Here is a 57,474-nt window from a genome sequence, read left to right as displayed (position 1 = left end):
AGGGTGAGGACGATGAAGATAGCGGAAGCAAGCGCGGATACCACAAAAACGCGGTTGTGGATGTCGAAACCGATGGGGCCAAGCTGCCCCTTGATATTGTCCTGGCCGACGACATAGTCGGTCTGCATGTCGCTCGTTGCCGAAGGCGACTCAGGATCATTGGGATGGTTCATACACTACGTCTCCTCTGTGGAAGATGCCATGTCAAACCCCCATCATGAGGATAAACAGCGTTGAATCCCATCTTGTGGCCGAAAACAGGCTTGTTGTCGATTACTTGATTAGCGGCTCTGCGGCACCTTTTCTTTATCGAGCCGTTTGATTTGTCGCCACAGGTCTTGGCGTAGATCGGCGATCTTGGGCTGCTCATCGGCAGTGAAGGGCACCGGGCGACAGAGCCGCTGGGCGCGTAACCCAAGGCGCGCGCTAAGCAGCCCGGTGGCGAGGCCTTGACCCGCACGGGCGGAAAGGCGGCTGGCTAAATCCAGCGAGAGCATATCCATACTGGCGTCGGTGGCCAGTTCGCTGGCACCGGCAAAAGCCATGTTGTGCAGCACGTTACGAAACAGCCGCAGGCGGCTGGCGTAGCCCAGCTCAAGCCCATAAAGGCGGCAGAGTCGATCCACCATCGCCAGGCTGCGCCAAGCCACCAGCGCCATATCCACCAGCGTTAGGGGGCTGATGGCGACCATGATGGCGGTTTCGCCGGACATACGCGTAATCAGGCGCTGGGCCTCGCGATCACGCGGCGCTAGCAGGTGGTAACGCAACAGCGTCTGGATCTCCTCACCACTATGGTGGGGTTGGCAAGCGCGCTGAAAGGCTAGCCAGTGCGGGTCATCGTCGGCGAGTTTGAGCTGACGTCTTAGCTGCTCGGCCATCGCCCGGGCCTGCTTGGGTGAGCGTAGCGGCAGCTCGGCCAGATCGCCGCGCAGTTTGTCGTGGCGCTTGAGACGGCGCAAACGGCCCACCTCTTTGAGCAGGGAGAGGCCGCCCAAGCCAATCAGGCTGATTCCGAACAGTTGCCAGGCCATGGCGAGCCACTGCGACTGAGCCATCGCATCGGGTATCCCGGTGACCAGCTCTGCCGTGCCTAGTCCGGCACCACCCACCAGGGCAAATAGCAGCCCCCAGCGGCGTTTACGCGGCGCACCTAAACTGGCGGCAGGCAGCGCTTTATCTTCTGGCAAGGGCGCCAATGGATGATGCTCGCTGGCGCCAGCAAAGGCTTCGCGCTGACGTAGGACTGTCTCTGCATCAGCGGCCTTTTCGGGCTGGTCATCCAGCGTGAAGTGGCGGCGTGGCTGTGGGGTGGTCATGTCAGTTTATCTCCAATCAGCCAGTCGATGGCGGCGTCCATGCGAATATGATCCAACGCTTCTGAGCTGGTTGGCATCGGGCGAAAGCCGGGGAAGTCGAAGCCCTGCTGCTGCCAGAAATCGGCAGCGGGCAGCCGGGCGGGCACATCGCCGGGGTAAACCAGCACTTCTTCACCCTCTAGTGTGGTGCCTCGCAGTGCAGGTGAACGCTTACCCTCATGGATCACCTCACGGGCTTCAGTGGCACGAATAGCTGCCAGCGAGAGCGCTTTAACCGGCACGTTGGCAAAGCGAAGGTCTTTGAGAGGCTCTGCCAGCAGGGCCTCCAACAGCTGTACCAAGTGGCCGTGTTGATCGGGAGTGACGTGATCGGCTTTGGTGGCGGCAATCGCCAGGCGGTCAATTTTAGGTGCGAACAGGCGCGTAAGTAGGCTGCGTTGGCCATAATCGAAGCTGTGCATTAACTGGCGTAGCGCGCTGGAAAGGTCTTCAAAGCGTTCTGGCCCGGCATTGAGCGCGCCAAGCACGTCCACCAGTACAATCTGGCGGTCAAAGCGGCGGAAGTGATCGCGATAAAAGGGCTTGACCACTTGCTGCTGGTAGTAGCGAAAGCGCGCCGCCAGGGTAGCGTAAAGGCTATTGGCAGGCAGTGCCTCCAGCGTTTCTCTAGAGGTGTTGAGTTGAGAGGCGTCGAGCTGCGGTAGCGGAAAAAACTGCAGCACCGGCGCACCTTCCAGTTCGCCGGGCAGTAAAAAACGCCCTGGCTGCAGGTCGGAAAAACCGGCCTTTTTGGCGCGGCGAAGGCCTTGAGCGTACTCCTCGGCAAGAGCAGCAAGCTGGGCTTCATCCGCTTCGCCAGCGGGGTCGAGCTGTTCTACTGCGGCAAGCCATTCGCTAAACAGGCTGCGGCGCTGTTCGCCCTCGTGTAACGCCTGTGCCTGGCTCCAGCTATAAAAGTCGTGCTGTAACAGCGGCAAATCAAGGAGCCACTCGCCAGGGTAGTCGAATAGATCCAGGGTAAGGTGGGCGATTTCTGGTGTTAGCCAGCCGCTGCGGGCAGGGCGGTAGCGCAGCTGTAAGCGTAACTCGCTGATGCCGCGGGTGGGCTCCGGCCAGCGCGGCGGCGTATCGCGTAGTGCAGCCATGCCGGGGTCGTAGGGAAACCGTGGCACGCCTAAGTCGGGCTGGTTAAGCCGCTGGGCACCCAGCAAGCGGCCTTCCCGGGCAGCGGGTAGCAAATCGAGCTGCGCCTCAACGCCCGCATGACGCAGTTGATTGACCAACGACGTCAAAAACGCGGTTTTCCCCGCTTGGGAAAGGCCGGTGACCGCCAAGCGCAGCTGGCGATCTCGCCCACGCTCTAATAAATTGCTCAGTTCGCGACTTAACGGCTGGCGCATCCTTTCGATCCCTTTGTAGGAGCCTGTCTGACTTAACACTGATCTACTGCGAATCCCAGTATTTTGGCCAACTTTATTCGATCGATTTCGTTAAATAGCACGCTATTCGCCTCAATCGATCGATAAATTTGGCTCAAAATCCGCGCTTCTCGCGACGATCGGCCAAGCCAGGCAGGCTCTCTTAGCCTTTACTGGCTAAACATTAATACCAGTTGCGAAAGCATCGGTAGGGTGGCGATCAAAAAGCCAACCCCCGCCAGGGTGTAGCCTGGCCAGCGCCGGGTCATCTTCTGCGCCAAGGTTAGGCCCACTAAGCACACCACCATACCGATTAAATTAAACGCCAGCGTGGCGGCTTCTAGCCATTGTTGCGGATCCATTGGATCTCCCTAGCTCTAATGCCATTGAGCACATGATAGCAAAGCATTGATGAACCGAAGATTAACTGCGGCTGAGGGTGGTGCCTAACAGGTGCTGGGCGCCAGGCACTAGCCAGACTGGGTCTAGGCGTGTATTGGCGGCTTCAACGCAGATAAAATGTCGTGCTACGTCGACGGGAGTGTCGCGGGGAAGGTCGTTGTTGGGGTGCCACACTACCGTGGAGTCGCTGGACTGCTTGCCGATGCGCAGGCTGCGCTCACCATCGTTGAGCAGCACGGCTTCATTGGTGTGATAAATGCGGTCAACGGCGCCTTGAACGGCCAACGTGCCTTGCTGTTCGCTCTCCGCAAAGTCGCGCAGTTTGTCGAGATAGCGTGCGCCGGAAAGGCCTTCCAGACGACACTGGTGGGTATCGGCAACGGCTAAATAGGTATGCAGCGCACCGCTGGTTTTAATCGGCGTTTCGCCGATGTTTTCGCTAATCAGCTCCACGTTTAAGCGCTGGGCATTGGCTTGTACCACCAGGCGCGCAGTAAGTAGTGTATGCAGGGGCTGTGCTGGAGAGAGGTGGAGCTCAATTCCCTCGGCGTGCTCATCAACAGCGTCTAGACGCCACTCAGCATGGCGGGCAAGGCCATGGAAAGGGCCGTCGTGGTTGGGGCTCTCATCGGCATAGCGCTCGTCGGCAAACCACGGCCAGCAGAGCGGAATACCACCCCGGATAGCGCCTGGCAGCGCCTGGGGCGTAGGCGTCAGCCATAACCAGCCGGTATCACCAGCAGGGCAGAAGTGCAGCACTTGAGCGCCCTGGAGACTAACCACCAACTCGCCCCAAGGCATATTGAAAAGCACCACGTCGCGGCCTTCCCACTGTGTCGTTTGCTGTCCTTGAGTGCTTTTAATCAGTTGATTGAGCGAGTCGGGGATCATGAATTTTCCTTTAAGAGTTGCCAAGCATCGATACCGAGTAGGCGCCGAACACTAACGCTGTGTGCTATGGTAGAACAAGCGTGACTCTAAGGTAAAACGCGTAAGTGAAACCCGTCATTAAATAGTAAGGAGACTATATGGGATCTCTTATTGGGGCATTGATTATTGGTGGTTTGGCTGGTTGGATTGCTGGCAACATCATGCGCGGCGGCGGTTTTGGTATCCTGGGTAATATCGGTGTCGGTATCGTCGGTGCGTTCATTGGCCGTATGTTGTTTGGCCTTTTGGGCCTTGCTTCCGGCAATATTATTGGTTCGCTAGTCACCGCGACCGTGGGTGCCGTGGTGCTTCTTTGGGTAATCAGTAAGGTTAAAAAAGCGTAGCGATTGAGTTGCTACCTGTATGTCACCGCCCGGCCTTTTGCCGGGCGGTGTCGTTTTATGCATACCGAGGCCGAAGGCTATCGGTGTTCGCACCACTTTCCGTTACACTAGGCAGCTTTACTTCCGGCTATTTGCTGGTGCTATTGTGCTTTTTCGAGGTGCCTCTTGATCGACGTGTTAAATGCCTGGTGGGCCCAACAGCTGGTGCTGTGTGATTGGGCGTTTACTCCTCATCCGCTGGCGGTCGATGCAGGGGCGGCAGAGCAGCGCCTGCTACAACTGGGCATTACCAATCGAGGCGAACTGGCCGAACAGCTCTTCCACGGGCTGGGGGCTCCCGCAGGTAGCGCTGACCGTTTGCTAGGCGCTTTGGAATGGGCCGCGTTGGCGGGAGCGGCTGGCTGGTTAGAGGCTGATCAAGCCCGTCATTGGGCGCATCACCTAACTCGCCGCATCACCAGTGATTATAGCGACCTACGTGCCTGGCTAGCAGACCTGCGCCGTGCGTTAGGCGCGCGGGGCTGGGAAGTGGGGGCCGATGACCGTTTTATTGACGCTTGCCAAGCGCTGGCTAAGCTTGAAACCGATGGCGAGGGGGTTACCTGGGATACGCTTGAAAATGCCCTGGCTGAACTGCCGGCTCCCGCTTCGCTATGGCCCCAGCAGCCCGAAGCGCAGAGCTGGCGGCTATGCGCGCTGTTCCGGCCGGTTATTGTCTATCCTGCCAGCCAAACCGACTGGCCTGAGGCCACCGAGTGGCTGGCCCACGTGTGGGATGTCCATGACCGTGATGCGCTAATTGGCGTGATACTTTGGCTAGGCGCTCAAGGTGAGCGCCAGCGCTGGGATATTGAAGCACGCGAATTGCTCAGTATGGACAACGCCCAACGCATGGAGTGGCAGCGTAGCGTTGTGGAAGATTCGCCCTATGCGCCGGTGCTGAATAAGTTCGTCACTCAAGGCGAGCCCCTGGAGTGGGCGGCTTGGGATTGGCTACGAATTGTGGAACTTGCCTGGGCTGGCGCCTGCTGTGGCTTGCTGAGCCAGGAAGAGGCTGATGACTTAGCGGGGCACGCCGCTGATTTACTCAGTCGGCGCTACCACGACTGGTATGCCGTGCTGAATGCGTACGGGCGCGGGCAGAGCCTGTTTGACGGCATTGACCGGCGGGGTAAAACACCCAGCGAGCGGCATCAGTTATTGCTGCACAGCGCCCATAGCCCTTGGAATAGCCCCTGGAAATGTCTCCCAGGGGAGTTATTGGATGAACCTACGCGCAAGGCATCCCAAGCGCGCATTCGGCAGTGGCGCAATACGCCCCATCACTGGTTGTTGGCGCTGGCCAGCGTACGCGAACCGGATGCCATGCTGCGCCAGATAGCCCCCTCCGCGGCGCTGCCGGAAGAGCAGCGTGCCGATGCGGCGCTCTATTTGCAGGAGTCACTTGGCTTACATGCCGATGAAGGCGCTCATGCACTGGCACGCTACTGGTTACCCGCTCAGGCGCACCATCTTAATCAGTTGGCGGCCGACGCCGTGCATGGCGTTTTGCCTCCCTCGCAAAGCTGGTTTGGTCAGCCGACTCCGGAAGAGCTTAAGCAGCGCAATGCGGTTAAAGGGGTAAGCCGCCATGCGGCGACGATCCATATGGCCGAAAAATTCGCCTTCTATCTGCATATGTCCCTCGACAGCGGTTTATTCGATCGCGCGCCGTTAATGGAGTATGCCAGCGCACTGCGAAGCTGCCTGTGCCGTTTTTATCCCAATGCCAAACGGTTGTTAGAAGCCTGGTTCGCTTGGGAGAGCTGTCTGCCCGAGCCTGAGCACGCCTCGCTGGTGAATGAAATTATTTGGCACATTGAAGATCCTGGCAGTCTGTTTCACTGGTTGGATTGGCGTCACGACGCTTGGCGCGAACCGGGTAGCCGCCCCACCTTGAGTCACTTCACCGCTATGTCGCTGGTGGGCCCGTTGAACAGTGCGGTATGGAGTGAGCCCCAGCCTGAGAGTGCCCGTGAGTGTGCCGAGATTCGCGAGTGGGTGGAGAGCCACTACCACTTGAGCAACGCAGGCGATATGCAGGAGTTTTTGACCTACATGCTCGAATCGGGGGATCGCCAGGAGTATCAGATTAACTACGCGCCCTATACCCTCAATACTGAGCGCTTAAGCGCTGAAATCGCCATTCTTGAATCCGGCGACTGTGCTGAAGATGAACGCCACCACCTGCTTCGCTTACGTCGTGTGCGCGACAACGAAGATGGCTGTAATGAGGTGGATATGGCGGCCTGGGATATTGCCCAGCTGGTCGATTTGGCCATTGCCGCGCGACAGTTAAACTGGCTGGATAGCGCTGCTTTCGCTAAGGTGTTGGATCGTGCTTACCAACTGGCGGCAGATCACTATGCCGGATGGCAGGAGTACGCCATGGGGATGTACGCAGGCTTCTCGTTTTTTATGGGCGAAACCCCGGAGCGAGAAAGCTTTTTAGCTGGTTTTCGTCAGGCGCTGGTGGCCTGGATATGCGGTGCGCCGGTTTTGGCTGGCCCATGGGTGAGCTTGGATTTTCCAGGCAATAAACCGCGCCATTTTGCGCCACTGCATATTGATACCTTACCGGGCGATCAGCGCACATTACATTGATGCTCGCCAAACATATGATAATTAGCTTATAGTCGTGCTTAGAAAAAATGAGTTTTGTCATACCGCCCTCTTATTAATGTCACGAGGTTAATCGCATGGTTGCGTCGCCACGCCCCGCTGTGACCGCTGTCCGTGTCGTAAGTGTCTGTTTTTTAGTTACATTGATCGCTGGCTGTGCAGGTTCAGCGCGACAAAACAATATTCAGGCCCCCGAGAATTACTTTTCAATGACGTTGCCGGGAATGGGGGCGAACCCACAAATGTCCCCGGTTGATCCCATCGATGCGCATTTGCGCAGCTTGCAAGTACCACCGCCAACAGTGGTTCGCGAGGCGCTGATGGCGCAACACCAGCGCTGGGCAGGAACGCCTTACCGAATTGGCGGCACCTCAGAAAGAGGCATCGACTGTTCGGCCTTGGTTCGCAATGTTTACCGTGACACCTTTAATTTAGAGCTTCCGCGCTCCACCCGTGGTCAAGTACACGAGGGACGCCCGATCGACCGCCAAGAGCTGCAGGCGGGCGATCTGGTGTTCTTCCGACCGCCGGGTCGTTATAACCATGTGGGTATCTACGTGGGCGATGGGTATTTTCTCCACGCCTCGACCTCAAAAGGGGTCATTATCTCCAGCCTGAATAATAGTTACTGGCAGCGCTACTACTGGCAGTCACGTCGCGCGCTGGAGCCAACGCATCTGGCCCAGCTGGGTGGCAGCGTTTTCCAGTAGCCAGATCGGACACGTTTTAGGAACGGCATGATTGAAGCCAAATCGCGCGCCTGGTGGCGCGCCACCTTGGCGCTTTGCCTCGGCTCATTTCTTGTTTTTATCAATTTATACGCACCACAGCCGCTGCTGCCGGGGTTAAAGGAGACCTATCAGGTCTCGACCTTAGGTGTCAGCCTGCTCATGTCGGTGTCAACTCTCTCCTTAGCCATTGCGCTGTTGGTCTTTGGGCCACTCTCGGATGCCATTGGTCGCGAAGGCATAATGCGCATTACTCTGCTGCTTGCAGGCGGCTGTTCTATTGCCTTGGCATTCGCCCCCACCTTTGAAAGCTTGCTGTTTTTGCGCCTGGTGCAGGGCTTTGTGCTGGGCGGGCTGCCAGCGGTGGCGATCGCCTGGATGGGCGATGAGTTTGAGAAGCCTGCGCTGTTAAGCGCTGTAGGACTCTATATTGGCGCTAATTCACTTGGCGGAATCAGTGGGCGTATCGTCGGTGGCGGCGCCGCTGAAATTGGCGGGCCCATGGCGGCATTTCTAGCGGTCGGCATTATGACGCTAATTGGCTGTGGAGTGTTTTGGCGCCTGTTGCCCAATAGCCGCGCCTTTACTCCCCAGCGCTTTGAGCTGCGCAAAGCGGCAAGCGATTTAGTCAATCATTTGCGTAACCCGGTGCTACTCGCTGCTTATTGCCTGGGGGGTATCAACTTCCTGATTTTTATCAATCAATACAGCTATATCACCTTTCGGTTGGCGGCAGCGCCGTATCAATTAGCCGCCAGTGGTCTGGGGCTGATTTTTTTGACCTATCTCGGCGGCACCTTCGGTTCGATGATTTCCGGGCGTCTGGCCGGGCGGTTTTCTCCCGCGGCATGCATGATGGTGGGGGTCATGATTTTAATGCTGGGCACGGCGATTACCTTAGCGGATTCGCTGCTGCTGATTATCGTCGGTTTAACCGTTAATGCCTTTGGCTTTTTCCTGGCCCATTCGTTGGCCTCCAGCTGGGTAGGGCGCTATGCCCAAGGCGCGCGGGGCAGCGCTTCGGCGCTCTACCTGGTGTTTTACTATGTGGGAGCCAGTTTGGGCGGCTTCTGGCTGGAGCCGTTCTGGCGCTGGGCCGGGTGGTCGGGCGTGAGCGTCGGTTCGTGGTTGCTGCTGAGTATCACGCTGCTAATTGCTTTCGGACTATGGCGCTTTGAGCGTCGCCAAGCGGTTGGCTAACCTTCACCAGTTGCACGCATTGATGCCGAGCGCAGGTTTCCGCGAGGGCGCTGTGAACCCCTCCCTGGGCGCTACTTTCGACATCTGACCGCCAGGGATGGCGGAAATGCCGGAATGGTCGGGAACATTTTTTCCGGCCATGTCGAAAGACCCTCGCTTCAACCTGCCCTGGCATCAACTACCATGGCTTCAGCTGCCCTTCGCTTAAGTGCAAGCGCTGTGGGCAAAGCCGTTCCAGTAGGGCGGTGTCGTGGCTAATCACCAGCACGCCCAGCTGGCGTTGTTCGGCCTCTCGTTTTAATGCCTGCCAAAGCTCAATCTGGGTAATGGGGTCGAGCATGGTGGAGATCTCATCGGCGACGAGAAAGCGTACTCCCGGCGCGAGCGCTCGCAACACGCATACCCGCTGCAGCTCTCCCCCCGATAACGACTGAGGGAAGCGCGTCAGCCATTTTGCTTTCACGCCAAACGCTTGGCACTGTGCGTCAGAAGGTGTCCAGGCTTCGCGCAGTATCTTACCTACCCGCCAGCGTGGATTCACCGCTAGCTCCGGTGATTGCGGTAGCCACTGCACGGGGTGCACACCGCTTTTCGGTAGCGCCTCGCCATCCAGGGTGACATCACCTGCCTGGGGCGCTAAGTAGCCCGCCAGCAGTTGGCCTAGCGTCGATTTACCCGCCCCCGAGTCGCCGCTTAACCCTAGCCACTGACCCGCGCACAGCGTTAGCGAAATGTTCTGAAGTAGCGGTACCTTGGGGGCAAAGTGAAAACTCAGTTGGCGTGCTTTAAGCAACGTGCGCCTCCTGTTCACGCCGGCTTATGGCAGTCGTTGCAAAAGCGTTGTCCGGCAGCGCCAGCCACAATGCCTGTGAATAAGCGTTGGTAAGCGAAGCGCCGCTGTCCTGAAAGGCGCAGGCGGGCGCAGTTTCGACCAGCTTTCCGTCACGCATAATGGTGACGCGGTCGGCGATTGGCAGCGCATGGCGCAGGTCGTGGGTAATCAGAATCACGCTTTTGCCCTGGTCGGCCAGTTCGCGTAGCGCATCCAGTACCCGCTGACGCTGGTGAGGGTCAAGGCCTACGCTGGGTTCATCGGCAATCACCAGCTTGGCTTGGCTGACATGGGCCATGGCCGTCAACACGCGCCGGGCCATGCCGCCAGATAGCTCATGGGCATAGGCCTGCTGTGCACGGGCATCTAGCTGATAGTGATCAAGGGCTTGTTGGGAGGCGTGCCAAGCATGTGCTGATGGCTGGCCTGCGCGCTGGGCTGCCCAGGTCACCTGGCGCTGAGTACGCACCAGCGGATCTAAGGCGCTTAGCGATTGGGGGATCAGTGCCAGCTCACGGCCGCGAAGCTGGCGTTGGCGTGACGCGTTAAGCGGTTTGCCTTGATAGTAAAGCTGGCCGTTTAAGCGTGCAGGTGTTGGCAGTAAACCCATAATGGCATAAGCCAATAGGCTTTTTCCGGCACCGGAGGCGCCCACCACTGCATGAACCTCGCCAGGGAACACCGTTAGTGAAAATTCATCCAGGCAGGTGGCCCAGTCGCGCTTCCACCAGGAGGCATACAGAGGTAGCTGTAGCGATAATTGATCAATCGTTAACACGGCAGGCCTCCCATCAATAGTTTTACAGCCAGTGGTTTTTACAGCCAATGGTTTTCTGAAAAGCGCTAAAGCGCACGGCGTAGGTGGCTTGAGAGGCGCTCGAAACCCAGTACCATCAGTAACAGCCCCAAGCCGGGAAATACTCCCAGCCACCAGTAACCGCCGCTTAAGTAGCGCATGGCGTCGGCCAGTAACACGCCAATAGCGGGCTGGCTGGGGCTTAAGCCAAAGCCCAAAAAGGTCAATGCGGCTTCGTGGAGAATGGCGTGGGGAAACAGCAGTAACGCGCCGACCAGGCAGTGGGGAATAAGATGGGGGAGCAGGTGGCCGTGGAGCACAAACCAGCGCGATTTACCTAGAGCGCGGGAGATGCGCACATAGGGCGCCTGCCGTAACTGCCATAGTTCGGCGCGCAGCACCCGGGCTAGGCTTGGCCAGTGGGTCACCGCAACGGCAATGATCACTGCCTGGGTACCGCCACCCAGGGCAAAAGCGATCAGCATTAATAAAATCAAATGAGGCACGCTAAGCAGCGTATCAATCAGCAAACTAACCAGCGCATCCAGCCGTGCTGACAGCGTGGCTATCGCTGCCAGGCTTAATGCAATCAGCGTGCTCAGTAGTGCCGCCAAGCAGCCCACCCAGAAGCTTAGTGCCAGCCCCACCAGAGTGCGCGCCCAGAGTTCACGGCCCAGCGCGTCGGTGCCCAACCAGTGGTCAACGCTGGGCGGGGCCAGGCGGGCAGCAAACTGCATCTGTTGCGGTGAATCACCCAGCAGCCACTGGCTAGCGACTAGTCCCATGACCAGCAGGGCGGTGCCCCCCAGGCTGACGGCGGCACGAAGGCGCGGTTGAGCCTGACTCATAAACCACCTGGCTGAATACGTGGATCAATAACGGCGTAGAGGCTATCGGCGATCATATTGCCGACGCTGACAAACAGGGTGGTAAATAGCGCAATGCCCAGCAGCAGTGGGACGTCACTGCGCAGGCCTGCTGCCACTGTGGCTTGACCTAAACCGGGGTAGGCAAAGACCTGCTCGATTAAAATGGAGCCGCCAAACAGTTCGCCCAGTGAGGCAAACGCTAGCGTAATCGCCGGTACGCTGGCGTGACGAAGACCGTGGCGCCAAGCCACATCAAGACGGCTGGCGCCCTGAGCAAAGGCGTGAGTAGCAACGTCTGAGCGCATTAGCTCAAGCATGCGGGTGCGGGTGTGCAGGGTGATACTGGCGATGCCCAGCAGTGCCAGGGTAGCCACTGGCAGCAGTAAATGGTGCAACCGTGTGGCGAGGGTGACTTCCTGGTTTAACGCCCCGGCGGGGCCTGCGCAGCAGGTGGGTGTCCACCCCAGTGTTACCGAAAATAGCAGCACCGCAAGTATCGCCAGCCAAAAGGCGGGCGTGGAGGCGGTAATAAAGGCGTAGGTGCTGATGATGTTATCCAGCTTGGAGCCCTCTTTGGCACCCGCCACAACCCCGAGGCTAAACCCCACCAGCGCAGAGAGCAGCCAGGCGCTGCCGAGTAGCGCAATGGAGCGCTGAAAGCGCTGAGCGATTACCTCACTGACCGGCTGGTTGTATACGTGACTCCAGCCTAAGTCACCACTGGCTAACTGGCGCAGCCAGTGGCCAAACTGAACGGCAGCTGACTCATCAAACCCCCAACGCTGGGCAATCAGTGCGCGCTGCTCTGGGCTCACTTGGGCCATTTGTGGGCCTAGGTAGGCATCAACGGGGTCAACGGGGGAGGCTATCATAAGCCCATACGACACCAGGGCGACGCAGATTAATACCAGCGCCAGACGAGCCACGCGCTTGGCGATAGGCGCAATCAGTCGCACGTCCAGCGCCACTCAAGCAGGTTGGCGGTGATCGGCCAGCCATGGCCGTGAGGCGCTACGCTCAGATCGCCGACATCTAAGCAGGTATCGGTAAAATAGACATGCTCAAGATTGACCAGCCATGCCCAGCTACTATCGCCGCGTACTCCGTAGCCGGTGGTGCCGTCCCACTGCGCTGCCTGCCACTCGCGGTTGGCTTGCTCAAAGCTAGGCGCCGCCTGGGCGGCGTCCAAGTGGGCATCCACCTCTGGATTAGCGTAGAAACCGCTGTTATAGAAACCGTTGCCCGCATGCTGACTTTGGAAGAGGTAGTAAACTTCCTGGGGGCTATGGCTGCCAAAACCGAACATAATGGCATCCTGGTGCAGTGCTTCGCGCTGGATTTCGTCCCAGTGGCGGCCGGTGGGCTGCATCTCAATTCCCAGTGGACGCACCATCTCAGCACTGACTTCCGCAAGCAGCTGTCGGGTGGTATCGCTGGAGGGGTAGGTAAGTCGAAAGCTAGCGGGCAGGCCATCTTTATAGCGCAGGCCATCATCGCGTAGCTGCCAGCCTGCAGCGTCGAGTATCTCCTCCGCCCGGTCAAGGTCGGGAGCGGCAAGGCGCTCATCGCTATCGCTCCAGGGGAGGCCGTCCGCCGGGCCAAAGGCGGGGCGCCCATAACCGTGCAGTGCCACTTCCACCAGCGTATCGCGGTCAACCGCAAGGTTGATCGCCTGACGTATAGCAATATCTGCCGTCACATTGTTACCAATCGGCGCGCCGGAGGCGGCGTGTTCGCCATTGGCAGGCTGCATGGGAAAAAGAATGCCGCGATTATCGACACTCTCCATAATCACCCGCTGCATATGTGCTGGCACATTGGCCGCCAGTGCAGGGGGAATTGATGCAATATCCACTTGGCCAGCATGGGCGGCACTTAGCGTGGTGTCTTCACCGGTAAAGAGAAATACCAGCCGTTCAAAAGCAGGCGTAGGGCCGTAGAAGTAAGGATTGCGCTCGACAATTAGCTGCTCGCCTTCCTGCCACTCTACCAACTGATAGGGGCCAGACCCCAGGGGATGACGACCATACTGATCACTGTAGCCGTTATTACGCTCGGCGCGGGGCACAATGCCCAGTGTCAACAGCTGATCAATAAAGGTAATGCGCGGGGCCTTCAGGCGGAGCGAAACAGTGTACTTATCAAGTGCGGTTGCTTCAGCCAGGGCGCTAAGATCCGCTCGCCCGCCCGCCTGGGCTGCCGCATTAAAAGTATAAGCCACATCTTCAGCGGTCAGCGGCGTGCCGTCGGCAAAGCGGGCGTCCTCGCGGAGTGTGAGTGTCCAGGTCAGGCGGTCTTCAGAAAGCCGCCACTCAGTGGCCAGCTCTGGCTGCGGCGCAAGATCCTTGCCCCGTGAAAGTAGCGTCGACTGAAACAGTGGATTGCCATACTGCCCCCAGCCCAGCAGTGGGTCGAAACCCTGTTCGGGTTCGCCGCCAATGGCAAGTACCAGCTGTTCTTTTGCCTGCGCAGTGGAGGCTACGACTAAACAACTTAGCGCAATACCCAGTAAGATGGGCCGAGTTGGTTTAGTCATCGCTTTATCCTTTATGCTGTTAGCGTCACTAGTATGATGTTTTTACAATAACATCATACTACCGGTGGTGGCAGCGCATGCAAAGTTAATCAGTACAGGGGGCGTGAATGCAGCGTGTAACGGTAACGCTTGATGAGGAGCTGGTGGCAGAAGTGGATGCGTTGATGCGCGAGCGCGGTTATCAAAACCGCTCAGAGGCGATTCGCGATTTGACCCGCAGCGGCTTAAAACAGGCGAGAGAAGAGGCTGCACCTGACTCGCCCTGCATGGGCGCGCTGGTGTATGTCTATGATCATGCCGCTCGGGAGCTGTCCAAGCGTTTAACGCGTCACTCCCATGACCATCATGACCTGACGCTTTCGACTCTGCATGTACATATCAACCATGACAGTTGCCTGGAAGTGGCGTTGCTCAAAGGTCAGGGGCGGGCGCTCAAGCAGTTTGCCGCTGAAGTTACTTCGTCGCGCAGCGTTCGTCACGGCCAGTTGGTGCTAATACCTGACGGAGAACCTTCTTTTTAAGCATAAAAAAGGGCAACCCGATAGGGTCGCCCTTTTTGCAGCGGTTACGCGAGCGTCTTAGTGCTCAACGCCGCCTTCGCCGTGCACGTGGCCGTGCTCAACTTCTTCAGCACTTGCTTCACGTACTTCAGCGATCTCAACATCAAAGTTGAGCTGCTGGCCGGCCAGCGGGTGGTTGCCATCGACAACGACCGTATCGCCTTCGACTTTCTTAACGGTCACCATCAGAGGGCCGCCTTGAGTCTGGGCTTGGAACTGCATACCCGGCTCAATGCTTTCAACGCCTTGGAACGCATCGCGGGGTACTTCTTGCATCAGCTGCTCTTGCAGCTCGCCATAACCCTCTTCAGGGGATACGGCAACGTTCAGCTTCTCGCCTGCTGCACGACCTTCCAGCTCTTTTTCAAGACCCGGAATAATGTTACCAGCGCCGTGGAGGTAGGTAAGCGGCTCACGGCCTTCGGAACTGTCTAGCACTTCACCTGCATCGTTGGTCAGGGTGTAGTGAAACGCGACAACCGAGTTTTGCGCAATTTGCATGGAATAACCTTTCGGTGAGTGCATGTCCCAATATGGTAACGCGTGTGCGCTGGCTTGTCAGGGGGTAGCGACGCTTTTTCCTACTCACCACTTTCGGCGGTATTGCGCGTCAGGGTGACCAGGGATACCCTACAACCATCATTTTTTCCTTTGCCCTATCATTTTTGGAGCATGTAATGACGATCTTGATTATTTGGCTTATCGCTTTTTGCCTGATTGCTTATTTTGTCTATCAGCGCTGGAATAGCGGCGTTAGCGAGGGGTTAGATAAGGTGTTGCCCGGTTTTTTGAAAAGCCATGGCGACAATCGCTATCTATGGGTGATTACGCTGGCAGTGTTGGGGGCCACCACCCTGGTGCAGCCGGTTGAAATGCTGCTGGTCGTCATCCTGCTTGCCCTGATTGGCTGGGCAATCATGGCGCTGGCTAAATGGGCGGGTAATAAAACCCATCACTAAGCTGTTCGCGATAAAAAGCCCGGCCATCTTATTTGATGGCCGGGCTTTTTTATACTTGAACGCTTTTGATTAACGATTGTGCTTAATAGGGCGCAACGCTCATGCTGGCGCCGTTGCCAATCATGCGTACACGTTGGCCCGCTTGATATTGATGGTCGGCTTTCTGAACCACCACTACATTACTGCCGTCATCGCGACGAATTTCCATTTCTAGGGCGCTGATACGGTTTGTACGATCTTCTGCCGCTGTACCGGCAACAGCACCGCCGAGTGCGCCTGCTACTGTGGCTAGCTGACGGCCCGAACCGCCGCCTACTTGACTACCCAGAAGACCACCGATAATCGCGCCACCGCCGCTGCCTAAAAGACCACCGGCGCGGCTTTCCGCTTGAATCTGTACCGGGCGAATAGCCACAATGGTGCCGTAGGTGACGCTTTGCCCCGTTTGCGCTTGGCTACCGCGATAGACATCACCTGAATAGGGGGCAGTGTTGGCACAGCCTGCCAGCGTGAGAATGCTCATTGCGGCAACAGGGAGAAGAAGACGTTTCATTAAAACCTCCAGGGTGTCTATTTTTTACAACTGTCATCTAAATGCCTGCCATTTGTAAGAAGTGCACAGGATAGATTGCAGTTATAGAACAGTGTTCGTTAAAGATAGCCGATGCTAACGGCTTTGACCAGCGTTCATGAAAAAAGATCAAAGTTGGTAGAGCAGTCGCCAAAAAAAGCTTAACCGAGAGTCTAACAGCGTATTAAGAAAACAGTGTGCAAATACGTATAACCAAGCAAAAACAGGAGGCCTGGAGGCCTCCTGTTGCAGGGTTTGCATGGTGAGTTTAGGTTTTAAAACCTGCTCATTAGCCAAACTGGTTCATGGTGTTGTCTTTGCCACCGGCTTTGAGGGCGGCATCGCCGTGGAAGAACTCTTTATGGTCATCACCGATATTGGAGCCTGCCATATCCTGGTGACGTACGGTGGCGATTCCCTGGCGAATTTCCTGGCGCTGTACACCTTTCACGTAAGCCAGCATCCCTTCATCGCCGAAGTAGCCTTTCGCTAAGTTGTCGGTGGACAGGGCAGCCGTGTGGTAAGTTGGCAGCGTGATCAGGTGGTGGAAGATGCCCGCTTCGCGAGACGAGTCGCGCTGGAAATTGCGTGTCCACTCATCGGCCAGCTGGCCAAGCTCGGTATCGTCGTACTCTGCGCTCATCAGCTTGTCACGCTGGTAAGCGGAAACGTCTTTACCCTCTTCCTGCCATGCATCGAACACCTGCTGGCGGAAGTTGAGCGTCCAGTTGAACGACGGAGAGTTGTTATAGACCAGTTTGGCATCCGGCACGACCTGGCGAATGCGGTTGACCATGCTGGCGATCTGGCCAACGTGGGGCTTCTCGGTTTCGATCCACAGTAGGTCGGCGCCGTTTTGCAGGCTGGTGATGCAGTCAAGAATCACGCGATCTTCACCAGTGCCGGGTTTAAACTGGTAGAGGCCTGAAGCGAGACGCTTGGGTTTCACCAGCTTGCCGTTCTGCTTGATGACTACGTCGCCGTTGTTAATGTCGGCGGCATTTTCGATCACATCGCCGTCCAAGAAGCTGTTGTACTGATCGCCTAGGTCACCGGGTTCATTGGTGACGGCAATTTTCTGGGTCAAGCCCGCGCCGAGTGAGTCGGTACGCGCAACGATAACGCCATCTTCAATGCCGAGTTCCAAAAAGGCGTAACGTACGGCGTTGATTTTGGCCAGGAAGTCCTCGTGGGGCACAGTAACTTTACCGTCCTGGTGACCACACTGCTTCTCATCAGAGACCTGGTTTTCCAACTGGATGCAGCAGGCGCCCGCTTGAATAAACTTCTTGGCTAACAGGTAGGTGGCTTCTGCATTACCAAAGCCAGCGTCGATATCAGCAATAATCGGTACGATATGAGTTTCGTAGTTATCGATTTTACCGATCAGTTCCTGCTCTTTTGATTTGTCGCCAGCCTCTTTGGCTTCATCAAGGGCGCGGAACAAGTGGTTAAGCTCCCAGGCATCGGCTTGTTTTAGAAAGGTATAGAGCTCTTCGATCAGGTTCGCGACGGAGGTTTTTTCGTGCATCGACTGGTCGGGCAGCGGGCCGAACTCGGAGCGTAGCGCGGCAACCATCCAGCCGGAAAGGTAGAGGTAGCTACGTTTGGTGGTGCCAAAGTGCTTCTTGATCGAGATTAGCTTCTGTTGACCAATGAAGCCGTGCCAGCAACCTAGCGACTGGGTGTACTGGGCGGTATCGGCATCATAGGCGGCCATATCTTCGCGCATGATCTTGGCGGTGTAACGCGCAATATCCAGGCCAGTGTGAAAGCGGTTCTGTGCACGCATGCGAGCGGCATACTCAGGTTTGATGGTTTCCCACTTGCCGCCTTGAGCCTCGCGTAGTTGGGCCATGGCTTTGATATCGTCGAGCAGTCCTGTCATGAGCTTATCCTCTTCGGGCTGGATAGTGTTTCGCAAATCAGCTTTTGCTTATGCTGCACCTGCGAAGTTGTATTTAGCATTATTGATTTTCGTGATTGTGTCTCTAGGTCAATCGTCTCTCATGCAAACGTCTTGAAAGCTGGAAGCAGTAACGCTAGAGACCTCAGCTACAGCGTTGAGCTTGATGGATTGACCCAATCCGCTTAACGCTGCAATGCAATAACTATCCACGAGGATGGCGCCTTCAACAATTGACACTTGGGGGCAGAGGCCGTTGTAACCCGACGACAGGGAGGTAGAGGAAGGGAGGGTTTGTGTAGTCGTTTTTCGTCAAGATGGCGGCAAGAGCGCATAAAAAAGCACTGCCGAGGCAGTGCTAGAGATCCACCAAGAGGGCTTGTTAATCGAGCGAAAGCGTCATTTCTCGATGAGGGATGCCTGCATCCAGAAACTCATCGCCATGGGCGATAAAGCCTAGACGCTCATAGAACGCCAGTGCGTGTACCTGGGCACTCAGGGCCACTTGGGCGTGGCCCGCATGGCGTGCCGCTTCAATCGCGGCCTGCATCAGCAGTACACCAATACCGCTGCCACGGGCATTAGCGAGTACGGCGACGCGGCCTATATGCCCGTCGGGCAGCAGTCGTGCGGTGCCTACCGGCTGCTGATCAAGCATGGCGAGAAAGTGCTGGCACGCCGGATCCAGGCCATCCCACTCCTCATCCTGGGGCACGCTCTGCTCTTCAATAAATACCTTGCGGCGGATCTCGCTGGCCGTTGGGCCCAGCGTTTCCCAACTGCCAGTGCTAATGTGGGTAATCGCCATTAATACTCCTCGTCGTCATCACCTTCATCACTCATAAAGCCGAGGCTGCCGGTATTGACCAACTGGGTGATGAGCGCAGTTGCGCCGTCAAGCTCAAGGTCTACGGCGTAGAGAGGGGGGGTGTCGGCTAGGCGTTTGGCTAATTCAGTTGAACAGGCGTGGCCGTCACCATCCACAAATAGCGTGGTACCGCTGGCATCGCGACGCCAGGCAAAGCGTGAGCCAGGCATATGGTAGAGCGGCTCCCCCTCTTGTAGTTGAGCAACAAGCGCCTCTTCGTCCAACGGTGTTTCAAGCGGTACCACTTGATCGACATATTTTGGCTGAGTCATCACCCGGCCAAACCACTGGGCAATCTGAGTAGGGTTATCCAGCGTCGACATAATCAGCTGACGCATACGCTCAACGGCTGCGTCGTCCAGTTCACCGACCTGCTGAGCAGGCGCCATGCCCGCATCGCTGTAACGCTGAGAGGCAGGCAACTGCTCACCCAAATAGTCGGCGTAGGAGGTGATCGCCTCATCGGCCGAAGGAGCGCGAAAGCCAACTGAAATGGTCATGCAGTCATCGCTTTGGCTAACGCCGTGATGCGCCCAGCCGGGAGGGAGATAAAGCATGTCGCCGGGGTCAAGCACCCAGTCGGAGTCGGGCTCTACGGTGAATTCTTTCAGGATGCGGAGATCGATACCTTGGATGATCGGCGCATCTTCCGTGAGCTTGCCGCCCAGCTGCCAGCGGCGGTGGCCGCTGGCCTGGAGTAAAAAGACATCGTACTGATCGATGTGCGCACCCACATTTCCGCCAGGAGGTGCGTAGCTGATCATCACGTCATCGAGCCGCCAACGAGGTAGGAAGTCAAACTCATTCATTAGCGCAGCCACCGATGGAACATAGTGGTCAACCGCTTGCACCAGAAGGCTCCAGTTTTTTTCCGGGAGCCGTTCAAAAGTGGCTTCATCGAAGGGGCCGTGGGAGACCTGCCAAGGGCCATCCGGGCCCTCCTCTTCAACCAAACGCGCTTCTACGCCAGGCTCGCAGGCGAGTCCAGCCAGTTCATCGGCTTCAATCGGGCTGATGAAGTCGGGCATGGCGCCACGAATCAGCAGCGGCTTTTGCTGCCAATAATTGGCCAGAAAGTCTGCAGCGGTAAGATCGCCCAGCAGTGTTAGCGGCTTATCGTGATGGTTCATGGCGTGTCCTGGTGTAGTGGTCGCAGCAACGTTGGTCACAGCAAGTTGGTCACAACAAATGGGTTACAGAGAGTTTAGCTGATGTGTCAGTGCTTCGGCTTGCGCCTGGGCATTACCAATATAGTTGGCCGGTGAGAGCGCCTTCAATTCGGTTTTGACCTCGCTGGGCAGTTCAAGGGTATCAATAAACGCCGCAAAGCCTGCTTGGTCAATACGTTTGCCACGAGTCAGTTGCTTGAGTTTTTCATAGGGCTTTTCAATACCGTAACGGCGCATCACCGTTTGAATCGGCTCGGCGAGCACTTCCCAGCTGTTATCCAGATCAGCATCTAAACGCTCAGGGTTGGCTTCAAGCTTGCTGATGCCTTTGAGGCTGGCGTGGTAAGCAATCAACCCATATGCCAAGCCTACGCCAAGGTTACGCAGCACGGTGGAGTCAGTCAGGTCGCGCTGCCAGCGGGAGATCGGCAGCTTTTGCGCAAGGTGGCTAAGCACAGCGTTGGCCAGGCCCAGGTTGCCCTCGGAGTTTTCAAAATCAATCGGGTTAACTTTATGTGGCATGGTCGAGGAGCCAATTTCGCCCTCAACCGTGCGCTGCTTAAAGTAGCCCAGTGAGATATAGCCCCAAACGTCGCGATCGAAGTCGATCAGGATCGTATTGAAGCGGCAAATGGCGTCAAACAGTTCGGCGATATAGTCGTGGGGCTCGATCTGGGTAGTGTAAGGGTTAAAAGTCAGCCCTAAGCCTTCCACAAAGGTGCGGGCATTGGCTTCCCAATCGATCTCCGGGTAGGTGGTCAGGTGGGCGTTATAGTTGCCCACAGCGCCATTGATTTTGCCGAGCACTTCCACCGCTTCGATCTGCTTCAGCTGACGCTTAAGGCGGTACGCCACGTTGGCCATCTCTTTGCCCAGCGTGGTCGGGGTGGCGGTTTGACCGTGAGTACGCGACAGCATCGGCTGGGCGGCGTGGGCAATGGCTAGCTTGGCAATGTCATCGGCAACCTCGTGCATGGTGGGCAGCATGGCGTTCAGGCCGTCGCTGAGCATTACGCCGTAAGAGAGGTTGTTGATATCTTCGCTGGTGCAGGCAAAGTGAATGAACTCGGTCACTGCATGTAGCTCGGCCTGACCTGCGATCTTCTCTTTGAGGAAATACTCCACTGCTTTGACGTCGTGATTGGTGGTGCGCTCGATCTCTTTGATGCGTTCGGCATCCGCGATAGAAAACTCACGAATCAATTGCTCAAGGAACGCGGTAGCCTCAGCAGATAAGCGCGGTACCTCGGTAATCTGAGCATGCTCAGCCAGGCGCTGTAGCCAGCGAACCTCCACAATCACACGGGCGCGAATAAGGCCGAATTCACTGAAGTGTTCGCGCAGGGCGGCGGCTTTAGAGGCGTAGCGGCCGTCGACGGGGGAGAGGGCGGTCAAAGCGGAGAGTTGCATGGCATCGTTTCCAGGAGGTTCGAAAGAAAATTAGTCGAGAGCAAGTTAATTGAAAAGACGTCGATCGAGAACAGAGTAGCCGTCTAGTCGAGGCTATCCAGTGCCCGGCGTAGCGCTTTACGCTGGAATACCAGTTTCCAGCGGCGCCCGCCTTGCTGGTGCCACAATAATCCAAAGCGAATCCCCGCCATTAAGCAAGCGCGTACACGCTCAGGCATCATGCGGCTCTGCAGCAGTGATGGATCCCCTTGCACCACAATGCGGGTTTTAAAGGTGGATATCGTCTCTTGGTACGCTTCCCCAAGACTGGCCACCACGTTTTCATGGGTAGTGCCAAAGTGCTCGGCTTGACCCTGAATGCGGGTTAATTTTTGGCCCAGTGAATCCATCATGTCGTTATTGGTACGCAGCTTATTCATTAGCATCAGCAGCGAAAAACCGTAGCGCAACACCACCGGGTTCGCCTGCTTACGCCCCACCAGGGCTTCTAAGGTATCCAGGCCGCGGCGCAGATTATTGGGGTGCCCGCCATAAATCGCCTCGAAGCTTTCCGGGTTAGTATCCACAGTGGCCTCAATCAGCGTTTCCCAGGCGCGGGTGTCGACCTGCCCGGTGCGAGCCAGCTCATCGACCAGGCTGGCGGCTTGAAAGACGCCAGCAAGGGCAAGTGCTTGGCGGACTGCCGGAGAATCGGGGGCGCGATGAATCGGGGTAGGATTCATGCAGCAGCCTCCGCGGCTTTCTTCCAGGTAGCGCGAATAACGCCGCCGCCCAAGCATATGTCGCCATCGTAAAGCACCAACGACTGGCCAGGGGTGACCGCCCACTGCGGGTCGTCAAACGTGACCTCAACGCCACCGTCGGGCAGCGCGCGCATTTCACAGCCGCAGTCGCTTTGCCGATAGCGTGTTTTGGCGGTAAAGCGCCCCTGCTGAACCGGCGGCTCACCCGCCACCCAATCCATGGCCTCTGTGACCAAGGTATCGGAGTAGAGCAACTGGTCATGCTTACCCTGCACCGCGATCAGTACATTGCGATCAAGATCTTTTGCCGCCACGTACCAGGGGTCTTCGGAGTAGTTGGCAAGCCCGCCAATGCCTAGACCCTGGCGCTGGCCCAGGGTGTAGTACATCAGCCCCATATGTTTGCCGATGACATCGCCATCCGGCGTTTCAATGGTACCGGGCTGGGCGGGCAGGTACTGCTGGAGGAAATCGCGAAACCGGCGCTCGCCGATAAAGCAGATGCCGGTGGAGTCTTTTTTCTTAGCGGTGATCAAATCGTGCTGTTCTGCAAGCGCGCGTACGGCGGGCTTTTCCAGCTCACCTACGGGGAACAGAGTACGGGCAATGGCGGCTTCTGGCACTGCATGCAGGAAGTAGCTTTGATCTTTATTGCTATCCAGGCCTTTCAGCAGGCGCGGGCGAACATCGCCATCGCCTTGGCTAACATGCCCTTTACGAACATAGTGACCAGTGGCGATTTTGTCGGCTCCGAGCATTTCAGCGTACTCAAGGAAGACCTTAAATTTGATCTCCCGGTTACACAGAATATCCGGGTTGGGCGTGCGGCCCGCTTTGTATTCGGCTAAAAAGTGCTCGAATACATTATCCCAATACTCGGCGGCAAAGTTAGCGGTGTGCAGTTTAATGCCCAGTTTGGCGCAGACCGCCTCGGCGTCGGCGAGATCCTCTTTGGCCGTGCAATATTCGGTTCCGTCGTCTTCATCCCAGTTTTTCATAAACAGGCCTTCGACCTCATAGCCTTGTTGCATGAGGAGAAGGGCCGAAACGGACGAGTCGACGCCGCCGGACATACCGACAATCACTTTGCCATTAGCGGCTGTGGCGGATGACTCAGTGGTGGATGAGCCTGGCGTAGTTGGTTCAGTGGATGACATGGGCATCCTCAGTTGAAGTAGGGTGCAAATAAGCAGTGTGCAGTTGGGCGAGGATTATACACGATGGGGGGTAATGGCTTCGAGTGCTTCACTCGCGAATCACCGACAGGGGATAGCCAGGCCCGCTGAGTGCATCCTCGATACGTTTGAGTACCAGCGGGCTGCGTAGGCGCGCCTGCTGATCTAACGACCGTATTTGCTCAATGGTAAGCCAGTGGGTGGCAAAGATATCCGGGTCGAGGGGGAGGTCGAGTTGATGAAGCGGCGCAGCAATAAAGCCGTGGCTGTGAAACGTTTGCCCTTCGTCGGTATGAAATACGTATAAACCCAGATATCCGGTGAGCGATACCTGCCAAGCAGTCTCTTCCAGTACCTCGCGCAGAATGGCCGCTATGGGACCTTCGCCGGGTTCAATATGCCCAGCGGGCTGGTTAAACACACTTTGCGGGCCGCCACGCTGCTCTTCTACCATCAAAAAGCGCTCGCCCTGCTGGATGACGCAGGCCGCCGTGCTGCGAATAAGGCTCATCAGGGGTTCCTGCGTTTTGTGGTGGGCCGCCTACGCTGATCTTTTCGCGGAGCTATTCGTCGCTGACTTGGGGGCGTATTCGTCGGTCTGGGCGCGTGTAGGGCTTCTTTGCGCCATTCGCCAGGTGCCAAACCATCCAGCCGCCAGGGGCCGATAGCTACGCGAATCAAGCGCAGGGTGGGGTAGCCGACATGAGCAGTCATACGGCGAACCTGGCGGTTACGGCCTTCGCTTATGGTTAGCTCCAGCCAGCTAGTCGAGGGGTGGCGTTTGGGGTCGATGGGAGGGTGGCGTGGTGCGGTCGTAGGCGGATCTATTCTGTGCGCTTTGGCCGGCTGCGTTGGGCCATCTTTCAGCGCAATGCCTTGGCGCAACGCCTTCAATGCCGTGTCATCGATTTGCCCTTCCACCTGGGCCCAGTAGGTTTTGGGCTGCTTATGGCGCGGATGAGAAATGCGGTGAATCAGCTCGCCATCATCGCTGAGCAGCAGTAGGCCTTCAGAGTCGTAGTCAAGTCGTCCTGCGGGGTAAATATCTTTCACATCGACATAATGCGCCAGGGTTTGCCGCCCCTCACGGTCGCTGAATTGGCTCAGTACCTGGAAAGGCTTATGCAGTAAATAAAGGTTGCTCATGACTTCTCGTTGCCCCTTTTACTTTCTATTCGCTCTCAGGAATGGGTATGTCGACAATGCGCACGGCGGGCAGCGCTGGTATACTCCGGCTACCTGATGGGGCGCCCATCGTTGAGCTCGCGCTCCGCTCAAGATTTCTTGCCATCGCAGCGAAAAGAGAGAGGTTAACGCAAAAATGACCAAAACGCCGAAGATCATCTATACGCTCACTGACGAAGCGCCCGCGCTCGCGACGCACTCCCTACTGCCGATTATCGATGCCTTTACCGATTCTGCCGGCATTCAGGTAGAGACCCGCGATATTTCCCTGGCCGCTCGCATCATTGCTCAGTTCCCTGACTATCTGAGCGAAGAGCAACGGATCGGCGATCACCTGGCGGAGCTTGGCGAACTGACCAAGACCCCAGAAGCTAACATTATCAAATTGCCCAACATTAGCGCCTCTCTGCCTCAGCTAAAGGCGGTGATTAAAGAGTTGCAGCAGCAGGGTTACAAGCTTCCTGACTACCCTGAAGCGCCTCAAAGCGATGAAGAGAAAGACATTCAGGCGCGCTACGACAAAACTAAAGGCAGCGCCGTTAACCCGGTGTTGCGTGAAGGTAACTCGGATCGCCGCGCTCCGCTGTCGGTCAAGAATTACGCCCGCAAATATCCCCACCGCATGGGTGAGTGGAGCAGCGACTCCAAGTCCCATGTGGCGCATATGAGTGGAGGCGATTTCTACGGCAGCGAGAAGTCCGCGCTGATTGAAAAAGCCACCGATCTCAAGATCGAGCTGGTCGCTAAAGACGGCAGCACCACGGTGCTCAAGCAGAAAACCTCGGTACTGGAAGGCGAAGTCGTCGACGCTGCGGTCATGAGCCGTAACGCGCTGCGTCGTTTTGTGGCCGACGAAGTCGCTGACGCAAAAGCCAAAGACGTGCTGTTCTCGCTGCACCTTAAAGCGACCATGATGAAGGTCTCTGACCCGATCATGTTCGGTATGGTGGTCAGCGAGTTTTATCAGGACGTGCTGAGTAAGCACGCAGATGACCTCCAGCAGGCGGGCTTCGACCCCAATAACGGTATCGGCGATCTCTATTCGGCCATTAAGTCACTGCCGGAAGAGCGCCAGACCCAGATTGAGGATGAGATTCAAGCACTTTATGCCGAGCGCCCGCGTTTGGCGATGGTGAACTCCCATAAAGGGATCACCAACCTGCACGTGCCCAGCGATGTGATTATCGATGCTTCCATGCCGGCGATGATCCGCGACTCCGGTAAAATGTGGGGCGCCGACGACCAACTGCACGACGTCAAAGCCGTCATTCCTGATCGTTGCTACGCCGGTATCTATCAAACGGTCATCGACGATTGCAAACAGCACGGTGCCTTTGATCCGACGACTATGGGTAGCGTACCCAATGTAGGTTTGATGGCCCAGAAAGCTGAAGAATACGGCTCCCACGATAAGACCTTCCAGATTCCTACCGACGGTACCGTACGTGTCACCGATACCAGCGGCAATGTAGTGCTTGAGCACAGCGTTGAGCAGGGCGACATTTGGCGGATGTGCCAGACCAAGGATGCTCCGGTTCGCGATTGGGTGAAGTTGGCGGTTAATCGTGCCCGCGAAAGCGGAACGCCGGCTATCTTCTGGCTGGACGCCCAGCGCGCCCACGATGCTCAACTGATCAAGAAAGTCGAGAGCTACTTAAAAGAGCACGATACCACTGGCCTGGATATTCGTATCATGACGCCAGAGGAGGCCATGCGCTTCTCTCTGGAGCGTATCCGCAAGGGCGAAGACACTATCTCCGTCACTGGTAACGTACTGCGCGACTATCTGACTGACCTGTTCCCGATTATGGAGCTCGGCACCAGCGCCAAGATGCTCTCAATCGTACCATTGATGAATGGCGGTGGCTTGTTTGAGACCGGCGCTGGCGGCTCTGCTCCCAAGCACGTTCAGCAGTTGCTGGAAGAGAACCATCTGCGCTGGGACTCGCTGGGCGAGTTTTTGGCCCTGGCGGCATCCCTTGAACACCTGGGCAGCACCTTCGATAACGCTCGGGCAAAAATGCTGGCCAAAGCGCTCGATCAGGCGAACGGCAAGTTCCTGGATAGCAACAAGTCGCCGTCGCGCAAAGTGGGTGAGCTGGACAATCGCGGCAGCCACTTTTATTTGGCGCTATACTGGGCTGAAGCGTTGGCAGAGCAGAGCGAAGATAGCGAAATGCAGACGCTATTCGGACGCCTAGCTGACGAGCTAACGGCCAAAGAAGCGACCATTGTCGATGAGTTGAACAGCGTTCAGGGCCAGCCTGCGGATATTGGTGGCTACTTCCACCCGGATCACGAGCTGACGGCTAAGGTGATGCGCCCCAGCCAGACTCTCAACGAAACGCTTGCCATGGTCGCAAAAGGCTAATAGAGACCGCCTGTGATTAGGCTGAATGACCCCCGTCCGCTTGGCGGGCGGGGGTTTTGCATTGCACTCGCTATTGCGCGCTGTAATATTTTAAGTTTTCCATGAACCCTTGCTGATCGAAAGCGTCTTACGTTTAGGCTAATAAGCTATAGTAGTTAAGAAATTATAGTAGTTAAGAGGCTACAGTTAAGAAACTACACTAGTGAATTGGCGATGTGAGGTCTGATAAACGCTTCCATCGGTCAGTGTCGAGACAACCAACCGTGCAGCTTATGCCCAACCAAGATAGTTCATACTTGACCGTGTTACCCGTAAAAGCGGGGATGACGCGGCCAGATATGCCCGATGAAGATGGTGATATAGCGGTACAGTCAGCAGAACCGGCGCTGGCGCAACCACCGCTTTATAAGGTAGTGCTTCACAACGACGATTACACGCCGATGGAATTTGTCATTGAAGTGCTGCAAGATTTTTTTAACATGGACAGCGAGACGGCCGTTCAGGTCATGCTCGCCGTACATACCCAAGGAAAGGGCACTTGTGGCGTGTTTACGCGCGATATAGCCGAAACAAAAAGCTATCAGGTAAATGAATATGCCCGTGAGTGTGAGCACCCGTTGATAAGTGATATTGAGGCCGCCAATTAAAAGCGTTGAGAAATAATTGGTGGTGAGGCTTGCAACCGTGCCATTTGTACCCGATGTTGAGAGTGCCGGTCGACTAAATTGATCCGACGCAAGCCCTAGGTGGCGACACGCCCTAGGTAGTAGCGAAAAGGGGACTGCCATGCTGAGCAAAGAACTTGAAATGACCCTGAACACGGCCTTCACCGTGGCGCGCTCAAAGCGCCATGAGTTTATGACCGTTGAGCACCTGCTGCTAGCGTTGCTAGATAATGCCTCAGCGGTAGACGTACTGAAGGCCTGCGGGGCTAACCTCGACAAGCTGCGGTCCGATCTGCAGGATTTTATTAACTCGACTACGCCACTGATTCCAGAAGGCCAGGGTGATCGTGAGACCCAGCCCACGCTTGGTTTTCAGCGTGTTTTACAACGGGCGGTCTTCCACGTTCAGTCATCTGGCAAAAGCGAAGTGTCCGGTGCCAATGTGTTGGTGGCGATCTTTTCCGAGCAGGAGAGTCAGGCGGTATACTTCCTTAAGCAGCAGAACGTTGCGCGGGTCGATGCAGTCAACTACATCGCCCATGGTATCTCCAAAGTGGCCGGTCACGGGCCGTCTCCCTCGCCTTCTTCACCTGAGAGTGAAGACGCGGAGGAGGGTGGCAGTGAGGGCGCTGCGCATCCGCTCACTGGTTACGCTACCAATCTCAATGAACAGGCACGGCTGGGTAAAATTGATCCGCTGATTGGCCGCGACCACGAGCTTGAGCGCGTGGTACAAATTCTGGCCCGTCGGCGCAAAAACAACCCGTTGTTAGTCGGTGAGGCGGGTGTAGGTAAAACCGCAGTGGCCGAAGGCCTTGCCAAGCGTATCGTCGAAGAAGACGTTCCCGATGTTATTGCCGATGCAGTGGTCTACTCGCTGGACATGGGCGCGCTACTGGCCGGTACCAAGTACCGTGGTGATTTTGAAAAACGCCTCAAAAGCCTGCTGAGCGAACTACGCAAGCAGCCTAACGCTGTGCTATTCATTGATGAGATTCACACGGTGATTGGTGCAGGTGCCGCCTCTGGTGGCGTGATGGATGCGTCCAATCTGCTCAAGCCGCTGCTTTCTTCGGGCGAATTGCGCTGCATTGGTTCGACTACGTTCCAGGAGTTCCGCGGCATCTTTGAGAAAGATCGTGCTCTGGCACGGCGCTTCCAGAAGGTGGATGTGATGGCACCGTCGGTGGAAGACACCATCAAAATCCTCAAAGGGTTGCGTTCACGTTTTGAAGAGCACCACGAACTTAAGTACACCGATGGTGCGCTTGAAAGTGCCGCACGCTTAGCGGATCGCTACATCAATGACCGCTTCCTGCCCGACAAAGCGATTGACGTGATTGACGAGGCAGGGGCTCACCAGCGTCTATTGCCGCCAGAAGTGCGCGCCAAGACGATCGATGTCGAGCAAGTGGAAGCCGTGGTAGCGTCCATTGCACGTATCCCACCGAAGAGTGTTTCAAGCTCCGACCGCAAGCTGCTCGAGAAGCTGGATCGTGACCTGAAGATGCTGGTGTTCGGTCAGGATGAGGCGATTGATAGTCTCTCTGCGGCTATTAAGCTGTCCCGGGCCGGGCTTAAATCTCCCGATAAGCCCGTTGGTAGCTTCCTGTTTGCAGGTCCCACCGGTGTGGGTAAAACCGAAGTGGCCAAACAGCTGGCGCATATCATGGGCATTGAACTGGTGCGCTTTGATATGTCCGAGTATATGGAGCGCCATACCGTATCGCGCCTGATTGGTGCGCCTCCAGGCTATGTCGGTTACGACCAGGGTGGTCTACTGACTGAAGCGGTGACCAAGCAGCCGCACTGCGTGTTGTTGTTGGACGAGATTGAGAAAGCGCACCCGGAAGTCTTTAACCTGCTGCTGCAGGTCATGGATCATGGCCGCTTAACGGACAACAACGGGCGTGAAGCGGACTTCCGTCACGTTATCGTGATTATGACCTCTAACGCTGGTGCGGAGCAGGCGTCGCGTCGCTCCATTGGCTTCCAGCACCAGGATCACTCCACCGATGCCATGGAAGTGATCCGCCGTACCTTTTCACCGGAGTTCCGCAACCGCCTGGACGGTATTATTCAGTTCCACTCGCTGCCGGTCTCGGTGGTGCGCAATGTGGTCGACAAGTTCTTGATCGAGCTACAGGCGCAGTTGGATGAGAAGCGTGTTCAGCTGGATGTAGACGACATGGCGCGGGATTGGCTGGCCGATAAAGGCTACGATCCTGACATGGGTGCACGCCCAATGGCGCGCCTCATACAAGAGAAGCTGAAGAAGCCATTAGCCGAAATGATTCTGTTCGGAGAACTGGCTGATCAGGGCGGTATTGTCCACGTTAGCCTGGAGGAGGGCGAGTTGCACCTTTCCACAGAGACTGAGATGGCAGATGCGCCCTGAAAAGGGCGCTAAGCCGTGCTAAAAGCTATCTTTCTAATACTCATGCTATATGCATAAAAACGCAGCGCCCTGTCATCGACGGGGCGTTGTCGTTTTTAGTGAACCGCCATTGACGCTGATCGGCGCTGTCGTTAAAGGACAGTCTAGCTGGAGCAGTTAAAATCAGCCGAGCGCGTTAATGGTGTAACGACTTAGCGCGAGCGGTAAACGATACGGCCTTTAGACAGGTCGTAAGGTGTCAGCTCAACTTTTACCTTGTCGCCGGTCAGAATGCGGATATAGTTTTTGCGCATTTTGCCGGAGATATGAGCGGTAACAACGTGACCGTTTTCCAGCTCAACCCGAAACATGGTATTCGGAAGGGTATCGACGATAACGCCTTCCATTTCAATATGATCTTCGCGTGCCATATAGGCATGTCCTCACTGATGAGTTAGTAATGTCATTATCGGTCAGAATTTGAGTGCCGCTAGGTGGGCACTCAAGAAACAGCGCTATATTGTGCCGTAAGCCCGTCGTCAAGGCAAAAAAGCTGGCATTTTTAGCGAATCAGCGGCCGCCAATGGCGTCCATCGAGTATTTCCAATGGCGCGAAAGCCTGCTTGTAGCGCATCTTACGGCACTCTTCGATCCAATACCCTAAATAAAGGTGCGGCAGCGCTTTTTCGCGGCTGAGCTCGATGAGCTGAAGAATGGCAAAAGTGCCTAGTGAGCGCTTATCCAGAGTCTCGCTAACGGCAAAGAAGGTGTAGATTGCCGAGAGCCCATGCTCCAACTGGTCGAATGCAGCCACACCAACCAGCTCTTCGTCGAGGTACATCTCCATCAGATGGGCATAGGACTCATCAAGGGTAAGGAAGGTGCGGTACTGCTCGCGGCTGGGCGGGAACATATCGCCGTCAGCATGGCGCTGACGAATGTAATTCGCGTAAAGCGAGTAGTGAGTAGATGCAAAGTGAGCAGGTACAATGCGGACGTTTATATCGGCATTGCGGCGCCAAATTTTTCGTTGTGTGCGGTTAGCCGCAAACTGGTCAACCGGAATACGCACCGAGCGGCAGGCGTTGCAGCCCTCACAGTGAGGGCGGTAAAGATGGCGCCCACTGCGACGAAACCCTAGCAGCGCCAGCGAGTCATAGACACCTGGAACGGGCGACTCCTGCGGGTCGAGAAACAGCGTTGTCGCTTCCTTGCCGGGTAAATAGCTACAGGCATGCGGCACGGTAAGGAAAAAGCGCAAATCCCGCACCGGCCGACGCGGAGTGTTACTACTCACGGCCTGCCTCCTCATTGTAAAAAAATGGTTGGAACAGAATAAGTTCGTCACGATGGTTCATCACTACGCATTACCCTCGGTGGCAATCGCCTTAAGCCAGAGCGATGCAGGAACAGTGGGTGTTTCAGTGGGTGACGTGGTAAACGTAAATGCCTTATCGGGTAACCAGTTTTTAAGATAGTTGATGAATGCCTCGCGAGCGACTGTAATAGCGCCCAGGCTTGCCAGATGAGGCGTGTGCATTTGGCAGTCGATGAGTTTTCCGCCATGTTCGCGCATGGCCCTGGCGAGATGGGCCAGCGCTACCTTCGAAGCATCCGGGGCGTGGGAGAACATCGACTCGCCAAAAAACACCGGCCCCATGGCGATGCCATACAGCCCGCCCACCAATTGGCCGTGTTGATGGACTTCGATGCTATGAGCAATACCTAGAGCATGCAGCAGCCCGTAGGCCTCGCGCATTTCGTCTGTAATCCAGGTGCCCGCCTCTTCACCACGCGGGGCGGCGCAGGCCTGAATCACCTGATCGAAGTGTTGATCCAGGGTGATATGAAAGCCACCATGGCGTAATCGTTTGGTGAGGCTACGACGCTGCTTAAATTGCTCAGGTAGGAGTATCATGCGCGGGTCTGGACTCCACCACAAAATGGGGTCGTCGTCGCTGAACCAGGGAAATATGCCCTGCCGATAGGCTTCTACCAGCCAAGCGGGCGAGAGCTCCCCTCCGGCGGCCAGCAGGCCATTGGGGGAGGCCAGCGCTTGGGAGGTAGTTGGAAAATTAGGATGTGGCGAGGAAAGCCAAGGTAGCATTACTTGCTCCTGTTACGACGTTCTTGTGCTGAGCGCTTTACGATAGCCTCTGTGACGGCGGAAGGATGCTCGGTATCATGCAAACTCGCAAGTGGATTAAAGACGCCATTGAGGTGTAAAGGGAGAGTCGCTTGAAAGTGAATAAAGCAGTAAACAAGCGAACGCAGCGTAGCGCGCGTCAAACACCATCATCGGCTTCAGCTGCGCGCGTTAACGCCGCAAAGGATAAGGCTCGTCGTTTTGGCCTGCGCTTACAAGGCTCCGTGCGCGAAGGCGTAGTGGTGATCCTGCTGGCGCTGTGTGTTTTCTTATTATTAGCGCTATTTAGTTACCAACCCTCTGACCCAGGCTGGTCTTATCAGGGCCCTGAGACAGATGTGGGTAACTGGATGGGGCAGGTTGGCGCTTGGCTGGCCGATGTTCTCTACTCACTGCTTGGCGCCAGCGCTTTGTGGTGGCCGGGTATGTTCGGCTTTGCCGCTTGGTGGCTGATTCGCTCACGCCAGGTACGTTTTGAACTCGACCCCGTGGCAATTGCTGTCCATGCGGGTGGCTTAGTGCTACTTATTTTCGGCACGACCATGTTGGGGGCGCTGCACTTTTATCACCCTGAGAGCATACTGCCCTATGCCTCAGGCGGTATTTTGGGCGAAGGTTTGGTCGGTGCGTTAAGGCCTTTAGTGGGAAGTGGTGGTGTTGGTTTAATCGCTGCGGCGTTAATTTTAAGCGGCTTTCCGCTGTTTAGCGGTATGTCGTGGCTGCAAGTGGCTGATGAGCTCGGCAAGCGCATATGTCGGTTGGGTAGCTGGTTATCGGCACGACGCCAAGCGCGTCGTATGCGCGCTGCTCAGCGAGCGGCTGCTAAAACTGCCAAAACTGCGGCCAAGCCTCAAGCAGCGCCTGAAGCGCAGTCTCAAGAAGCTAAACCTGAAGCTGCACCCGCTGAGATAAAGCCTGCGGCAGAGCCAGTAGGCAAAAGCCCCAGTGGCCGCGAACGCCGTGAGCCAGGCTTCTCTGTACCACTTTCCAGTCGTGAGGCGAACAGCTCTTCAGAGAGCAATGCGTCAGAAGCGAGTCCTTCAAATAGCAACGAAACCACGGATACTTCGATTCCCTGGGAGGCCGCAGCGTTTTCAAGTAATAAGCATGTGCCTGCTAAAACACCCGCGCCTATCTCTTCGACACCTACCGCGGAGCCGACGGTTTCAGCGCCTGGGGCAGCCCCGTCAGTGACGCCAGCGGCTAAAACGGCAGAAGAGGAGGGAGCAGCGGCACCCCCAGCGCCGCGGGAAAATGCCTTTGTCCAGGCAGAGGTAACGTCAGCAGCGCCTGAGACTCAAGCACCTGCGCCCGGTGATGAACCCAAAGAAGCCGAGACTTCCTTCCCGCTGCGTGCTACTCGTCAAGAAGAGCCTCCGGCGCCTGCCAGGAGTAACTTCTTTGCCAGCGATGAGGCGCCCGCCGAGAAAGAGACTGTTCATGCCGCGCCCGTTGAGCGTCGCAGTGAGCCATCACTCACCGCTGATCCCAGCAGCAGCCAAGCTGAACCACGTGTTGGTGAGCCACATATTGGTGACACTGATGCTGCCTGGAGCCCTGAGCGCGTCACCGCGCCTGAGCCTGCACGTAAACCTGAACGTGTAGCGGAAGTAGTGCCTGAGCCGGTGTGGGACGATGAAGAGATGGATGATGAGCTGTATGCCCAAGGCCGCGATGGAGGAGCGCACTCAACGACTACTCCTCCGTCCACGCCCACCCCAGCAGCTCGCCAAGAACCCAGCTTTGCGCCCGAAGAGAGCACGCCAGAGGCGGATGAAGGCCCCGCCCTGTGGACCGTGGAGCATTTGCAGAGCCAGCGGCCTGCTTTTGAAACTCTGGACGAACCTGAGGGCGACGTGCCGAGCTTGCAGCTGTTGACACCTGCAGAACCGTATCAACCCAATTATAGTGACGAGCAGTTGGCTGATATGGCTGAGCTGCTTGAAGTGCGGCTGCGCGAATACGGTGTGAAAGCGGAAGTGGTGGATACCTGGCCTGGGCCGGTGATTACCCGCTTTGAGATCAAGCCCGCCGCGGGCGTCAAAGTGTCTAAAATCAGTAACCTTGCCAAAGACCTGGCGCGCTCCCTGATGGTGAAAAGTGTGCGCGTGGTCGAGGTTATTCCAGGGCGTCCCACGGTGGGTATTGAAATACCTAATCCCAACCGGGCCATGATCCGCCTGCGCGAAGTTATCGACTCCGACCGTTACCAGCAGGAGACGTCACCACTCACCATGGCGTTAGGCCAAGATATTGGTGGCAGCCCTGTGGTCGCCAACCTGGGCAAGATGCCCCACTTGCTAGTAGCCGGTACCACCGGGTCGGGTAAGTCGGTGGGCGTTAACGCCATGCTGATCTCAATGCTGCTTAAAGCGAAGCCTAGTGAGCTAAAGCTGATCATGGTCGACCCGAAAATGTTGGAGCTGTCGGTATATGACGGCATTCCCCATCTGCTGGCGCCCGTGGTCACCGATATGAAAGAAGCGGCCAACAGCCTGCGCTGGTGCGTGGCCGAGATGGAGCGCCGCTACAAGCTCATGGCGGCCATGGGTGTGCGCAACATCGCGGGCTTCAATGGCCGTTTGGATGAAGCGGAGCGCGCCGGTGCCCAAGTGGCAGACCCGCTCTGGGAACCGCAGCCCTGGGAAGTGCATCAGCCGCATCCAGTGCTGGAGAAACTGCCCTACATCGTCGTGGTGATCGACGAGTTTGCCGATATGTTTATGATCGTCGGCAAAAAAGTCGAAGAGCTGATTGCGCGCTTGGCGCAAAAGGCACGCGCCGCAGGTATCCATTTGATTCTGGCTACCCAGCGCCCCTCGGTGGATGTTGTGACTGGCTTGATCAAAGCCAACATTCCTTCGCGGATGGCGTTTCAGGTCTCATCCAGAATTGATTCGCGCACCATTCTGGATCAGGGCGGCGCTGAAAGTCTGTTGGGGCATGGTGACATGCTCTATCTGCCTGCAGGTTCCGGACCACCTAACCGCATCCACGGTGCCTTTGTGGACGATGACGAAGTACACCGCGTGGTCGATGACTGGAAGCGCCGTGGAGCACCCGAGTATATCGAAGAGATCCTTTCTGGTGGCGTATCCGCCGATGCCTTAACGGGTCTTGAGGCTGAGGGGGGGGATGGCGACGATGCGGAGCAGGATGCGCTCTACGATGAAGCCGTGCAGTTTGTCACTGAAACGCGCAAAGCCTCGATTTCCGCCGTGCAGCGTCGCTTTAAAATTGGCTATAACCGGGCCGCTCGCTTAGTTGAGGCAATGGAGGGCGCCGGTGTGGTGACCTCTATGGGCTCTAACGGTGCTCGGGAAGTGCTTGCCCCGCCTCCGGTGGGCCACTAACCGCTTGATGAAAGCCACAATTATGCAATAAGCGTGAAAGTAGCGCCGCGGGTGAAACCCTGCGGCGTTTTTCTCGTCTGATTGTTACGTTTTTGAGTTAGCCATGGCCGGTTAAGCCGACCTCACTGCTTGATTTTTAAGCAACAGTTTTGAGCAACAGTTACCGGGCAACGGTTGCCTAGGGAGATTATATGCGCGATACGCAAACAAAACGCACTTCAGCAATGGGCGCTTCGCCACTGGCATTTGCGGCAAGTGCCTTGGGTTTAACCTTTGGTGCTCCCGCTTGGGCAGACGATGCTGCCGAGCGTTTGACTGAACGGCTGGATCCGCTTGAGCGTTATCAAGCGGATTTTGAGCAGCAAATTCTTGATGGCAGCGGGGAACGCCTCCAAAGCGCGCGTGGTGAGATGTGGCTGTCTCGCCCCGGTATGCTGCGTTGGGAAGTGGAAGCGCCTTACTCTCAAACCGTGGTCTCTGACGGCGATGATGTGTATATGTACGATCCCGACCTTGAACAAGTCACCGTTCAAGAGATGGACGATCGAGTAACCCATACCCCTGCGTTACTGCTGTCGGGAAGCGTGGACGATTTAACCGAAAGCTATGAGGTGTTCTACGAGCAGGACGGGGGAGAAGATGTCTTTACCCTAGTGCCTATCTCGGCCGATACGCTGTTCGAAGAGCTAAGCATGGTGTTCGATGCCGATACGCTAACCGAGCTGTGGATGATGGACAGTACCGGCCAGCGCACCGCCATCACCTTTAGCAATATTACCCTCAATGGCGAGATTGCTGAGGACATGTTTGATTTCGAAATTCCCGAAGGCACCGATGTTATTCGTGAAGAGCTTTAAGGGTTGGGAGTGAGGAGTGAATGGTGAGGAGTTGGTAAAGAGTTGCTGGAGGGTGGCGGTTAATCAATAACCTGCCACTGGTTTAACCATCAGGCGCCTTAGGGCGCCTGATCTGCTTCCTGGTCAAGATTTTCCCGCCATGCCATGATTTCCCCAAAGCGCTTCTCCTGACCAAAGGCACTTGGCTTGAAGAAGGTGGCTTTAGGCAGCTCTTCAGGCCAGCAGTCGTGGGCGCTTCCCGCCGGGTAGCCGTCTGGTTCGTTATGCGCATAGCGATAGCCTTCGCCATGACCCAACTGCTCCATCAGCTTAGTGGGCGCGTTGCGCAGGTACGTCGGTACCTCAACCTGGGGCTGCTGGCGTACGTACTGCTTGGCTTCACTCCAGGCGCGGTCAATGCGGTTACTCTTGGGCGCCACTGCTAAATGAATTGCCGCGTGGGCAATTGCCCGCTGGCCTTCGTAATCGCCCAGGCGTAAATAAGCATCCCAGGCGGCAATCACCAGCGGTAGCGCGCGAGGGTCAGCATTGCCGACGTCTTCTGAGGCAATCGCGGTCAGTCTGCGCACTACGTCCAACGGGTCACCGCCGCCCTGCATAAAGCGGGCCATATACAGCAATGCCGCGTTAGGGCGTGAAGAGCGTATCGACTTATGAATGGCCGAAAGTAGATCATAATAAGCGTCCCCCTGCTTATCGAAGGCGCTGGCCTGATGGCCGATCACATCGGCGAGTACCTCTTTATGCAGTACTTCGCCGTTTGCTTCCTGAGTAGCGAAATCGCAAGCGGTTTCCAGTAATCCCAGCGCCCGTCGTGCGTCGCCAGCGCTAGCGTGGGCCAGAGCAGTTAATACTTCGTCATCAACCTGAATGTCACGCTTGCCCAGCCCTCGCTCTACGTCGCTGAGTGCCTGGCGCATCACCGTGATCAGTTCCTCATGGGTAAGCGATTTCAGCACATATACCCGCGCACGGGATAGCAACGCCGAGTTGACTTCGAAGGAGGGGTTTTCGGTGGTGGCACCAATCAACGTTAACAGGCCCGACTCCACGTGGGGCAATAATGCGTCCTGCTGGCTCTTGTTGAGGCGATGAATCTCATCTAAAAAGAGGATAACCGTGGAGGACATCTGTTGGGCCCGCTCCACCACAGCGCGAATCTCTTTTACTCCGGCCATCACCGCGCTGAGGTGCTCCAGATGGGCCTGGGAGGCTCGGGCCAACAGCTCTGCCAGCGTGGTTTTGCCAACCCCTGGCGGCCCCCATAAAATCATTGAGCGCACAATGCCTGACTCCGCCATGCGACGTAGGGGTTTATCTGGCCCCACCAGCGCTTGCTGGCCCACGTAATCGTCCAGTTGGCGTGGCCGCATACGAAAGGCTAACGGAGCATCGTCAGCCGGTGTCGCCTGAGCGCTATCAAAAAGATCCATGTAAGCTTCCGTTATAAATCAGTACGTTGAGCAACAAATTGCCAACAAGTATAGGTGGTAAACTGCGTCTTAGAGAACTACCTTAGACGTAACCTATCAGAAAGATACACTTGCGAGGATAGCTTGAGAGGGGCATTGTTTATGATAACTGTTGTTGATAACCCCCGTTAGTTACGACACGCTCAGGTTACGATATGTTTTAGCGACACAACATGTTTGTTACCTCGCGCTTATTATCGCATGCCGTCAATCACGAAGGCTCGACGGTAGGCATGACACAATAAAGGAGACAGTTCGATGTTAAACCAACTGCGTCTAGATCATGCCAACATGGCGAGATTACTCCATGTGCTGCAGCTTAAGCAGAAAACCCTTGCCCAAGGTGAGCGGCCCAACTTCCAGCTTATGCGCGAGGTCGTCGACTATATTTTGTCCTATATGGATGGTTTTGCAGCCCCTCTGGAACGCGTCTGCGTGGAGCGATTGCAAACCCAGGCCCCAGAGCACGTTGCCCTGACCGAACAGATGGCGAATGACTATCGTGAGTTAAAGCCGCGCTTACAGCGCCTCTCCAACGACATTGACATGGTGTTAATGGATAACATCATTCCGATGGATCGTTTTGCCGACGACCTGAAAGATTATTTGGAAGCGCATCGTGCCTATTTGCGTCACGAACGCGAGGGGCTGTTCCCGCTGATTGACGAGCACTTTAGCGAGGAAGATATGGACGAGCTGCGTCAGGCGCTCCCCGAAGGCGCAGAGAAAGAGCTAGAGCGCCTACAGGACGCTTATCCCGAGCTCTATGCTGAACTGCGTGGTGCTGACGTGCCTGTGGTATAGCGCTAGCGGACAAGTGGCCGCTACGGGGCATCAATAAAATGACGGAGCATGCTAAAATAGCGGCTCCGTTTTTTTTAGGCAGAGCCATGATAGGCAGAGTCAGGAAAGGCCCCGTGTTAATTTTTGATTCCGGTGTCGGCGGCCTGTCGGTGGCGCAGTCGCTGCGCCAACACTACCCTGATGCTGCCCTGTGCTATGCCTGCGACAATGCTTGGTTGCCCTATGGGCTGCGCGAAGATGCAGCCCTGACCGACCGCATTGTGGCGGTATGTCGTTCCGCTGTGGAAGCGTGCCAGCCGAGTGTTTTGGTTGTCGCCTGCAATACCGCGAGCACTCTGGCGCTGGAAAACTTGCGCGAGCAGTTGGCGATCCCTGTCGTGGGCACCGTACCTGCTATCAAACCTGCCGCAGCGATTAGCCAGACACGCCATATTGGGCTGTTAGCCACCAAGGCCACGGTAGGGCGGCCCTACACCCAGCGCTTGATTGATAGTTTTGCCAGCGACTGTGTGATTACTCGCGTCGCCGCCGATGCCTTGGTGGTCGAGGCGGAAGCATACCTGGCTGGTGTCACCCCCAATATTGATCGCATGCAGGCGGCGCTGGCGCCGTTATGGCACGCCGTTGCATCTCCATCGTCTGCGCATTGTTTATCGTCTGCTCATCAAGCGCTGGATACCCCAGAGCTAGATACAGTGGTACTGGGCTGCACTCATTTCCCGCTGCTAAAGCCCTGGCTGATGCAGCTGGCCCCCGTGCCGCTACATTGGGTCGACTCCGGCGATGCGATAGCCCGACGGGTTTCGCAAGTCGTTTCTGAGCTAAACAGTGATCAGCAGGATGGCCGCTGCTTTACCACTGCCCCTGCTGCCAATCTGACCGCTGGCCTAGCCCGCTATGGGTTTAAGGCGTCCCAATTGCTTAATGTGGGCGACTGAGCACTATTTACTACTATTGCTGATCGAATTATTCAAAGGAGCAGCCTTGGCTATCCCCGTTGTAGAACCTGAACGCTACGCTGAGCAGCTAGCCGCCAAACGCGACTATCTGGAAAGTACCTTTGCCGCTTTTCAACCACCGGCATTAGAAGTGTTTGAATCGCCGCCAGGCTATTACCGTCAGCGCTGCGAGTTTCGCATATGGCATGAAGAGGACGACCTCTTCTACGCCATGTTCGAGGTAGACCCTGAGAATCCGAAGAACAAGCGGGTGATTCGTTTAGATCAGTACGCAGTCGCCAGTGAGCGAATCAATCAGCTAATGCCGCAGCTACGCGAAGCTTGCCTTCGCTGTGATGAGCTGCGTCGGCGGCTGTTCCAGGTAGAGTTTCTAACCACGCTGTCAGGTGAGGCGCTGATAACGCTGATTTACCACCGCCCGTTAGGCGATGAGTGGGAGCGCGAAGCCCGCGCTCTGGAGGCTGAGCTGGGTATTATGATTATTGGCCGCTCCCGCAAGCAGCGTATCGTACTTACCCGAGACCACGTATGGGAGCGGCTAGAGGTGGATGGCCGCACGCTGCACTACCAGCAGGTCGAAAACAGCTTTACCCAACCCAATGCGCATATCTGCCAGAAAATGCTTAGCTGGGCGCGAGAAGTCACCGCTGGCCAGCAGGAGAGTAATGCGAAGAAAGATCTGGTCGAACTCTATTGCGGTAATGGCAATTTTACCATTGCCCTGGCGGATAACTTCCGCCGCGTGCTGGCCACAGAAATTTCCCGCACGTCAGTGGCTAGCGCCAACGTAAACCTGGAAGCCAATAGGGTAACGAACGCGCAGATTGGTCGTATGTCAGCGGAGGAGTTTTCGCTGGCGCTGAAGGGCGAAAAAGCCGGGCGTCGCGTGGCGGAAATGGCGTTGGAAGAGTACGATTTTTCCACCGTGCTGGTCGACCCGCCCCGTGCTGGTTTAGACGAGCAGAGCTGTGAGCAACTCAGCGAGTACGCTCAGATCGTCTATATTTCATGCAACCCAGCCACGTTAGCTGAAAACTTGACCATACTGACCAACACCCATGAGATAGAGCGCTTTGCGCTATTTGACCAGTTTCCGTTTACCGACCACTGTGAGTGTGGAGTTCTGTTGAAGCGGCGGACAGTCGAGTAAGCATACGACCTAATGCGTAAACGGTATGTGCCATGAACAACACGTCAAGTGATTAGGGACGCGACGATAGGTAGCGTAAGCTAGTCGTTATGTTGGCCTAAAGGCCTATTGTCCTTCGTTTTTTGGCCGTTTAATGGCCTAGGCAGTCGAGGTGATGGATGCACTACGTTGCGATTGAAGAGAGTCGGCAAGATCTTTTGAAGCAGCTCCAGGAGCGGCTACACGCGCGGTTAGACCCCGCTCGCGCCGCCACTGTGGACGCTTTTGCTCGGCACTTTTATGCCACCGTGCCGGTGGAAGACCTAGTGGATCGTCGCCTGGACGATCTGTATGGCGCAACGCTGTCGGTCTGGCAGTTTTTGCAGCATCACGACCCACAAAGTCCCAAGGTAAGAGTATTTAACCCTGATTTTGAAGAGCACGGCTGGCAGTCGACGCATACTTTTGTCGCCGTTCTCCATGAAGATATGCCGTTTTTGGTCGACTCGGTGCGTATCGAGCTCAACCGCCGCGGTTTGACGGTGCACGCCATTCAAAACGCCGTGCTGGCGGTCGCCCGTGATGAGCGCCATCAGTTGCAGGCGCTGGCCTCGCCCAGGGCAGAAAACGCGCCAGAAGCGCGCGAGTCGCTAATTGTCATCGAAGTAGACCGGCACACCGACGTAGCGTTGCTTGAGAAAATCGAAAGCAACCTAAATGACGTGCTTCGCGATGTACGTACCGCTGTGGGCGATTTCGACGCCATGTGTTCGCAAATCACCGCCTCGATTCAAGAACTCGAGAAAAACTGCCCGCCGCAGATCGATCCTGACGACCACGAAGAGGCGATTGCCTTTTTAGAGTGGATGCTCAAAGATAACTTTACTTTCCTGGGCTACGACGAGTACCTGCTGGAAGGCAGCGAGTTAAAGCGCGACGCAGATAGCGTGCTGGGCGTCTTCCGCCTGGATCAGCCGCGCTACTGCGAGCGTATTCGCACCGAAGAGGGGGTGGATGAGCACAATGATTATGTGCTGGTGCCGCAGCTACTATCGTTTGCCAAAAGCGCCCATCACTCTCGGGTGCACCGTCCTACCTACCCTGACTACATTACCGTTGATCGCTACGACGACGACGGCAATGTAATTGGTGAGCGGCGCTTCTTTGGTTTGTTTACCTCTACGGTGTATAACGAATCGCCACGCAATATCCCGCTGCTGCGCCGTAAGCTAAAAGCGGTGATGGATATTGCCGGATTCAATCCCCAGGGTCACAACGGCAAGCAATTGCTCCAGGTGCTGGAAGTTTACCCCCGGGATGATCTTTTTCAGATCGATACCGAGTCACTGGCCAGCACTGCGCTGGGCATCCTCAATATTCGCGAGCGCCGCCAGGTGCGGCTGTTTATCCGCGCCGATATCAGCGGCAAGTTCTACTCTTGCCTGGTGTTTGTCCCCCGGGACGTGTTCTCCACGGATCTGCGTCAGCGGATTCAAAACGTGTTGTGCGACGAGTTAGACGCCCACTTTGGCGACTTCAATACCTATTTATCTGAGTCGGTGCTGGCGCGTATTCAATTGATTTTACGCTTTAATGGCGACGCGCCCAGCGACTATGACCTCAAGCGTTTGGAAAGCAAAGTGTCACGGCTGGCGCGCAGCTGGCGTGACGAGCTGCAGAACGCCATGATCGAAGGCTTCGGTGAAGAGCGCGCCAACAACCTGATGGATCGGTTCCGCGAGGCGTTCTCGGCCAGCTACCGTGAAGACTTCTCTGCGCGCACCGCGGTGTTTGATGTTCAGCACCTGCTGACACTGGATAGCGAGAACGACCTCTCGCTGTCGCTCTATCGGCCACTAGAAGAACAGGGTGGTGGCGTTAACCTGAAACTGTTCCACCGTGAATCGCAGATTCCGCTCTCTGACGTGCTGCCGATGATGGAAAACCTTGGCCTGCGCGTAATTGGTGAACGCCCCTACGATATTAACGCCCCTGAACAGCGCTACTGGATTCACGATTTTGAGCTTGAGCACAGCGGTGCGGATGTCAGCCTGGGCGATATGCGTGATGTATTCACGGAAGCCTTCAAGCGCATCTGGACCGGCGAGGCCGATAACGATGCGTTTAACCGCCTGATTATCGGCGCTGGGCTGGATTGGCGCGAAGTGGCCATGCTGCGCGGCTACGCCCGCTACCTCAAACAGATCCGCTTCGGCATGTCCCAGGATTACATCGCTGCTACGCTGGCCAACTATCCTGCCATTACCCGTGAGTTAGTTGAATTATTCCGCCTGCGTTTTGATCCTGAGCAGCAGAGCCACGCCACCGACGAGTGCATCGCGAGCTTAAATGAGCGCTTGGAAGGAGTTGCCAGCCTTAACGATGACCAGCTACTGCGCCGCTTTATGGAGCTGATCCTCGCCACCCTACGCACCAACTACTACCAACTGGCTGAGGGTGGGCGCTTTAAAGATTACATCGCCTATAAGTTGGAGCCTTCCAAGGTTACCGGCATGCCCAAGCCGCGACCAATGTTTGAAATTTTTGTCTGCTCGCCGCGGGTGGAAGGTGTTCACCTGCGTGGCGGCAAAGTGGCCCGCGGTGGCCTGCGCTGGTCGGATCGCTTTGAAGATTACCGTACCGAAGTGTTGGGGCTGGTGAAAGCGCAGCAGGTTAAGAACGCCGTTATCGTACCGGTTGGTGCTAAAGGCGGTTTTGTCTGTAAACGCATGCCGGAAAATGCCAGTCGCGATGTCGCCCAGAAAGAGGGCATTGCCTGTTACCAAATCTTTATCCGTGCGCTGCTGGATGTCACTGATAACCTGGTGGGCGGCGATGTTGTGCCGCCGGAAAATGTTGTCCGCCACGATGAGAACGACGCTTATCTCGTGGTAGCTGCCGACAAAGGCACCGCTACCTTCTCAGATATCGCCAACGAAATTTCCATTGAGTATGGCCACTGGCTGGGTGATGCCTTTGCCTCTGGCGGTGCTAACGGCTACGACCACAAGAAAATGGGCATCACCGCTCGCGGTGCCTGGGAATCAGTTAAGCGCCACTTCAAAAATCTGGATCTCGACACCCAGCGCGACCTGTTTAGCGTGGTGGGAATCGGCGATATGGCCGGAGATGTCTTCGGCAACGGCATGCTGCTTTCCGACAAGATCCAACTGGTGGGTGCCTTCAACCACCTGCATATCTTTGTAGACCCCAACCCGGACGCCGAGGCGTCCTTTGCCGAGCGCAAGCGATTGTTCGCTCTGCCACGCTCCAGCTGGGAAGACTACAGCCAGGAGCTGATCTCCGCTGGGGGCGGCATCTTTAGCCGTAGCGCCAAGTCGATTAGCATCACGCCGGAGATGCAGCAGGTATTTGGTATCAAGGAAGAGCGCCTGTCGCCTAATGAACTGATCCGCGCCATGCTCAAATCCAAGGTGGACTTGATCTGGAACGGCGGTATCGGTACCTACGTGAAGGGTTCCGACGAAACCGATGCGGATGTGGGCGATAAAGCCAACGACACCCTGCGCATCAACGGCAATGACCTGAATTGCCGTGTGGTCGGCGAGGGCGGTAATCTCGGCTTGACCCAGCGCGGACGAATGGAAGCCGCCGCCAAAGGCGTGCGCGTTTACACTGACTTTATTGACAACGCCGGTGGGGTGAACTGCTCCGACCACGAGGTCAATATCAAGATTTTGATCGATGAAGTGGTCAAGCGCGGCGACATGACCGAGAAACAGCGCAATCAGTTGTTGGCGGAAATGACCAATGAGGTGGCGGATCTGGTGATCCTGGATAATTACCGCCAAAGTCAGGCGCTGGATCTATCGGCTACTCTTTCCGACCAGTCAATGGGCCCTTACCGCCGTTTTATCAGCGAGCTGGAGGCTGCCGGACAGATTGACCGCGAGCTGGAATTCCTGCCTACCGATGATGTGCTCAAAGAGCGGGCCAGCAACGATCAAGGGATGCGCCTGCCGGAGCTGTCGGTACTGATCTCCTACGCCAAGAGCACCCTGAAAGGCGACTTGATCACCTCTGACGTACCGGACGATCAATATATTCACCGCCACCTGGAGCGGCTGTTCCCATCAGTGCTGGTCGAGCGCTTTAAAGACGAAATGTACGAGCACCGTCTGAAGCGTGAAATCGTTGCGACACAGGTCGCCAACGACTTGGTCGATCATATGGGGGTCGTCTTTGTACGCCGCCTGATGGACTCCACTGGAGCGGGACGTGCCGATATTGCGCGAGCCTACATCGTGGCCCGTGATAGCTTTAACTTGCCCAGTCTATGGGCGCAAATTGAAGCCCTCGATAATCAGGTGCCCAACCGCATTCAGTACTCGATGATGCTTGACCTGATGCGCTTGATCCGCCGTGCCACGCGCTGGTTTGTGCGTCAGCACTTAGGGCTTTCGACACAAGATACCATTGAGTACTTCGCTCCTCGCTTGGCGCAGTTGCAGGAAGGTATTGGTGAGCTACTCAGTGGTGAAGAGCTTGGCGCCTGGAACTCGCGTCGTGACGAGTTGTTGGAGGCGGGTGTGCCAGATGCACTGGCATCCAGCGTGGCGGCGTCATCAAGCCTTTATGCGGGGCTGGGTATTATCCAGGCGGCGCGCCTGACCAATGAAAAACCCCAGCGGGTGGCGGAAGTGCTGTACGAAATTGGCAGCCGCCTGGAGCTACCGTGGATGATTCAGCAGGTAACCCAGCTGGAAGTGCGCGACTCCTGGCAGGCTCAGGCTCGTGAGACTTTCCGCGACGACATTGAGCGCCAGCAGTTGGCACTGACCACCAGCGTGTTGAAGCTCGACGCCGGCAGCCGCGATACCCAAGAGCGGGTTGCGCAGTGGTTGGATCAGCACGCCGATCTGCATCGCCGCTGGTGCCGCCTTATTGAAGAGGTGCGCGGTGGCAGTGAAGGAGGCTTTGCGCTCTTCGCCGTGGCGGTACGAGAGCTGGTAGATCTTGCCGAGAGCGATAGCGAAGCGTAGACGTACCCTAATCCACTTAATTAAAGCGCGCCCTGGTTCTCCACCAGGGCGCGCTTTATTGCGTTATACTGATGCCCGTTTTCAGCCCCCGCTTCAAGAGATCCGCTATGTACAACCTCGCTCGCTCACTGTTTTTCCGCGTTGACCCAGAGACCTCTCACGGGATGGCCTTGAGCGCTCTGGATGCACTGCATCGGGTGGGTGGGGTAGCACGCCTGTTTGGTCAGCAGGTGAACGATCCTATCGAGCTGATGGGGCTGCGATTTGCCAATCGGGTGGGTCTTGCCGCTGGGTTGGACAAGAACGCCGACCACCTGGATGCCCTTGGCGCGTTGGGGTTTGGGTTTGTCGAAGTTGGCACGGTGACGCCTAAGCCGCAGCCAGGCAATCCTAAGCCTCGGCTATTTCGCTTAGCGCAGCATGAGGCGATCATCAACCGCTTTGGCTTTAACAATAAGGGGGTCGAGCACCTGATCCAGCAGGTCAAACAGCGCCACTACGGCGGCATTGTGGGCATTAATATTGGTAAAAACCTGACGACGTCAGTAGAACACGCGCTGGATGACTACTTGGTATGCTTAGACGCGGTGCACTCTTATGCGGATTACATTGCCGTTAACGTCTCTTCACCGAATACCCCTGGGCTGCGCAGCCTACAGTTCGGCGAACAGCTGGATGCGCTGTTGGGGCCGATTCGAGCACGAGCCTTAGAGCTCAATGACCAAACGGGCCGCAACGTACCATTGCTGATTAAGATAGCCCCGGATATGAACGCTGAAGAAGTAGCCTTGATGGCAGAAAGTATTCAGCGCAATGCACTTGATGGCGTGATTGCCACCAATACGACGGTTTCCCGCGCGGGGGTAGAGGGTGACTCACAAGCGGAGGAGGCTGGAGGACTCTCTGGGAAACCGGTCTTCGAGGTATCCAATCGCGTCATTCGCCAACTGCGTGAGCATCTACCATCGTTACCTATCATAGGTGTCGGTGGGATCGATAGTGCTGCTGCTGCTCAGGCCAAAATCGCGGCGGGAGCTGATTTAGTGCAACTCTACTCGGGGTTGATCTATCAAGGTCCTAAACTGGTCGGTGAATGCGCGAGGGCACTGAAAGCTAAAGGTTGAGTGAGCAGATGATTGGCGGAGCAGTGTGGGCATAAAAGCGCACTAAAAAGCCCACTTGAAAAAGTGGGCTCATTGAAAACCTCTCGCTTAAAATCTTTCTTTTAAAACCTTGAAAAATAAAACGTTAGGCCATGACTAAGGGATTTTTGTGGATGCCCGAGATGCCGGTCATCCCATCCCACTGGTCGCCGCGACCTTCACGCCAACCGCTCATCCAGTATTCGCGTAAATTGATATCTTGACTGGGACAGTCGTCACGAGAACGACCCGATACACCCGCTTTGTAGCCGTGGACATAAGCCCGCTGGAAGCGATCACGTTTTTGCCGTTTCATTGGCTAACCTCTTTTCACGAAAGCCTTTGATAAGAAATAGGGTGTTATCGACTTATGTTATCAACAACAACCACTATTCCGAGAGCTTGCTTCAAGAGCGAGACGCCGCTTCAGCCCTGTTGTTTGGCACTCACGGGCGGAACGAGCCGAGCGGCAATCTCTTACAAAGAACACTTATACGCCATGGGTCTGGTCTTGAACCGACCCTGACAAGAAACGCATGCGTTTTTCAGTAGCTACTCTCTTATTGTTAGACCATGATGGGGTCATCTGTCGACTACCAAATTGTCATAAAACGTAAACTCATTTGCTATATACAGGAATATTGCGCCTTTACGCGCCGTTATTATCATGACCGAGTTGAATCAAAACGCCCCCTTGAGTCTGCTAGCCACTTGCCCCAAAGGCATTGAAGGCTTGCTTCACGATGAACTAGTGGCATTGGGCGCCACGCCGGGTAAAACCACTGTGGCGGGCGTCTATTTCACTGCCAGCCAAGCGATCGCTTATCGTGTCTGCCTGTGGTCTCGGTTAGCTAACCGGGTCATTTTGACCCTGGTACGCGAATCGATGATCGATACCGCTGAGCAAGTGCGCGATGTGGTTGCCCGTATTGCCTGGACGCAGCACCTAGCGCCGGGTAACACCTTGGCGGTCGATTTCCACGGCCGCAGCGAACATATTCGCCACACCCGTTTTGGTGCCCAGACCGTTAAGGACGGCGTAGTTGATGCCCTTCAACTGGCAGGGCAGGAACGTCCCAACGTTGATACTAAAACCCCACATTTGCGCATATACGCCCACCTCCACCGGATGAACCTGACTATTGGGTTGGATCTCTCTGGTGAAAGCCTGCACCGTCGCGGTTATCGCCGGGATGTGGGCCATGCGCCGCTAAAAGAGAATCTGGCCGCCGCGCTGCTGGTGCGCGCAGGCTGGCCTGAGCGCCTCAAAGCCGGTGAACCGCTGATTGATCCGCTTTGTGGTGCAGGCACGTTACTGATCGAAGCCGCCATGATGGCCGCTGATCAAGCACCTAACCTGAACCGCGAGCGGTTCGGCTTTCACGGCTGGGCAGGGCACGATGACGAAGCGTGGCAGGAACAGAAGCGTGAAGCCGAAGCGCGCGCGTCGATTGGTCGCAAGCGCTGCAAAGCCCAGCTATTAGGTTTCGACCAGAGTCCCGCGGCGCTTACGGCGGCGAAGTCCAATGCTATGCGGGCAGGCATCCCAGCCTTGATTACCCTGCATGGGCAGAGCCTTGCCCAGTTGACGCGTCCCGAAACACTGACTGCTGAGAGCGGCCTGCTGATCACCAATCCCCCTTACGGCGAGCGGCTGGGCGAGCTGCCCGAACTGGTGCGTCTCTATGCCCAGCTAGGTGATAAAGCCAAAGCGCTGTTTCCCGGCTGGACCCTGGCGGTGTTTACTGGCAACCCGGATTTAGGCCACCGGCTGGGTATGCGTGCGCACAAACAGTACGCACTCAAAAACGGTGCCCTGGAGGCCAAGCTGCTGCTTATGGAGATTGGTGGCGCCGAGCACCCGCCTGCTGCGAGCGATACAAAGCCCGTTCAGAACGAGAACAGTGCAGTAGCGACGCCTAGTGAAGAGGCTAGCGAAGAGCAAACTGTTCACAAAAACCAAGACAATGCCCAGATGTTTGCCAATCGGCTGATCAAAAATCAGAAGCGCTTGAAGAAATGGCTGAAGCAGAGCGGTGAGACCAGCTATCGTGTGTATGATGCCGATATGCCCGAGTATGCACTAGCGGTAGATCGCTACGGTGACCGCGTGCACGTGCAAGAGTACGCGGCGCCCAGTTCGATCAATCCGGCTCAAGCGCAGAAGCGCTTGTACGATGCCTTGGAAGTCATGCCCGAGGCGCTTAACGTTGACGCCAGCAAAATCTATATCAAGCGCCGCGAGCGCCAAACCGGCAGCGCCCAGTATCAGAAGCGTGCCGCTAGTGGCGAGCGTTTTGAGGTGCAAGAGGGCAAAGCACGGGTCTGGGTCAATCTGCGTGACTACCTGGATACCGGGTTGTTCCTTGATCACCGCCCAGTACGACGAATGCTGGGCGAAATGGCCAGCGGCAAGCGCTTTTTAAACCTGTTCTGCTACACCGCCACGGCAACGGTGCAGGCCGCCTTAGGCGGCGCCAGCGACAGCGTGAGCGTGGATATGTCCAACACCTACCTGGAGTGGGCCAAGGACAACTTTGCGCTGAATAAGCTCGATACACGACTGCACCGCGTGGTGCGCGACGACTGTTTCCGCTGGCTGGAAACCGCCAATGCTGAGTTTGACCTGATCTTTATGGATCCGCCGACGTTCTCTAACTCGAAGAAAATGCGCGATACCCTCGACGTGCAGCGTGATCATCCGCGGCTTGTGGAGCTCGCTATGGCGCGCTTGGCACCCGGTGGAACCTTGGTGTTTTCTAATAACCAGCGCCGCTTTAAACTCGATGAAGCGCTTAGCGAGCGCTACGTGGTAGAGGATATCACCGGGCGCAGTTTCGATCCCGACTTCCAGCGGCGCACCAACCTGCACCACGTGTTTTTACTTCGTCATAAGGCGTCATAAGAGAGCTTTTGCATGATTCAGCTATCGCTTTACACAACGATGGGCTGCCACCTATGCAGCCAGTTAGAGGCTTTGGTGGCGGCACTAGCGAATCAAAAGGTGTGGCTGCACCACATCGAGATTAGCGACGACGACGCCCTGGTTGAGCGCTACGGCGTGCGGATACCGGTGCTGGTGGATGGTGACGGCAATGAGCTGGATCGTGGCTTTGAGCTGGAGCGATTAAGTGCATGGTTGCGCGAGCGCGGCTGGCTGGATGAAGACGCGCTGGCGGGGTTCACAGTACCGCCAGACACTACGCCGCCTAAAGGCGCCCATAAGCGTCATGGGCGGCGTTTCTTAGGTTAACAAGTGCGTGGTTAACAAGTGCATGGCTGGGTTCGAGTGGTTTACATCACGTCCAGTAGCGATAGTTGACGCATGGCTTCTTGGCCTTCGGGGGTATGGTCGGCCACTTCCAGCACCTTGCGAAAGCCTCGTGAGGACTGGATAGTGGTCTCGTCCTCCAGCCACATATGGGCTTGATCCAGCGTATCGGCTAGCTGATGTTTCAGACCGCCAAACTGAGTGCCGATTTGGCCCCAGGCGCGGCTGAAAATCCAGTCACCAAACATATCCTGGTGAATATGAACCAACACATAGTCATGGTTGGTTTCCCAGCGTACGATCACAACACTCTCCTTAAATACCCTTTAAACACGCCTGCCCATCAAGCCGTCGCGGGCGTATTGTAAAGCCCGGATACCAAAACGCCTATGAAACTTGTCGTCGACGCCAATATCCCCGCTGCCGAACGCTGTTTCGGCCATTTCGGTAAGCTCATCCGCGTGCCAGGGCGGGAGATAAACGCCGCCCACTTGCAGGACGCCGATGCGCTTATCGTCCGCTCCATTACCCAGGTCAACGATAAGCTGCTTGCCGATAGCCCTGTGCGCTTTGTTGGTACTTGCACCATCGGAACCGATCATATCGATCAGGCAGCGCTTGCCCAGCGCGATATTGCCTTCGCCAGTGCGCCAGGCTGCAATGCCGAAGCGGTGGTTGATTATGTGCTGAGCAGCCTGCTAACGCTGGCGGAACGCGATGGCTGGGTACTTAGCGAGCGTACCGTGGGTATTGTGGGGGCGGGCAATGTCGGCAGCCGGCTGCAAGCGCGGCTAACCGCCATGGGCGTGGCAACGCTGGCCTGTGACCCGCCCAAGGCAGCTGTAGAGAGGGCAGAAGAGGAGCCTGAGCAAGGCTTTCACTCCTTGGACGCCCTGATCGAGCGCTGTGACGTGCTCTGCCTGCATACACCACTAACCCGTGAAGGCCCGCACGCGACTTATCAGCTACTCAACGCCCAGCGTATCGATGAGCTGGCGCCAGGTAGCGTAGTGCTGAATGCGGGGCGTGGGGACTGTGTGGATGGTTTAGCGCTGCGGAGTCGTCTTGCGGGCAAGGGCGATATCAGTGCCATACTGGATGTGTGGGAGGAAGAGCCCGATATTGACGCTGGCTTGCGTGATTTGGTCTCTCTGGCAACGCCGCATATTGCCGGGCATAGCCTAGATGGCAAGCTGCGCGGTACCTGGATGATTGAGCAGGCGCTAGCCCGCTACTGCGGCCAGCCAAGCGATCTCACGTTTGCTGATATTTGCCCGCCGCCTGCGCTGGCGTCCCTGCATCTGCAGCACGCACTTCCCCCGGAAGACGCCCTGCGGCTCTGTATGAGAGCGGTATATGACGTGCGTCGTGACCACGATGCTCTCCAGCGCCAAACCCTGAATTATGGAATGCGTAAAGGCTTTGATGACTGCCGCGCCAACTACCCGCTGCGGCGTGAATTCGCTACGCTCAACGTGCAGCTATCAGGGGAAGCGGTAGCGCTAGAGGGCTTACTGCGTGGGGCAGGGTTTGTAGTAACGCTAGCTAAGTAGTGAAAAAAAAGTAGTGAAAAACAGTAAGGCCCGCAGATGCGGGCCTTAAATGTATAAACAGCAGAGAAAACTTACCGACGATAAGCGGCTTCTTTTAACGCACGGATGCGCTCATCCAGCGGCGGGTGGCTGGCAAATAGCTTTTCCACCAGCGAGCGTGTTTGGCCTTTGGTGATCGCCATGGCACGCAGCGTATCCGGCATTTGGTCGGGCAGTTCGGTTTCGGTTTTCAAGCGTGCCAGGGCGCTGACCATCGCGTTGGTGCCAGCTAAGCGCGCACCGGCTTCGTCGGCGCGGTATTCGCGGTAGCGCGAGAACCAGGCGACGATAGCCGAGGCCAGAATACCAAACACAATTTCAGCGACCATGACCACCGCAAAGTAGCCCATAAAGCCCAGGCCGCCTTCGCCATCGCTGCGGCTGCGCAGGAAGTTATCGACTAGATGCGCCACGACCCGGGCAAAGAACATCACAAAGGTGTTCACCACGCCCTGAATCAGCGCCAGCGTTACCATATCGCCGTTAGCGACGTGACCAATTTCGTGAGCCAGTACTGCACGCACCTCTTCTGGACGCATGCGATTCATTAAGCCTGCCGAGACGGCTACCAGCGCATCGTCTTTGTTCCAACCCGTGGCAAAGGCGTTTGACTGCTGAGCCGGGAAAATACCCACTTCCGGGGTTTTGATACCCGCCTCGCGGGAGAGCTCAGCCACTGTGTCCAACAGCCACTGTTCGGTAGAGTTGGAGGGCGTTTCGATAATCACCGTGCCGGTGCTGCGTTTAGCCATCCATTTGGAGATAAACAGCGAGATAATGGAGCCCGCCATACCGAAAATAAAGCAGAAAATCAGCAGGCTGGTGAAGTTGATGCCCTGGCCGCGCAGGTAACCCTCTACGCCTAGCAGGCGCAGGGTAATGCTGGCGACCAGCAAGACCGCTATATTGGTGCCTAAAAACAGCAGAATTCGCATCATGGTGCAGGTTCTCCCCTCAAGTTCATCGAAGCATTACTAGATTAATGGCTTAGATACGTGCTGTTCATGGCAGTTTCAAGTCATGGCTACAAAAGCTACTGCCGATAGCGTGACAAGAAGTTGGCAAAACGGTCGAGTGCATCGCCTAATTGGTCGGCCCAGGGCAGCGTGACGATGCGCACATGATCCGGCTCTGGCCAGTTAAAGGCCGTGCCTTGTACCAGTAAGATTTTTTCCTGTAGCAGCAGATCCAGCACCATCTGCTGGTCGTCTTTGATATTGAAGACCTTGGGGTCGAGCCGTGGAAAGGCGTACAGCGCGCCTTTAGGTTTTACGCAGGAGACGCCGGGGATTGCGTTCAGTTTCTCCACCGTGATGTCTCGCTGGGCCAACAGCCGCCCGCCGGGCAGGATTAAATCATTGATCGACTGGTAGCCCCCCAGCGCGGTTTGAATCGCGTGCTGGGCGGGTACGTTGGCACACAGTCGCATAGAGGCCAGCATATTCAGCCCCTGGATATAGTCCTGAGCGTTTAGCTTGGCCAAGGTGCCGGAGATAGTCATCCAGCCCGAGCGAAAACCTGCACAGCGATAGCTTTTGGAGAGACCGTTCATGGTGATGACCAGTTGGTCATCGTCCGCTAGTGCGCCCGTGGCAGTATGTTCGACGCCGTCATAAAGGATCTTGTCGTAGATTTCGTCTGAGAACACCACCAGGTTGTGCTGTTTGGCGATCGCCAATACCTCTTTCACCACGGCGGGTGGATACACCGCGCCGGTGGGGTTGTTGGGGTTGATCAGCACAATGGCACGTGTGTGGCTGGTGATCTTGGCGCGAATATCCGCTGTGTCAGGCGTCCAGTCCGCCTGCTCGTCGCATAGGTAGTGCACCGCGTGACCACCGGAAAGGTGGGCGGCGGCGGTCCAGAGCGGGTAGTCCGGCGCGGGAATGAGTACTTCATCGCCGTCGTTGAGCAGCGCCTGCATGGTCATCACGATCAGCTCAGAGACGCCGTTGCCGATGAAGATATCTTCGATACCTACGCCGGGAATCTGTTTGCGCTGGCACTCCTGCATAATCGCTTTACGGGCAGAGTAGAGGCCTTTGGAGTCGCAGTAGCCCTGGGCCGTGGGCAGGTTGCGCATCACATCCTGGAGAATCTCTTCCGGCGCCTCAAAACCAAAGGGCGCAGGGTTGCCAATGTTTAGCTTGAGAATTCGTTGACCTTCCTCTTCCAAGCGCTTGGCGTGGTCGAGTACCGGGCCGCGAATGTCGTAGCAGACATTGTGCAGCTTATGAGATTTCTTTAACGGTTGTGATTCGTGCGACTGCGGGGTATCCATGAGGTGTCTGTCCAAAAGTAGCTAGAGGCCCAAAAGTGTCCAAAAAGCATGAGTGACTAAAAACAGCGTCCACAAGCCATCGTCGGCTATAGAGCTATTAGGCCATTATGCGTCGGAAAGTGCTTGATTGTCTTCGTCGTTTTGCACGGGCGGCGGAGGAATGTCTGCCGGGGTTTCAAGCGTTAGCCTGCCCAGCTTGCCATCACGCAGTTCGTGAAGCAGCACTTCCGCGCCGCGGTGCAGATCAACGGCGCCGCCGGGACGCAGGCCGCCTCGGCGGGCAGCGATATCTTTTAAGATAGCGTTACCGTCGAAGCCAGCAATAGCGAGAAAGTTGGGCTTTTTCGGGCCGTCCGCATCAATGTCATGGGGGATATCCGGCGCGGCGTAAGGGGGCAGCTCTTTGAGCTTATAACGCTCGGTGAGCGCTTCGGGGTAGCGTTTGGCCAGCTCTGCGCTGGTAACAATGGCTACATCGGCGTACTCGATAGCGGTATCGCGAATGGCGCCGGTGGCGGCAAGCCGATAGGCGCTGGCCTGGTCCTCAATCTTCGGCCACAGCACTCCCGGGGTGTCGGTGAGTGCCACACGCCCATCGATACGCACCTTTTGCTGGCGCTTGGTGACTGCTGGCTCGTTGCCGGTTTTAGCGATTTTTCGCCCGGCCAGGCCGTTAATCAGCGTGGATTTTCCCACGTTGGGAATACCCATCACCATCACGCGCACATCCCGGTCAGCACGAACGGCACCGGCCAGCTCATGGCACAGCTTGGGAATTTTCTTTAGCTCGCGGGTGTTGGTCGTCGTGACTGCCAAGGCACGCATATTCTCTTGGGCATCGAAATAAGCCACCCATTCGGCCGTTCGCTCCGGGTCAGCGAGATCTGCCCGGGAGAGAATTTTCAGCACCGGCTTATGGCGGGTTAGCTCGGCCAGCATTGGGTTGGCGCTGGAGTAGGGCAGACGCGCATCGAGTACCTCGATGACTACGTCAATTTCAGGCAGCACCTCCTTAATCTGGCGGCGGGCCTTGTTCATATGTCCGGGGAACCAGCCGAGCATGGGTTTCTCCTGCAAGTACAAAATAGCGGCACAAAAAAGCGGGCTGCCATTCTAGCAGATGGCGCCCGCCTTGCTGGGTTTCCTTGAGAGGATTTATCAGCGATTACTCGTCGGGGTGAAATTCCAACGACACTGAGTTAATGCAGTAGCGCAACCCAGTAGTCTCCGGTGGGCCGTCGGGGAACACATGGCCCAGATGAGCATCGCAGTGGGAACAAACTACCTCCGTGCGCTGCATGCCGTGAGTGGTATCCGTATGCTCCTCAACGCAGCGGCTACCCAGTGGCCGATCAAAGCTTGGCCAACCGCAGCCAGCATCGAATTTGTGCTCATTCTCAAACAGCGGCGCATGACAGCAGACGCAGTGGTAAATACCCTGCGCATCACGCACCTGATAATCGCCAGTGAATGGGCGTTCTGTGCCTTTCTCACGTGCTACGCGGTACTGCTCTGGGGTTAGCTGCTGTTGCCACTCGTCAGGGGATTTTTCTATTTTCGCCATGCTCTGTTCCTCTCCCTTATGCATTGCGCTTACATCGCTGAGGCCAAGTGTTGTTTGGACTCACTAGCCTAGTGACACCACTTGATCATCATGAGTTTCAGCATGGGCGATTATACATCGCTGTGCCAGTGTAAGCGCTATACGCTAGCCGCGCCGCCGTTACTGCGCGGGTCGTGGGCGCTCTCCATCAACCCATCCGGATGGTGCACAATACCGCCTGCATGGCCCATGGTGTCACTGAATGCCTCGGGCAGCACTTCCACATCGTGGCCTGCCGTTGCCAGGGCGGTGACTAGGGTGTCGTCAAAACGCGCTTCGAGTTTCAAGTTAGTGCTGGTTTCGCCCCAGGTGCGCCCCAGCAGCCAGCGGGGGGCCGTAATCGCCTGCTGCAGCGGCATGCCATGCAGCGCGTAGCGCGAAAATACCGCTGCCTGGGTTTGCGGCTGGCCTTCACCGCCCATAGTGCCGTAAACCATGGTGCGGCCATCGTTAAACTTGGCAAGCGCCGGGTTAAGAGTGTGGAAAGGTTTACGTCCAGGGGCTAAGCCGCGCAGGTCGTCGGGGTTAAGCGAGAAGCTGATGCCGCGGTTTTGCCATAGCACGCCGCTTTCTGGCAGCACCACGCCACTACCAAACTCCCAGTAGATGCTCTGAATAAAGCTCACCGAACGTCCTTCGCTATCCACGGTGCCCATCCAAATGGTATCGCCTGGCGCTGGTTCGTGGGGCCAGGGTAGGGCGTGCTGCGGGTCGATCTGAGCCGCTTCTAAGCCAATGTTCTCTTCGCTGAGCAAATCTTGCAGCGGTGTTGGCACACGGCCGGGGTCAGTGATGTTTTGGTCGCGCAGGATAAAGGCGCGTTTGGTGGCTTCAATCAGGCCATGCAGGTGGCCAAAACCGTTGGGCTCGGCGGCTTTTAGGCGCTCGTAGATACCTAAAATCATTAACGAGGCCATGCCTTGGGTCGGCGCAGGCAGGTTATAGAGCGTGGCATCCTGAAGAGTTACTTCCAGCGGTGTGACTCGCTGGGCGCGGTAGGCGTGAAAGTCTGCCAGTCGTAATGGGCTGCCTACCGCCTCTAAATCTCGCGCCATGCTGGCGGCCAACTCGCCGCGGTAGAAATCATCCAATCCCGCTTCCGCCAAGCGCTTAAGTGTCGTGGCCAAGCGCGGCTGGCGCAGCCGTTCGCCTTCCTGGGGTACCTGGGCGTTAAGCAGTAGGGCGTCACTAAAGCCTGGGCTTTGGGTTAAACGCTCAAGGTGTTTAGCGGTAAGCGCTTCCTGGCTCTGGGAGACCGCAATACCCGTCTCGGCATGATGAATGGCGTCGGCCAGTAGCGTGGTGAGAGGCAACTGCTTGCCCCATGCTGACGCCACGATCAGCGCTTCTTGCCAACCGCCGATGGTACCCGCCATGGTCAGAGCAGCTTTAGGGCCGCGCTCGGGAATCTGCGTTTCACCGGCGTAGAAATCTGCATCGGCGAGCCCCGCCGCCGGACCACAGGCGTCAATGGCAATGGGCGCTTTACCCGGTTCATGAATTAACCAGAAGCCATCGCCACCCAGGGCGTTCATATGCGGGTAGACCACCGCAATGGCCGCGGCGGCAGCGACCATGGCTTCCACCGCGTTACCACCCTGTTTAAGTACATCGCGCCCGGCGCTGGCAGCTAGGTGATGAGGGGCGACGCAGCTGCCGCCGTAACTACGTTGGGTGTGGAGCATCTTTGAATCCTTGTTTTTAAGTAAATAATTATTAAGTAAATATTTGTTAAATAAATCCTGAATCCGTGAGACCGGCCCCCAGGAATGCTTCTAACCTACTGAACTGCATGGCAATATAGCGAATATCGCCATTCACCCAGACAGTGCCATGCCCAACGTCAAATTCCGCGCCAGTCGCCGCAC

At 56.5% G+C, this 57,474-nt stretch carries 50 protein-coding genes (1 of these 50 only partly in view); 19 read left to right on the top strand and 31 right to left on the bottom strand.

Annotated elements, in window-relative coordinates; genetic code table 11:
- The 5 genes from ACW17M_RS09650 to ACW17M_RS09630 all read right to left on the bottom strand — a co-directional run.
- On the bottom strand, positions 1-173 hold the start of the coding sequence (locus tag ACW17M_RS09650; RefSeq protein WP_027959700.1) for a BCCT family transporter. Its footprint begins 1,468 nt before the window's first position; the window shows 173 of its 1,641 coding nt (coding positions 1-173); the start codon lies at positions 171-173; its stop codon lies off the left edge, out of view.
- Between the two features lie 108 nt (positions 174-281).
- Positions 282-1,319 (bottom strand): YcjF family protein, encoded by a 1,038-nt coding sequence (locus ACW17M_RS09645; RefSeq protein WP_027959699.1) that lies wholly within the window; start codon positions 1,317-1,319, stop codon positions 282-284.
- A complete protein-coding gene (locus ACW17M_RS09640) occupies positions 1,316-2,719 on the bottom strand; it encodes a YcjX family GTP-binding protein (protein ID WP_027959698.1) in 1,404 nt (467 codons plus the stop codon). Before ACW17M_RS09640 ends, ACW17M_RS09645 begins: the two co-directional genes overlap by 4 nt.
- Before the next feature lie 188 nt (positions 2,720-2,907).
- Positions 2,908-3,099 (bottom strand): hypothetical protein, encoded by a 192-nt coding sequence (locus ACW17M_RS09635; protein ID WP_022520445.1) that lies wholly within the window; start codon positions 3,097-3,099, stop codon positions 2,908-2,910.
- A gap of 61 nt (positions 3,100-3,160) precedes the next feature.
- Positions 3,161-4,030 (bottom strand): D-hexose-6-phosphate mutarotase, encoded by an 870-nt coding sequence (locus tag ACW17M_RS09630; RefSeq protein ID WP_457547320.1) that lies wholly within the window; start codon positions 4,028-4,030, stop codon positions 3,161-3,163.
- Between the two features lie 137 nt (positions 4,031-4,167).
- Between ACW17M_RS09630 and ACW17M_RS09625 the strand changes: the two genes are divergently transcribed.
- The 4 genes from ACW17M_RS09625 to ACW17M_RS09610 all read left to right on the top strand — a co-directional run bounded on the left by ACW17M_RS09625 (position 4,168) and on the right by ACW17M_RS09610 (position 9,002).
- Positions 4,168-4,413 carry a GlsB/YeaQ/YmgE family stress response membrane protein gene (locus ACW17M_RS09625; RefSeq protein WP_457547319.1) on the top strand — a complete coding sequence of 82 codons (246 nt, stop codon included), beginning with the start codon at positions 4,168-4,170 and terminating at the stop codon, positions 4,411-4,413.
- 165 nt (positions 4,414-4,578) lie between these two features.
- On the top strand, positions 4,579-7,056 hold the full coding sequence (locus tag ACW17M_RS09620; protein ID WP_278369018.1) for a DUF1266 domain-containing protein: 2,478 nt from the start codon (positions 4,579-4,581) through the stop codon (positions 7,054-7,056).
- 95 nt (positions 7,057-7,151) lie between these two features.
- Positions 7,152-7,784: a C40 family peptidase gene (locus tag ACW17M_RS09615; RefSeq protein WP_457547318.1), complete on the top strand. Its 633-nt coding sequence runs from the start codon at positions 7,152-7,154 to the stop codon at positions 7,782-7,784.
- Positions 7,785-7,811: 27 nt separating this feature from the next.
- On the top strand, positions 7,812-9,002 hold the full coding sequence (locus tag ACW17M_RS09610; RefSeq protein WP_457547317.1) for an MFS transporter: 1,191 nt from the start codon (positions 7,812-7,814) through the stop codon (positions 9,000-9,002).
- Between the two features lie 178 nt (positions 9,003-9,180).
- Here ACW17M_RS09610 and ACW17M_RS09605 read toward each other — a convergent pair whose 3' ends face one another.
- The 5 genes from ACW17M_RS09605 to ACW17M_RS09585 form a co-directional block, all read right to left on the bottom strand.
- Entirely contained in the window at positions 9,181-9,795 is a 615-nt protein-coding gene (locus ACW17M_RS09605) for an ABC transporter ATP-binding protein (protein ID WP_457547316.1), read from the bottom strand.
- A complete protein-coding gene (locus tag ACW17M_RS09600; RefSeq protein WP_457547315.1) occupies positions 9,788-10,612 on the bottom strand; it encodes an ATP-binding cassette domain-containing protein in 825 nt (274 codons plus the stop codon). Before ACW17M_RS09600 ends, ACW17M_RS09605 begins: the two co-directional genes overlap by 8 nt.
- A 65-nt stretch (positions 10,613-10,677) precedes the next feature.
- Positions 10,678-11,478: an ABC transporter permease gene (locus ACW17M_RS09595; RefSeq protein WP_457547314.1), complete on the bottom strand. Its 801-nt coding sequence runs from the start codon at positions 11,476-11,478 to the stop codon at positions 10,678-10,680.
- On the bottom strand, positions 11,475-12,455 hold the full coding sequence (locus ACW17M_RS09590) for an ABC transporter permease (RefSeq protein WP_457547313.1): 981 nt from the start codon (positions 12,453-12,455) through the stop codon (positions 11,475-11,477). The genes ACW17M_RS09595 and ACW17M_RS09590 overlap by 4 nt, the downstream gene beginning before the upstream one ends.
- On the bottom strand, positions 12,446-14,035 hold the full coding sequence (locus tag ACW17M_RS09585; protein ID WP_457547312.1) for an ABC transporter substrate-binding protein: 1,590 nt from the start codon (positions 14,033-14,035) through the stop codon (positions 12,446-12,448). Before ACW17M_RS09585 ends, ACW17M_RS09590 begins: the two co-directional genes overlap by 10 nt.
- A gap of 107 nt (positions 14,036-14,142) precedes the next feature.
- Here ACW17M_RS09585 and nikR point away from each other — a divergent pair, with 107 nt between their 5' ends.
- A complete protein-coding gene (gene nikR / locus ACW17M_RS09580; protein WP_233973686.1) occupies positions 14,143-14,556 on the top strand; it encodes a nickel-responsive transcriptional regulator NikR in 414 nt (137 codons plus the stop codon).
- A 57-nt stretch (positions 14,557-14,613) separates the two neighbouring features.
- On the opposite strand, the gene ACW17M_RS09575 is transcribed toward nikR, so the two are convergent.
- Positions 14,614-15,096 (bottom strand): FKBP-type peptidyl-prolyl cis-trans isomerase, encoded by a 483-nt coding sequence (locus ACW17M_RS09575; RefSeq protein ID WP_022520436.1) that lies wholly within the window; start codon positions 15,094-15,096, stop codon positions 14,614-14,616.
- 176 nt (positions 15,097-15,272) lie between these two features.
- Between ACW17M_RS09575 and ACW17M_RS09570 the strand changes: the two genes are divergently transcribed.
- Positions 15,273-15,554, top strand: a complete 282-nt coding sequence (locus ACW17M_RS09570) for a hypothetical protein (RefSeq protein WP_027959688.1) — start codon at positions 15,273-15,275, stop codon at positions 15,552-15,554.
- Between the two features lie 82 nt (positions 15,555-15,636).
- Here ACW17M_RS09570 and ACW17M_RS09565 read toward each other — a convergent pair whose 3' ends face one another.
- The 9 genes from ACW17M_RS09565 to ACW17M_RS09525 form a co-directional block, all read right to left on the bottom strand.
- Positions 15,637-16,107 carry an outer membrane lipoprotein gene (locus ACW17M_RS09565; protein ID WP_133733353.1) on the bottom strand — a complete coding sequence of 157 codons (471 nt, stop codon included), beginning with the start codon at positions 16,105-16,107 and terminating at the stop codon, positions 15,637-15,639.
- A 307-nt stretch (positions 16,108-16,414) separates the two neighbouring features.
- Complete coding sequence (locus ACW17M_RS09560; RefSeq protein WP_022520433.1) at positions 16,415-18,013, bottom strand: isocitrate lyase; 1,599 nt, start codon at positions 18,011-18,013, stop codon at positions 16,415-16,417.
- A gap of 400 nt (positions 18,014-18,413) precedes the next feature.
- The gene (locus tag ACW17M_RS09555) at positions 18,414-18,839 is read right to left on the bottom strand and encodes a GNAT family N-acetyltransferase (RefSeq protein WP_039860133.1); all 426 of its coding nucleotides are present in this window, start codon (positions 18,837-18,839) and stop codon (positions 18,414-18,416) included.
- Positions 18,839-20,029 (bottom strand): JmjC domain-containing protein, encoded by a 1,191-nt coding sequence (locus tag ACW17M_RS09550; protein ID WP_457547311.1) that lies wholly within the window; start codon positions 20,027-20,029, stop codon positions 18,839-18,841. The genes ACW17M_RS09555 and ACW17M_RS09550 overlap by 1 nt, the downstream gene beginning before the upstream one ends.
- A gap of 63 nt (positions 20,030-20,092) precedes the next feature.
- Positions 20,093-21,478 (bottom strand): adenylosuccinate lyase, encoded by a 1,386-nt coding sequence (gene purB / locus ACW17M_RS09545; protein ID WP_041157877.1) that lies wholly within the window; start codon positions 21,476-21,478, stop codon positions 20,093-20,095.
- Between the two features lie 83 nt (positions 21,479-21,561).
- Entirely contained in the window at positions 21,562-22,200 is a 639-nt protein-coding gene (hflD, locus tag ACW17M_RS09540; RefSeq protein ID WP_039860134.1) for a high frequency lysogenization protein HflD, read from the bottom strand.
- Positions 22,197-23,384 carry a tRNA 2-thiouridine(34) synthase MnmA gene (gene mnmA / locus ACW17M_RS09535; protein ID WP_027959683.1) on the bottom strand — a complete coding sequence of 396 codons (1,188 nt, stop codon included), beginning with the start codon at positions 23,382-23,384 and terminating at the stop codon, positions 22,197-22,199. The genes hflD and mnmA overlap by 4 nt, the downstream gene beginning before the upstream one ends.
- Before the next feature lie 82 nt (positions 23,385-23,466).
- A complete protein-coding gene (locus tag ACW17M_RS09530; protein ID WP_027959682.1) occupies positions 23,467-23,907 on the bottom strand; it encodes an NUDIX hydrolase in 441 nt (146 codons plus the stop codon).
- On the bottom strand, positions 23,907-24,542 hold the full coding sequence (locus ACW17M_RS09525) for a pseudouridine synthase (protein ID WP_027959681.1): 636 nt from the start codon (positions 24,540-24,542) through the stop codon (positions 23,907-23,909). Before ACW17M_RS09525 ends, ACW17M_RS09530 begins: the two co-directional genes overlap by 1 nt.
- Positions 24,543-24,717: 175 nt before the next feature.
- Here ACW17M_RS09525 and ACW17M_RS09520 point away from each other — a divergent pair, with 175 nt between their 5' ends.
- From ACW17M_RS09520 to clpA, 3 genes are all read left to right on the top strand, one after another.
- The gene (locus ACW17M_RS09520) at positions 24,718-26,952 is read left to right on the top strand and encodes an NADP-dependent isocitrate dehydrogenase (protein ID WP_457547310.1); all 2,235 of its coding nucleotides are present in this window, start codon (positions 24,718-24,720) and stop codon (positions 26,950-26,952) included.
- 338 nt (positions 26,953-27,290) lie between these two features.
- Complete coding sequence (gene clpS / locus ACW17M_RS09515) at positions 27,291-27,599, top strand: ATP-dependent Clp protease adapter ClpS (protein ID WP_035538640.1); 309 nt, start codon at positions 27,291-27,293, stop codon at positions 27,597-27,599.
- Between the two features lie 139 nt (positions 27,600-27,738).
- Positions 27,739-30,015 (top strand): ATP-dependent Clp protease ATP-binding subunit ClpA, encoded by a 2,277-nt coding sequence (gene clpA / locus ACW17M_RS09510; protein WP_022520422.1) that lies wholly within the window; start codon positions 27,739-27,741, stop codon positions 30,013-30,015.
- Between the two features lie 191 nt (positions 30,016-30,206).
- Here the strand turns inward: clpA and infA are convergent, their stop codons facing one another.
- The 3 genes from infA to aat form a co-directional block, all read right to left on the bottom strand.
- On the bottom strand, positions 30,207-30,425 hold the full coding sequence (gene infA, locus ACW17M_RS09505) for a translation initiation factor IF-1 (RefSeq protein ID WP_007111068.1): 219 nt from the start codon (positions 30,423-30,425) through the stop codon (positions 30,207-30,209).
- Positions 30,426-30,556: 131 nt separating this feature from the next.
- Positions 30,557-31,291: an arginyltransferase gene (locus tag ACW17M_RS09500; protein ID WP_022520421.1), complete on the bottom strand. Its 735-nt coding sequence runs from the start codon at positions 31,289-31,291 to the stop codon at positions 30,557-30,559.
- 63 nt (positions 31,292-31,354) lie between these two features.
- Complete coding sequence (aat, locus tag ACW17M_RS09495) at positions 31,355-32,101, bottom strand: leucyl/phenylalanyl-tRNA--protein transferase (RefSeq protein WP_009288042.1); 747 nt, start codon at positions 32,099-32,101, stop codon at positions 31,355-31,357.
- A gap of 131 nt (positions 32,102-32,232) precedes the next feature.
- Here aat and ACW17M_RS09490 point away from each other — a divergent pair, with 131 nt between their 5' ends.
- Entirely contained in the window at positions 32,233-35,493 is a 3,261-nt protein-coding gene (locus ACW17M_RS09490) for a DNA translocase FtsK (RefSeq protein ID WP_278371886.1), read from the top strand.
- Positions 35,494-35,684: 191 nt separating this feature from the next.
- A complete protein-coding gene (gene lolA / locus ACW17M_RS09485; protein WP_009288044.1) occupies positions 35,685-36,350 on the top strand; it encodes an outer membrane lipoprotein chaperone LolA in 666 nt (221 codons plus the stop codon).
- A gap of 98 nt (positions 36,351-36,448) precedes the next feature.
- On the opposite strand, the gene ACW17M_RS09480 is transcribed toward lolA, so the two are convergent.
- A complete protein-coding gene (locus tag ACW17M_RS09480; RefSeq protein WP_027959677.1) occupies positions 36,449-37,783 on the bottom strand; it encodes a replication-associated recombination protein A in 1,335 nt (444 codons plus the stop codon).
- 297 nt (positions 37,784-38,080) lie between these two features.
- Between ACW17M_RS09480 and ACW17M_RS09475 the strand changes: the two genes are divergently transcribed.
- The 5 genes from ACW17M_RS09475 to ACW17M_RS09455 all read left to right on the top strand — a co-directional run bounded on the left by ACW17M_RS09475 (position 38,081) and on the right by ACW17M_RS09455 (position 46,841).
- Positions 38,081-38,626 (top strand): hemerythrin domain-containing protein, encoded by a 546-nt coding sequence (locus tag ACW17M_RS09475; RefSeq protein ID WP_009288045.1) that lies wholly within the window; start codon positions 38,081-38,083, stop codon positions 38,624-38,626.
- 86 nt (positions 38,627-38,712) lie between these two features.
- On the top strand, positions 38,713-39,564 hold the full coding sequence (locus tag ACW17M_RS09470) for a glutamate racemase (RefSeq protein WP_041157881.1): 852 nt from the start codon (positions 38,713-38,715) through the stop codon (positions 39,562-39,564).
- Between the two features lie 46 nt (positions 39,565-39,610).
- A complete protein-coding gene (trmA, locus tag ACW17M_RS09465; RefSeq protein ID WP_342583840.1) occupies positions 39,611-40,735 on the top strand; it encodes a tRNA (uridine(54)-C5)-methyltransferase TrmA in 1,125 nt (374 codons plus the stop codon).
- A gap of 158 nt (positions 40,736-40,893) precedes the next feature.
- Positions 40,894-45,717, top strand: coding sequence for an NAD-glutamate dehydrogenase (locus ACW17M_RS09460; protein ID WP_457547309.1), 4,824 nt, complete (start codon positions 40,894-40,896; stop codon positions 45,715-45,717).
- Between the two features lie 107 nt (positions 45,718-45,824).
- Positions 45,825-46,841, top strand: coding sequence for a quinone-dependent dihydroorotate dehydrogenase (locus tag ACW17M_RS09455; RefSeq protein ID WP_457547308.1), 1,017 nt, complete (start codon positions 45,825-45,827; stop codon positions 46,839-46,841).
- A 124-nt stretch (positions 46,842-46,965) separates the two neighbouring features.
- On the opposite strand, the gene rmf is transcribed toward ACW17M_RS09455, so the two are convergent.
- Positions 46,966-47,175: a ribosome modulation factor gene (gene rmf, locus ACW17M_RS09450; protein WP_007111057.1), complete on the bottom strand. Its 210-nt coding sequence runs from the start codon at positions 47,173-47,175 to the stop codon at positions 46,966-46,968.
- A gap of 351 nt (positions 47,176-47,526) precedes the next feature.
- Between rmf and rlmKL the strand changes: the two genes are divergently transcribed.
- Positions 47,527-49,764 carry a bifunctional 23S rRNA (guanine(2069)-N(7))-methyltransferase RlmK/23S rRNA (guanine(2445)-N(2))-methyltransferase RlmL gene (gene rlmKL / locus ACW17M_RS09445; RefSeq protein WP_457547307.1) on the top strand — a complete coding sequence of 746 codons (2,238 nt, stop codon included), beginning with the start codon at positions 47,527-47,529 and terminating at the stop codon, positions 49,762-49,764.
- 12 nt (positions 49,765-49,776) lie between these two features.
- Positions 49,777-50,112: a glutaredoxin family protein gene (locus ACW17M_RS09440; RefSeq protein ID WP_457547306.1), complete on the top strand. Its 336-nt coding sequence runs from the start codon at positions 49,777-49,779 to the stop codon at positions 50,110-50,112.
- Between the two features lie 41 nt (positions 50,113-50,153).
- Here ACW17M_RS09440 and ACW17M_RS09435 read toward each other — a convergent pair whose 3' ends face one another.
- Positions 50,154-50,435, bottom strand: a complete 282-nt coding sequence (locus ACW17M_RS09435; RefSeq protein WP_022520413.1) for a hypothetical protein — start codon at positions 50,433-50,435, stop codon at positions 50,154-50,156.
- A gap of 84 nt (positions 50,436-50,519) precedes the next feature.
- Here ACW17M_RS09435 and pdxB point away from each other — a divergent pair, with 84 nt between their 5' ends.
- Positions 50,520-51,683 carry a 4-phosphoerythronate dehydrogenase PdxB gene (gene pdxB / locus ACW17M_RS09430; protein ID WP_457547305.1) on the top strand — a complete coding sequence of 388 codons (1,164 nt, stop codon included), beginning with the start codon at positions 50,520-50,522 and terminating at the stop codon, positions 51,681-51,683.
- Positions 51,684-51,754: 71 nt separating this feature from the next.
- Here the strand turns inward: pdxB and htpX are convergent, their stop codons facing one another.
- The 5 genes from htpX to ACW17M_RS09405 form a co-directional block, all read right to left on the bottom strand.
- Entirely contained in the window at positions 51,755-52,660 is a 906-nt protein-coding gene (gene htpX / locus ACW17M_RS09425) for a protease HtpX (RefSeq protein WP_457547304.1), read from the bottom strand.
- Positions 52,661-52,755: 95 nt separating this feature from the next.
- Positions 52,756-54,003: a pyridoxal phosphate-dependent aminotransferase gene (locus ACW17M_RS09420; protein ID WP_022520410.1), complete on the bottom strand. Its 1,248-nt coding sequence runs from the start codon at positions 54,001-54,003 to the stop codon at positions 52,756-52,758.
- A 105-nt stretch (positions 54,004-54,108) separates the two neighbouring features.
- Positions 54,109-55,065, bottom strand: coding sequence for a ribosome biogenesis GTPase YlqF (ylqF, locus tag ACW17M_RS09415; RefSeq protein ID WP_457547303.1), 957 nt, complete (start codon positions 55,063-55,065; stop codon positions 54,109-54,111).
- Between the two features lie 103 nt (positions 55,066-55,168).
- Complete coding sequence (gene msrB, locus ACW17M_RS09410) at positions 55,169-55,567, bottom strand: peptide-methionine (R)-S-oxide reductase MsrB (protein WP_022520408.1); 399 nt, start codon at positions 55,565-55,567, stop codon at positions 55,169-55,171.
- Positions 55,568-55,704: 137 nt separating this feature from the next.
- On the bottom strand, positions 55,705-57,291 hold the full coding sequence (locus ACW17M_RS09405) for a gamma-glutamyltransferase family protein (protein WP_457547302.1): 1,587 nt from the start codon (positions 57,289-57,291) through the stop codon (positions 55,705-55,707).
- Positions 57,292-57,474: the final 183 nt, after the last annotated feature.

It is taken from the genome of Vreelandella sp. 2A-K22, assembly GCF_054065485.1.
The sequence above is the reverse complement of the archived record's forward strand: the minus strand, read 5'-3'. Positions and strand labels throughout refer to the sequence as shown.

What these genes read in the sequence shown, in the direction of transcription:
- ACW17M_RS09645 (WP_027959699.1), bottom strand. Translation starts at nt 1,319, where the DNA reads ATGACCACCCCACAGCCACGCCGCCACTTCACGCTGGATGACCAGCCC.
- ACW17M_RS09640 (WP_027959698.1), bottom strand. Translation starts at nt 2,719, where the DNA reads ATGCGCCAGCCGTTAAGTCGCGAACTGAGCAATTTATTAGAGCGTGGG.
- ACW17M_RS09635 (WP_022520445.1), bottom strand. Translation starts at nt 3,099, where the DNA reads ATGGATCCGCAACAATGGCTAGAAGCCGCCACGCTGGCGTTTAATTTA.
- ACW17M_RS09630 (WP_457547320.1), bottom strand. Translation starts at nt 4,030, where the DNA reads ATGATCCCCGACTCGCTCAATCAACTGATTAAAAGCACTCAAGGACAG.
- ACW17M_RS09625 (WP_457547319.1), top strand. Translation starts at nt 4,168, where the DNA reads ATGGGATCTCTTATTGGGGCATTGATTATTGGTGGTTTGGCTGGTTGG.
- ACW17M_RS09615 (WP_457547318.1), top strand. Translation starts at nt 7,152, where the DNA reads ATGGTTGCGTCGCCACGCCCCGCTGTGACCGCTGTCCGTGTCGTAAGT.
- ACW17M_RS09610 (WP_457547317.1), top strand. Translation starts at nt 7,812, where the DNA reads ATGATTGAAGCCAAATCGCGCGCCTGGTGGCGCGCCACCTTGGCGCTT.
- ACW17M_RS09595 (WP_457547314.1), bottom strand. Translation starts at nt 11,478, where the DNA reads ATGAGTCAGGCTCAACCGCGCCTTCGTGCCGCCGTCAGCCTGGGGGGC.
- ACW17M_RS09585 (WP_457547312.1), bottom strand. Translation starts at nt 14,035, where the DNA reads ATGACTAAACCAACTCGGCCCATCTTACTGGGTATTGCGCTAAGTTGT.
- nikR (WP_233973686.1), top strand. Translation starts at nt 14,143, where the DNA reads ATGCAGCGTGTAACGGTAACGCTTGATGAGGAGCTGGTGGCAGAAGTG.
- ACW17M_RS09575 (WP_022520436.1), bottom strand. Translation starts at nt 15,096, where the DNA reads ATGCAAATTGCGCAAAACTCGGTTGTCGCGTTTCACTACACCCTGACC.
- ACW17M_RS09570 (WP_027959688.1), top strand. Translation starts at nt 15,273, where the DNA reads ATGACGATCTTGATTATTTGGCTTATCGCTTTTTGCCTGATTGCTTAT.
- ACW17M_RS09565 (WP_133733353.1), bottom strand. Translation starts at nt 16,107, where the DNA reads ATGAAACGTCTTCTTCTCCCTGTTGCCGCAATGAGCATTCTCACGCTG.
- ACW17M_RS09560 (WP_022520433.1), bottom strand. Translation starts at nt 18,013, where the DNA reads ATGACAGGACTGCTCGACGATATCAAAGCCATGGCCCAACTACGCGAG.
- ACW17M_RS09555 (WP_039860133.1), bottom strand. Translation starts at nt 18,839, where the DNA reads ATGGCGATTACCCACATTAGCACTGGCAGTTGGGAAACGCTGGGCCCA.
- ACW17M_RS09550 (WP_457547311.1), bottom strand. Translation starts at nt 20,029, where the DNA reads ATGAACCATCACGATAAGCCGCTAACACTGCTGGGCGATCTTACCGCT.
- purB (WP_041157877.1), bottom strand. Translation starts at nt 21,478, where the DNA reads ATGCAACTCTCCGCTTTGACCGCCCTCTCCCCCGTCGACGGCCGCTAC.
- hflD (WP_039860134.1), bottom strand. Translation starts at nt 22,200, where the DNA reads ATGAATCCTACCCCGATTCATCGCGCCCCCGATTCTCCGGCAGTCCGC.
- mnmA (WP_027959683.1), bottom strand. Translation starts at nt 23,384, where the DNA reads ATGCCCATGTCATCCACTGAACCAACTACGCCAGGCTCATCCACCACT.
- ACW17M_RS09530 (WP_027959682.1), bottom strand. Translation starts at nt 23,907, where the DNA reads ATGAGCCTTATTCGCAGCACGGCGGCCTGCGTCATCCAGCAGGGCGAG.
- ACW17M_RS09525 (WP_027959681.1), bottom strand. Translation starts at nt 24,542, where the DNA reads ATGAGCAACCTTTATTTACTGCATAAGCCTTTCCAGGTACTGAGCCAA.
- ACW17M_RS09520 (WP_457547310.1), top strand. Translation starts at nt 24,718, where the DNA reads ATGACCAAAACGCCGAAGATCATCTATACGCTCACTGACGAAGCGCCC.
- clpS (WP_035538640.1), top strand. Translation starts at nt 27,291, where the DNA reads ATGCCCGATGAAGATGGTGATATAGCGGTACAGTCAGCAGAACCGGCG.
- clpA (WP_022520422.1), top strand. Translation starts at nt 27,739, where the DNA reads ATGCTGAGCAAAGAACTTGAAATGACCCTGAACACGGCCTTCACCGTG.
- infA (WP_007111068.1), bottom strand. Translation starts at nt 30,425, where the DNA reads ATGGCACGCGAAGATCATATTGAAATGGAAGGCGTTATCGTCGATACC.
- aat (WP_009288042.1), bottom strand. Translation starts at nt 32,101, where the DNA reads ATGCTACCTTGGCTTTCCTCGCCACATCCTAATTTTCCAACTACCTCC.
- lolA (WP_009288044.1), top strand. Translation starts at nt 35,685, where the DNA reads ATGCGCGATACGCAAACAAAACGCACTTCAGCAATGGGCGCTTCGCCA.
- ACW17M_RS09480 (WP_027959677.1), bottom strand. Translation starts at nt 37,783, where the DNA reads ATGGATCTTTTTGATAGCGCTCAGGCGACACCGGCTGACGATGCTCCG.
- ACW17M_RS09475 (WP_009288045.1), top strand. Translation starts at nt 38,081, where the DNA reads ATGTTAAACCAACTGCGTCTAGATCATGCCAACATGGCGAGATTACTC.
- ACW17M_RS09470 (WP_041157881.1), top strand. Translation starts at nt 38,713, where the DNA reads ATGATAGGCAGAGTCAGGAAAGGCCCCGTGTTAATTTTTGATTCCGGT.
- ACW17M_RS09460 (WP_457547309.1), top strand. Translation starts at nt 40,894, where the DNA reads ATGCACTACGTTGCGATTGAAGAGAGTCGGCAAGATCTTTTGAAGCAG.
- ACW17M_RS09455 (WP_457547308.1), top strand. Translation starts at nt 45,825, where the DNA reads ATGTACAACCTCGCTCGCTCACTGTTTTTCCGCGTTGACCCAGAGACC.
- rmf (WP_007111057.1), bottom strand. Translation starts at nt 47,175, where the DNA reads ATGAAACGGCAAAAACGTGATCGCTTCCAGCGGGCTTATGTCCACGGC.
- rlmKL (WP_457547307.1), top strand. Translation starts at nt 47,527, where the DNA reads ATGACCGAGTTGAATCAAAACGCCCCCTTGAGTCTGCTAGCCACTTGC.
- ACW17M_RS09440 (WP_457547306.1), top strand. Translation starts at nt 49,777, where the DNA reads ATGATTCAGCTATCGCTTTACACAACGATGGGCTGCCACCTATGCAGC.
- pdxB (WP_457547305.1), top strand. Translation starts at nt 50,520, where the DNA reads ATGAAACTTGTCGTCGACGCCAATATCCCCGCTGCCGAACGCTGTTTC.
- htpX (WP_457547304.1), bottom strand. Translation starts at nt 52,660, where the DNA reads ATGATGCGAATTCTGCTGTTTTTAGGCACCAATATAGCGGTCTTGCTG.
- ACW17M_RS09420 (WP_022520410.1), bottom strand. Translation starts at nt 54,003, where the DNA reads ATGGATACCCCGCAGTCGCACGAATCACAACCGTTAAAGAAATCTCAT.
- ylqF (WP_457547303.1), bottom strand. Translation starts at nt 55,065, where the DNA reads ATGCTCGGCTGGTTCCCCGGACATATGAACAAGGCCCGCCGCCAGATT.
- msrB (WP_022520408.1), bottom strand. Translation starts at nt 55,567, where the DNA reads ATGGCGAAAATAGAAAAATCCCCTGACGAGTGGCAACAGCAGCTAACC.
- ACW17M_RS09405 (WP_457547302.1), bottom strand. Translation starts at nt 57,291, where the DNA reads ATGCTCCACACCCAACGTAGTTACGGCGGCAGCTGCGTCGCCCCTCAT.